The organism is Marinobacter sediminum (assembly GCF_023657445.1).
GTDB lineage: Bacteria > Pseudomonadota > Gammaproteobacteria > Pseudomonadales > Oleiphilaceae > Marinobacter > Marinobacter sediminum_A.
The window spans coordinates 459,832-514,859 of sequence record NZ_JAGTWY010000001.1 but is presented as its reverse complement, the minus strand read 5'-3'; the positions used below and the strand labels follow the sequence as shown (position 1 = coordinate 514,859).

Genomic DNA, 55,028 nt, shown 5'->3' with positions numbered 1-55,028 from the left:
AGGCAAAGCAAAAATTCTATTGCGACGCGTATTTTGTTGATTTGAATACGCATCCGCTACACGTGGTTAGTAATACGCGATACTGGTTTGGGCTGTTCTCGCACCAACGCGAATCGTACCTATGGAAGGGATTGGTTGAGATTCCCATTCTGTGCGGGGATGATGAGGCGCTGGAGATTTTAGATAGGGAGGCAGGCAATGCCTAAGAAACTGAGTATTGATAGCCTATCTTCTGAAATTGCTACTTTGAATGAGCTGCTTACTAGTGCCCATGAATCAGGCGATATCGTAGGAGAAATGCAGTTTGAACATCGAATCGGGGAATTATCGAGCAAGTTAGAATCACTTAAAGAGGAAACGTTAGCCGATAATAGCGCCAGTGTTGCTCTATTTTTTGGTGGTCAGCCTGTGCTTGGTTCAAAGGGGATTGCTGCAGAATTTGCAGGCATGGCATTGGAGCAGTTTCAGAATTTAATCGCTAAGGTATTTGCCAGCAATGAAGTAGGTGCGCTAGGTGAAAGAGGAAAGGTTCCTCTCAAGGCAAATTCTGGATTAATGGTTACCGGTTTGGCGAGAGGTTCGTTTGGATTCGTCCTTGATGAGATGAGTGAGCAAATGCAGCTAGAATCATCAGAGTTATCCCATGTTATAGATAAGGCTGCTTTTTTGCTTAGGGATTCTGCCGCCCAAGATGACGCTGTTTTTGAGGCTCTTCTAGAAGACCTCGAGCCAAGAACACTAATTGCTCTTCGGGACCTTTTCAATAATCTGGATTCGAGTAAAGCGACTATACGTATTGTAGAAAAGGAACTCGATTTTACTCTTGACGGTCCATCAATACATCGAGCGAAAATAAGAACAGAAGCGACAAGTATTGAAGAAAAGACAACTGAAATAGAAGGCACCCTGGTAGGCTTTTTGCCAGAGCATCGAAAGTTTGAGTTAGCTGATCGTGCCGGGAAACTTTTTTATGGATCAGCTACAAAAGAAGCTGTCGAGCAGTTTGCAAACGTGTCTGATAGTGCGATTGGTAATAAATGCCTAACTAGGGTTTCAATAAAAACCGTGGCTCCCTTAAATAGACCGCCCAGAGAAGTAATTCGTCTGTTAGAGTTTCTCCGGTTCGGAGAATGAGCACATAACCAGTTGCTGTACGCGGAAAAATTACTCGCTGCGCTCCCAATTTTCCGTTGAAAAAAGCGTTATGCGAATAAACACTGGCTATCAGAGACTAGAGTATATTTTGGAACTATTCAAACTAGCAGTCAAAGAGAAAAGACTTCACCCGTTGTTCAAAAGAATCATATCTTCTGAAGTCTATAAGCCTACAATCGATGTGATCAACAGCTGGTCAAGAGGATTGGTCGATCGCAAAAAAGAATCAAAGAAATTTGTTCAAGATTTCCAAATCTCATTTAACTCTTCATTGTGGGAGCTGTATTTAAATAAAGCTTTTATTGATTTAGGATTCAATATTGACTACTCAAAAGAAAGTCCGGACTTTAATTTACTGCATCGCACCGGTCGTGTAGTAAATGTTGAGGCGGTCACTTCAAATAATAAAGAGAACCTAAGTTCAGAGTACTATTCGGAAGAGTCTATACAGTCAGCTATAGCGATGGATAATGAAGAATTTTTGGACCAATCCACAATCAAGCTTGCTGGAAAAATCAAGGACAAGAAAGATTTGTTTGTTGGGATTAACAATAAAAAGTATCCATACAAAGATCTAGAGCACGTAAAAGGCAACCCGTTTGTAATCGCAGTTGCTCCTTTTGATAACCACTTGTCATATTCGCAGAATAATATGGCAATAAATAGAGTTCTTTATGGTATCAATCCGCCACCTCCTAGTGGTGATGGCGAAAGTATTGGTCATATTCTGAATCACAACGGACAAAAAATTGAGCTGGGGATTTTCACCAACCCAAGTTACAAAGAAGTTAGCGCCGTAATTTTTTCTACTACAGGCATGTTTGGTAAAGCAGTAGTACAAGCAGGTATTCAAAATTATATTCGTGCTACACGCTACCGTCAGATGGGCGTTGTTGAGTTTATGACTAAAGAGGGGCTCGAAATGTTAGGGAGGTCACATAAAACTATTAAACCTGGTTGTGATGTTTTTTCAATTAGGTTCTTTGATGGGAATTTGGTTTGTGGATCTGATACTTATCTCTACCAATCGAGTGAGCATGTTGAGTCCCATCTAGATGGATTACATGTTTACTATAATCCCTATGCTTCAGTGCCGTTGGACAAAGACTTGTTTTTAGCATACGAAATTACGCAGAATAGTTACGATGTACAAGAACAGCAGATGGTGTGTGAGCATAATGACGGCTCACTAGTTTCGAGACAGACGTTCACCTCATTAGCTTAACAAGGTGGTCAACGGGACGCCAACTACGCTGCGCTCCGTTGGCGCCCATTACCACTGGCGCTAGAAACTTTCGATATGAGATCAAAATCAGCAAGACAGCTATCAGCTGGCTTCTTCTCGGTATCAGAACGGTGTCTGACTGAGCGTCATTGTGGTGACGAAGCTCTAGCTATTATCCCTGTTCCGGGTATTGTCTGCGGAGTGTTTTCCATCGAGATTGGATTCAAATCCCTGCTCATGGTTAAGGGTGACGCTGCCCAAGGCCACAATTTGTTGAAACTTTTCGAGAAGCTAGACTCATCGATACAAGATGAAATAATTCAAGGTGTTGGGCTCGACAGAGCATCTTTCATGAACGAGCTTAGTGAAATGGCTGATTCCTTTACTCAGTGGCGTTACGTCTACGAGCACGAAGAGGTACAGATTAACCTTGGCTTTTTGGATCAGCTAGCAAAAACGACACAGAATATTGCGCTGCGTGTTGTTGGTACCTAACAAGTGCAGGCACGGCGACGCCCTTTACATTGCGCCTTCGGCTCCATTCCAAGGGCGCGCATGTTGCAAGCGTTATGCGGTTCAGCATTAGCCGGCAGGTTTGCTTGTCGTTCCCGCAGGGTGTTTGGACACCAAAGTCTGTACATTGCCCACAGTGCACATTTTCAGATCCAGTGAAGCTGCTTGGGACGGTGAAATCTCGCAAGTTCCAAAGTTCGAGGGTCCGCCAAAGTGAGCTGTGATGAAGGGCAGCAGGAACATCAAACGCCAGGGAGAAGTACTTTTGGCTAATGTCCGTTTTGATTTTACGTTCAGCGTGCCCCAGTCAGCTGCCATGCGGGTGTTGTTGAAGCAGTTCATTGGCTATACAGGCTACTTTATGACTGCTATGGCCGCCGCCGTATGGATGGCTCTGGGGCTGTTTGTCGTTGCTCTGTTCTCACAAAACGCTGTTATCGCCATTCTGGAACTGTTGGTTGAGTGGGGTGGTGATGTCTTCGCGCCGATGAAAGAGGGCGGGCAGTTGGTTTTCGGTACCGACCAAACCCAGCTAGGCGACAACGACGTGAACGGCTTGCAAGCGGCGCTCTCGGTCGTGGCGAGAGTTTCCCTGGCGCTTTATGTTCTGGGTGCCGTGGGGAGGGGGATCTTCGGGAGGAAACTGTCTTTGACCCGGTCCGTGAAGCTCGCATTTGTTCGGCGAGCGTCTCTCGTTGTATTCGTGGCAATTCCGTTCAGTAGCATACTGCGCTTCGAGTCTGGTGTAGGGCCAGACTCTTTCTTTATTGCCGCATTTCTCGCGGTCTTTATCGCGCCGGCGTTGTTATTGGGTGGATACTTCTCCGTTTTCTGGAATCAAATGGTAATTCAGGCGATTCATTATGTGGATTTGGGTGGTGAGAATATCCCCACGTTACAGGTGGGGCGCTGAAGAGGCTCTGGAGCCACTACGAATAATGCATAACCAGCCGCTGTTGCCGGACAATTTTCCACCGCTTCGCGGCTCCAAAATTGCCGCAAAGCTCCGCGTTATCACATAGGGAGGTGAGTCAATGATCCAGTCTGGCAGCTGTCTTTGCGGTGGCGTCCAATATGAAATAGCAGGCAGTTTGAGTGACGTGTACAACTGCCACTGCTTCATGTGCCGCAAGCTTCATGCTGCAGCATTTCGGACGTGTGCAAAGGTACGGGTTGAAGATTGGCAGACCATCAAAGGCCAGGAACTCCTTAAAACCTATGAATCTTCGCCAGGGGAATACAAGGTTTTTTGTGCAGCCTGCGGCTCAAGCATTCATACAAAATTTGACTCGAATCCGGAAATCTATGCGTTCCCACTTGGCACCCTGGATACCGACCCAGGTGTGCGGGCAGAGCGTCATGTCTTTGTTGGCAGCAAGGCTCCATGGTTCGAGATTACCGATGATCTGCCTCAATATGCTGAGAATGACTGAGGCACTGATAACTCGCCGCGTAAACCGGACATGAACCTCTCCTGACAGCGCGCGCACAAAACGTTGACCACCTTGAAAACAGTAGCTCTGTCCCCAATTAGTAGGTAGTTCGATGCCTCCGCCGGCGGGCCGGGCATCTCCCCTCTTCAATGCAACCACCTCAGGGACAGAGCACTATGGGAACCCTTCACAAACCGTTTCAACAGCGGACTTTCTGGCAGTTAACGCCGCTGATGGCGCTGGTTTTGTTACTCAGTGGCTGTGGGATCAATAACATCCCCACTTACGATGAGAAAGTCACCGCCGCCTGGGCTCAGGTGGAAAACCAGTACCAGCGCCGCGCCGACCTTATTCCCAACCTGGTGGAAACCGTCAAGGGTTTCGCGGCCCAGGAGCAGGAAACCCTGACTGCGGTGATTGAGGCGCGCTCCAAGGCTACGTCGATTCAGGTGGACGAGAGCATTCTCAACAACCCCAAGAAGCTGCAGCAGTTCCAGCAGGCCCAGGGTGAGCTGAGCAGTGCCCTGAGCCGCCTGATGGCGGTGTCCGAACGTTACCCGGACCTGAAGTCGAACCAGAACTTCCTGGCTTTGCAATCACAGCTTGAAGGCACGGAGAACCGTATTGCCGTCGCGCGCCGGGATTTCATCCAGGCGGTGCAGACTTTCAACACCGAGCTGCGCACCTTCCCGGGAAAGATCTGGTACAGCATCCTGTATAGCGATCTGGAGCCCCGCGCCAACTTCGAAGCCACCACGGAAAATGCGGAAGACGCACCCGCGGTGGAATTCTGATGGCAGCCCTGTCCCCCAAAAATCTGCTGGTGGCGTTACTGCTGTTGCTCCCGGCCACCCTCTGGGCCCAGTCAACGCCGGAGTTTCCCGAACTGACTGGCCGGGTGGTAGACCGGGCGGAGATGCTTTCCCCTGAAGTGGAAACGCGTCTGAGCCAGATGCTTCAGGCCCACGAGCAGGCCAGCACCGAACAAGTTGTGGTGGTCACCTTGCCGAACCTGCAGGGTTTTCCAATTGAGGACTTTGGCTATCAGCTGGGCAGGCACTGGGGTATCGGTCAGGAGGGCGAGGATAACGGCGCCCTGCTGATCGTGGCAAAGGAGGAGCGCAAAGTCCGCATAGAGGTGGGCTATGGCCTTGAAGGCCGGCTCACTGATGCCGACTCCTCGGTCATCATCAATCGCATTATTACCCCGGCGTTCCGTCAGGGGGATTTTCAGGCCGGTATCGTTAACGGCGCCGCCGCCATGATCCAGGTGCTCGGCGGCGAGCCCATGGCCGTTCCACAGGGCCAGCAGACGCGTGCAGTACAGGAAAAGCCCAAGGCCGGCATGGTCGCGCTGTTCTTCATCATCATGATGGCGGTGATATTCTTTGTCGGTAGCCGCGGTGGCCGTGGCGGGCGCGGTGGTGCTGCTCTGCTGGGCGCGGCTCTGCTGGGCGGCGCCATGGGCGGCCGTGGCGGTGGCTTCGGTGGCGGCGGTTTTGGCGGCGGCGGAGGCGGCTTCGGCGGTGGCGGTGCTTCCGGTGGCTGGTAGCACCACATGGGTATCCTCGTACGCTGAACCCCCTCACCTGACAATGAGAATGACAGAATCATGACATTACTAAGCAAAAGCGATCAGGAAGCCGTTGCCGCCGCCATCAATAAGGTGGAACGGGAAACCGACGCCGAACTGGTCACCGTGCTGACGGCTCAGTCCGATAATTACTCCTATATTCCTCTGGTCTGGGCCGGCATCCTGGCGTTGTTGGCGCCGGGTATTGTTAATTACTTCGGCAGCTGGTTCGGTGCCGACATGCTGTTGCTGGTGCAGTGGGGTACATTCATCGTGCTCAGCCTGCTGTTCCGGGTGCCTGGCATCAACACCCGCCTGATCCCCCGGCAGGTGCGTTACTGGCGGGCCTCCAACCTGGCACGGCGGCAGTTCCTGGAGCAGAACCTGCACCATACCGAAGGCGGCACCGGCATGCTGATCTTCGTCTCGGAAGCAGAACGCTATGTGGAGATCCTGGTGGATCAGGGCATTGCCGATGTTCTGGATAACTCGGTATGGGAGGCCATAGTGGCGGATTTCACCGCCAGTGTGCGCCAGGGCCAGACCCGGCAGGGATTTCTTGACTGCATTGCTGCCTGCGGCAAGCTCCTGAAAGAGCACGTACCCGCCACCCACGAGCGCAACGAACTGCCCAATCATCTGGTGATCCTGCCATAACGACAATGGCAGCCACTAGGCGGCCTGAACCGCTCCCGTTTTGCACCTCAGGGGAGGCGGTTCTCTGTCATTGCGAACCTTGCAGGCTTTCCAGCCCTTGCTCAACGGCTTCTTTTTTGGTTTCGTAGCTGGATACCTTCAGGGCGCCGGCCCGAAAACATAACAGGGAGTCAAAACCATGAAGGATACAAACGCGAACCCTGCGCTCGGGCCGGCAGTGATGCAGTTTGATATGGCGCTGGCAGATTTCGCCCGCGCCCGTCGCGCAGACCCTCAGTCATCCAGCCATGGACTGTTGGAACGGGCCCGCATGTTGATGACATTGCCGGGTGGTTTTGACGCTTTGTACCGGCGAGTTCGCGGCTTGGAATCCGCCGGTATCTTCGGCACCAGTGACTGGGCAAAGCCGGCTATCCTGCAGCCTGCGCTGGCAAAGCACTCGCTACGCGAAGCTGGTGCCGTTACAACGGTCGTCGAGGCCATCAGCGAGATAAGGATGCTTGCGGTCGCCCGCGGGGATTATTTCCACCCGGGCATCTCGGCGGAGCAGGCCAGACACTTCCTGACCCAGGTTATGGCGCTGAACCTGGACCTGCTGTCCGGTCAACTGACGGAAGCAGACCGGGAGCGCCCCAAGCAACTTGGGGTCATCGTGCTCCAGCTATATCAGTATCTGATTTCTCACCTCGGTTACGAAAGCCTGCTGGACAGCCTGGTTGCTGAAGTCTGGCGGTTACTGGATCAGGGGCCGGTCCAGGTAGACAGCATCCGCGAGATGATTGGCCAGATTGCCAAGTGCCTCTACGATCCAGAATCGAAAACCACGGGCACCGCTGACGCAACCCGCCTTGTCCAGTCTCTGTTTGCTCCAACGCAGGGCAGCATAGAAGATCCGGGCCTGCAGCTCTACAGCCAGCGACTGGCCCAGATGAACGATGAGGCTCTCGCCGCCGAGGCTACGGACTTTGCCCGCAACATGCACGACACGGGGCTGGCCTCACCCTACCACGCGGTTATGCTCCGGTTTCTTCGAAGCACTGGCAAGGACGATCTGATACCCGCAACGCTCGGACTCACCATGACCGGGAAGGACGACCTTTTATGCTATACAGAGCTGGTTCATGCGCTGATCGATGCGGCCATTTACCCGGAAACCTGTCAGGCCGTTTATGGGCTCACCATGATGCTGGAACGGGGCTCGCTGTTCACTCCGTCGGTGGCACAGGCACTGTGGCGACATATCAAGCTCAAGCTTTCTGACGAAACGGCACTTACGCTCAAAAAGAATTTTGGCGATGCCCAACCAGCTCAGGTTTTCCTGCTGGCCGGCGTACTCAACCTCCTGGGGCAGCCCCTGGGTGTGGGCCAGGGCAATAATCCCAGCTGCCAGTCCGCTATTGGCCTGTCAATGTGGGCTGCTAACGAAGCCGACTACCTGCTTCAGGTCCTTGCCTGGGCGGCCCGGGATAACGAAGTTCTCGGGCGCTTCGAAGGCTGGGAAGTCTCATCCCGGAATCTGGAACCGGGACTGGTCAAGGATGCGCCGGTGGATGTCGACCCTGTATCACTGGTGCTGATTCCCCACCTGGACCGGATTTATGGTGAGATGTGGCGCCGCTGCCAGGGCCGGGACGACGACGCCCACCGCTGGATCAATCCGGAATTTTACGGCTGGTGGGTCAGCCACGGCTTTCGGGTGGTGACCGACATTCAAACGGGCGAGTTGCGCGACTACGAAGGCTTCGTTCGGCACTTCTATGCCAGCTACCACCCGTTCTACAACGGCCAGATACCAGTGATACACGCGCAGCCGGCGGGTATTGCCGTGACCGACAGCGCAGCCCGTTTCGTCGGCCGCCATGCCATCACCATCCTGAGGGTCGGTCTCAGCCCCCGGAACGAAATGCGGGTCTACTTTTTCAATCCCAACAATGACAGTGGCCAGGACTGGGGTCAGGGTATTACCTGTTCCACCCGTGGCCACGGCGAATTCCGTGGGGAGGCCTCCCTGCCCGTTGCCGAGTTTGCCTCTCGCTTGTTCGCCTTCCATTACGACACGCTGGAACTCGGTGACCTCTCTGCGGTACCGGATGAGGAAGTCGCCCGCGTCATGGAGCTTGGCTACACCAGCTGGGCGGCATCGTCTGAGACATCATCACGTTGAGGGCTGGCAGAATAATAGCTTCTCTCACCTCTAAAGCTGGTGATATATTGATCAGGTCTAGCCAACCCCCATTCTGGTGGTAGTAAGGACAAGCGTGCGGACAGGATACTGTGTCCTGCTGTCAGCCCCGCCTGCCACTTGTGATTTCCTCTGACTCAGCCCGAAGGGCGAAGGCTTCCAGGCCATACCGGCCGTTGATGATGCCAAAAGGCATTTGTCATGGAGGATTGCGCACATGAAAACTGCTCTTCGTCTGTTTCGCCCTACCCGTTCAATCTATACATTCGCACTTTTGAGCCTTGCCAGTGCCGCGATCGCCGCCGATCCACCGGGTTTCACAGGCACGTCCGTGGCTGTGGGTAATGGCACCGCGCGCGTAGTGGTAATGGCCAATGACGGGAACGACCCCGAATCCGTGTCTGTGGTGCTGACCGAAGATGCGCTCCTGGGTCTGCCGGAAGCCCATGGCGACAAGTCGGTCTGGGAGTTTGAATTACCCATGCCGGATGCCGGCCCGCAGACGGGATATAATCATGTCGTTCTTGACTGGAATCCCGCCGGACACATACCTGAAGGGGTCTACTCAGTCCCCCATTTTGACGTGCATTTTTATCTGATCAGCAATGACGAACGTGAAGCGATCACTTTCCATGGCGATGATCGTGACCTCGCCATGGCAGCACCAGACCCTGAACTCGTGCCCGATGGCTACATCGTTCCTCCAGATACAGCGGTGGAGCGGATGGGGATGCACGGCCTTGATCCGGCTGGCAGTGAATTCCAGGGTCAGCCGTTTAGCCATAACTTTATTTACGGCTATTACAAGGGTGAGTTAATGTTTGTGGAGCCGATGCTGTCCCTGGCTTTCCTCCAGTCACGGCCGGAGGTCACGTCACCCGTCAAAAAACCACGAAGGTACAGCTATCCGGCCTGGTATCCGGCGACCTACCGAATCGGATTTGATACCGGGAAAGGCGAGTACACCATCGCTATCCAGGACCTGGAAAGGTTCGATTGAGAGTCAGCTTTAAAGATATACCGGTACCATGGCTTTAAAATTGACTTTAGAAGACACAGTTTCGATTGGCTGAATCAAAATCAACAACAGCGGCCTCACGGGCCCGCCATTAACAAGGAAAATGTTTGTGAGGTTACTGCAATGCACCTGCCTTTCTGGTTGACGACAGCCGCCTTGTCTCCCCTGCTGTTTTATCAGGGCAGACAGACTCGACAGGAAGCACCAAGGTTGCCAGAAGCCAGTGGGGAGCCTTTCGGCCAATGGGGCAGTGGAGCGCCGATATTTAGGGTGCTGGTGGTCGGGGAATCCACCGCCGCCGGAGTGGGCGTGCAAACCCACGACCAGGGGTTGGCGGGCCAGCTGGCACGCGCTCTCCACGAGCAAAGCAAGAAGACCATCGCGTGGAACACCCATGGCATCAATGGCGCCAAGCTCACCGAACTGCGCGATGCACTGAAAGGCAAAACCCTGCCCCGGGCGGATATGGTGTTGCTTAGCATGGGCGTGAACGACACTACCGGACTGACGCCCCGCAACCAGTTCCGGCAGGAATTGCTGAATATCAGAGAGGACCTGCGTGCGCTGCATCATGGCCCGCTCCAGTTACTGAGCGTGCCACCCATGCATCAGTTTACGGCACTGCCCTCGCCCCTGAGGCAGATAATGGGATGGCGAGCGAGGCAATTGAACAGTGTGTATCAGAACCTTGCCGGAACATCACCCCGGGAGTTCAGCCACCTGCGTTACCCGCCAATTTCCGATACGTCCATGTTGGCCAGCGACGGCTATCACCCCGGGCCAGCAGGTTATCGTGCCATGGCACAGGCTCTGGCGGAGGCTCTCCTGCCGATACTGACAGCTCCGGACATCAACCGCTGCCCTTAACACCCAGTCGGTCCAGATACAGGTGAAGGTCCGCCTCGCTCATATCCACGTACTCCAGCACCCGCCCGTACAACATGGCCGTGGGCACATTACGGCCGTTCAGTTCCCGCTGGGTTTCATGCAGTACATACAGGACGATGCGCTCGGTACGGGTGAGGCCGTCGCGGGCATCCGGGATAACTTCAAGGAGGGTTTTCAACGGGATTGACTCAGTCATTGTGCACTCTGCGTAGAGATCAGACTGATACATAGTAGCAGTATGGCAGCGGCGGCCCCACAGTACGCCGCTGCCTTTCATACCGGGTCAAATCTGCTTTGAAACAACCTCAGACAGTGTGCTGCGATTGCCATCGATGTCGAGGGTGCGGATGGCAAAGAACCAGGTACCTTCGGTGAGTTCATCCACCAGCAATTCTTCTACTGAGGCATCGCCGATGGCAAGGCTCTGGTCCAGATTCTCAGCGCCACTGCCGTAGACCACTTCGAAGCCGGCGATTTCCCCCATGGCGAGGCTGTCACCATTCTCGCGGGTCAGCGGTGCAGTCCAGCTCAGCAGGGCAGCGTTGGCCGGAATGGTTTCCGTGGTCGTGGGCTCGGTGGTATCGGTTGTTGTCGTGTAAGCCGTTGTGGTGTCTGTTGTCGTGGTATCGGTTGTTGTGGTGCCAGCTGTCGTGGTATCGGTTGTTGTGGTGCCAGCTGTCGTGGTGTCAGCTGTCGTGGTGTCGGTTGTTGTGGTGTCAGCCGTTGTGGTGTCGGTTGTCGTGGTATCGGTTGTTGTGGTGTCAGCTGTCGTCGTGTCGGATGTCGTGTCGGTTGTCGTGGTGTCGGTTGTCGTGGTGTCGGTTTCTGCAACGCTGGTATCGCTGCCTCCGTATACGTCCGCAATGGTTTTGAATCGCTGCACGTTGCGGTACTCAACCACCACCAGTTTCTGGCTGATGACACTCGAATCCACTGTCGCCTGAAGATCCGAGGCCTGCACGGCGGCAGCTGTAACGAGATCGGCCAGCGCTACGTTCGTTCCGTCACCCATCAGGCTGATTTGACCGGTCTCACTGGCCTGACTGGTCATGTTGTTCAGCACATCGGAAATGGAGTTCCACTGGGCATTGTCGTTCACCAGGGCCAGGAAAGCAGCGTTGGCAATGGCCACCTGCAGAGCGTCGGCGGTAACACTGCCTATCTCATCAAGCCCGGTCAGATCCGGCGGGGCAAGACGAAGCGCACCATCGGCAAGGCCGAACCAGCCTTCTACCGTTGTGTAGGCACTGGAAAGAGCTTCGGGGGAAAGCCCGCTGGCACTGCGTTCCGCCAGGGTTACAGCCAGGTGTGTCAGTGGGGTCAGGTTTACGGTTTCCAGACCCAGGTCACCGGCTCCCCGCAGGATGAAATTGCCATCCAGGGCCATGGGCTGGCCAAAAGCAACGGGCTCGGTGCCTACCTGCTCGCATTGGGGCACCACGTCGCAGAGCATGCGGGTGCTATCGTCTGCCTCAAGTTCCACAAGCGCCCAGCCTTCCGCTTTGCCACGCAGCTTCAACTCGTAACTGCCGTCGTCAACAGTACGTACCGGTTTGGAAGCCAGCCGTTGCGGGGCATAGTAGCCATCCTTGTCCGCAATCAGGCGGTTGGCAGTGACCAGCCCTTGCCGGATCACACCCTTCATGGCAGCGCCTGCAATCTCGATGGTCGGTTCGGTTGAGCCCTGGCTTTGCGCCGATGTAGTGCTATCTTCACTGGTAATGTCCAGACCGCAGCCCGAGAGCAGAACCAGCGCAGGTAAAGTCAGCAGTCCTTGCTTCGAAAGTTTCTTGCCGCAATATGACATTGTCTCACACCAAATTATTGACGAATTCGGGCGAATCATACCGTGGCAATTTTCGGCTATATGCGGAGCAGTTCCGGATTTCCCGCGTGGAAATCGTCAGGAAATTGGCGCTTACGAAGGGATACACGCCGCAAAGGAACATTACACCGCAGAAGAGCATCAATAAGCTTTTAACACACTGTTTTATATTTCTTTTATGGCAAACTCCCCTATCGTCCCGTGATCCGGACAACGTCGGGCCAGTGCCGGGTAATTACAATTTTAAACAGTGCATGTCCGGTGAAGAGGACCTCCCCGCCCTCTGCCAGGGAGACGGTCATACAATGGTTAATGGAAAGTGAAAAGAGAACAGCGGCGGAAACGGCTCGTCGGAAAGCGTTCGGCCAGCATCAGCATGCCTGCCTGGTTCAGAGCAGAAAAAAGGGGCCTCGCGTGCTACGCGAGGCCCCTTTTCCATTCCTGGGTTTTGCACCCGGGATGTCACCCCATGTTTTTCTTCATAAACTTCTGAAGTTCCCCCACGATACCACTCCGGAACGCCAATACCGTGAGCACGAAGATGCCACCCAGGATCGGGTCCACCCAGTCACGCAGCGGGCCCTGGGACAGCTGGTACTCAATGTTGACAACGAAGGTGGCGCCGACAACGGGACCGAGCAAGGTACCCATGCCACCTACCAGAGTCATCAGGATGACTTCACCGGACATGTGCCAGTGCGCATCATTCAGGGAAGCCAGCTGGAACACCACCGACTTCATGGAGCCGGCCAGGCCCGCGAGAGCCGCAGAAATCACGAAGGCCAGAATCTTGTAGCGATTGACGTTGTAACCCAGCGACACCGCCCGGGGCTCGTTCTGCTTGATGGACCTGAGTACCTGACCGTAGGGGCTGCTGACGATCCGCTGCACCAGCAGGTAACAGGCGAGAAATACAGCCAGTACGAAATAGTACATGTTCAGGTTGTCTTCCAGATTGATCACTCCGAATAGTTCGCCCCTGGGAATGCCATGCATACCGTCTTCACCGCCGGTAAATGATGACTGCACAAAGAAGAAGAACACGAGCTGCGCCAGTGCCAGGGTCACCATGGCGAAGTAGATGCCCTGACGACGAATCGACAACAGCGCGAAGGCAAGCCCCAACACGGTGGCCATTGCCGTTCCCGCGAGAATTCCCACTTCCGTGCTCAGGCCGGAGTAATTGCTGAGCAGATAACCGGTCGTATATCCGCCCGTCGCCAGGAAGGCGGCGTGGCCGAAGGACAGCAGGCCGGTAAAACCGAACAGAAGGTTGAACGCAACCGCGAAAAGCGCGAAACACAGGATCTTCATCAGGAAGACCGGATACATGGCAAACGGCGCTGCCAGAAGGAGCAGGACCAGGGCACCGTTAAGTATCAGTTTCTTTCGGTCTTCGGCCTTCTGCTGCTCCAGGATGGCTTTATGGATACTGGCCTGATCAAAGGGCTGGTTCATGGTTACGCCTCCTTACCAAACAGACCCGCAGGCCGGAACATCAGAACCACCACCATGACCAGGAAGATCACTGCGGATGACGCAGGCGGGTAGAAGGTTTTGGTAAGCCCTTCAATCACGCCCATCATGATACCGGTAATGATCGCGCCACCGATGGAGCCCATGCCACCGATAACCACTACTGCAAACACCGTTATCAGAATATGAGAGCCCATCACCGGCGTGACCGAATAGATGGGCGCCGCCAAAACGCCAGCAAAAGCGGCGAGCATGACCCCAAAGCCATAAGTAAGGCTGATCAGCAAGGGCACGTTAATGCCGAAGCCCTGCATGAGCTGCGAATCTTCTGTTCCAGCACGCAGGTACGCGCCAAGCTTTGTTTTCTCGATCATGAACCAGGTACCTAAACACACCACCAGTGCGATCACGATAACCCAGGCGCGGTAATACGGCAGGAACATGAACCCGAGGTTGATCCCGCCCTTGAACAGATCGGGCATGGAATAACGGAGCCCGGATACCCCGTAGATGTTTGTCAGCACACCCCCAATCAGCAGGGCTGCACCGAACGTCAGCAGGAGGCTGTAGATATGGTCCTGACCCGCGATTCGCCGGAGCAGGAAGTACTCAATGAGCACACCGAAACCACCGACAAGAAGCGGTGCCAGGAAGAGAGCGACCCAGTAGTTGACGCCCAGGGCATCGAACAGGATGACGGTGGCCATGGCACCGAGCATGTACATTGCCCCGTGGGCAAAGTTAATAATCTTGAGCAAACCGAAAATGACGGCCAACCCGAGACTCAACAGCGCGTAGAAGGCGCCGTTAATGACCCCGATCAAAAGCTGACCAGACAGCACAGCCAGGGGGACACCAAAAATCATGGACATGTTGCTTACTCCAAAAGCAGCGCAAACGTGATACCTGGAATCATCGTTGCGGTTTCCTGGGGCTCGCCCACCCGGCAGGCGGGCGGGAGAGCCCCGAGGGTTACGCTCTTACTTGCTGGTTACCAGCGGGCACTTGCTCTCGGAGAGCGGACGGTAGGCTTCGTCTGCCGGGATAGTACGAAGAATCTTGTACAGATCCCACTCACCCTTGGACTCGTCCGGAGTCTTCACTTCCGCCAGGAACATATCGTGCACCATACGGCCATCCACACGGATCCGGCCATTCTTGGCAAACATGTCGTTGATGGGCGTATCCATCATTTGCTTGCGCACGGTCTGGGCATCGTCTGAACCGGTTGCATCAACCGCTTTCAGATACTGCATGGCGCTGGAGTAGATGCCTGCATGAACCATGGTTGGACGTGCACCGGTCTCTTCCAGGAAACGATCCGACCAGGCACGGGTCTCATCGTTCATATCCCAGTACCAGCCAGTAGTCAGCTGGATACCCTGGGCCGCTTCAACACCGAGTGCGTGAACATCAGTCAGGAACAACAGCAACGCGGCAAGGGTCTGGCCGGACTGGGTCACACCAAACTCACTGGCCGTGTTGATGGCGTTGGTGGTGTCTGCACCAGCGTTCGCCAGAGCCACCACGTCGGCACCGGAGGCCTGGGCCTGGAGGATAAAGGAGGAGAAATCAGGCGTCGGGAACGGATGGCGCAACTTACCAATAATTTCGCCGCCGTTGGCTTCTACCACACGAGTTACGTCACCTTCCAGGGCGTGACCAAACGCATAGTCTGCCGTGAGGATATACCAGGTTTTGCCACCCTCTTTGACCACAGCACTCGCGGTGCCGTTGGCCAGCGGATAGGTGTCATACACGTAGTGGATGTGGTTCGGGGTGCAGTGCTCGTTGGTGATGCTCGAAGCAGCGGAACCGGAGATGATCCCCAGCCTGTCGTTCTCTTCGAGGATGTCGCTGACAGCGATCGAGACAGAGGAAGCTACAAGCCCGGCAACCAGATCCACGTTTTCATTTTCGACCCAACGGCGAACAGTGCTGGAAGCAACGTCTGCGCTGTTGCGGTCATCGGCGCTGACAATTTCGATCTTGGCGCCGTTTACTGTGCCACCAAAATCGGCAATGGCCATTTCGAGTGCCTTTTGACCATTCGGCCCTGCCAGGTCCCGATAGGTCCCGGACATATCCGCCAGGTAACCAATCTTGACCGTATCATTTGAAATTTCTGCCTGGGCACTGCCCACCAGCATGGCTGAGGCAACGGCTGAAGTCAGAAGCTTTTTCATCATTGTCATTATTGTATCTCCGCTACTGTTTTGCGTTGGTTCGGGTTTATTGTTGCTATTTTTTTGCTTTCGTTCTTACCTATCCGGGATCAGACGCCCAAATAGCTGTCCAGCACCGACTGTTTGGCGTTTAGCTCATCGGCACCGACTTCTTCCACAATCTGCCCGTGTTCGACGACGTAATGTCGGTCGGCCAGAGGCGCAGCGAAGTGGAAATTCTGCTCCACAAGGACAATGGTCAGCCCCTTGTCCTTGAGTTTGACCAGCACTTCTCCCAACATCTCAACGATCACCGGAGCAAGGCCCTCGGTGATCTCATCCAACAAAAGCATGTTGGCGCCGGTACGAAGGATACGGGCCAGGGCCAGCATTTGCTGTTCGCCGCCCGAAAGCTTGGTGCCCTGGCTGAATCTCCGTTCGTAGAGATTCGGGAACATAGTGTAGATTTCTTCCAGACTCATACCGCCACTGCGAACTACTGGTGGAAGTGTGAGGTTCTCCTGGACGCTGAGTGAGGAAAAAATGCCCCGATGTTCGGGGCAATACCCGACACCCAACCTGGCAATATGGTGCGGCGCACAGGCCATGGTTTCTTCGCCGTTGATCATGATCGAGCCGGTACGGCGCCCCACCATGTTCATGATCGATTTCAGTGTGGTACTGCGTCCGGCACCATTGCGGCCCAGCAGAGTCACCAACTCTCCCCGGTGAACCACCAGATCGATGCCATGAAGGATATGGGACTCGCCGTAAAAGGCATGCAGGCCGGAAACGCGCAGCTGTTCGTATTGTTTGTCCTGGCGAGTGTTCATTGGGCGGCCTCCGCTTCATTTTCTTCGGAGGGTGATCCGCGCTCGCCGCTGGAGGCGCTGCCCATGTATACCTCACGGACACGTGGATCAGCAGATACGGTGTCGTAATCACCTTCTGTGAGAACGGCGCCCTGCGCCAGTACCGTGATACGGTCACACAACTTACTCACAACGCTCAGGTTGTGCTCAACCATCAGTACTGTCCGGCCTTTCGCCGCCTTGCGAACCAGCTCCACGACACGGTCAACATCTTCGGCCCCCATACCCTGGGTCGGCTCATCCAGCAACAGAAGTTCCGGCTCCATGGCCAGGGTTGTAGCCAGCTCCAAAGCCCGCTTGCGGCCATAGGCCAGCTCAACGGTTGTAGTGTTGGCGTATTCGGCAAGGCCAACAGAATCAAGCAGTTCCATGCAGCGTTCATTCAGCCTGTTCAGGGAAGTTCCGGACTTCCAGAAGCTGAACGAGGTGCCTTCAAAGCTTTGCAGTGCCACCCGGATATTTTCCAGCGCGGTCATGTGCGGGAACACTGCAGAAATCTGAAAGGAACGCACTACACCCTTTCGGGCAATGGCGGCAGATTTCATGGAAGTGATGTCACCGCCGTTGAAAAGGATCTGGCCGCGGGTCGGAGTGAGGAACTTGGTAAGCAGGTTAAAAACGGTTGTCTTGCCTGCACCATTGGGCCCAATCAAGGCATGAATGTGGCCTTTCTGAATCTTCAGATTCACGTCGTCGACCGCAACAAAGCCTTTGAACTCTTTGACAAGGTTACGGGTCTCCAGAACGTACTGTTCACTCATGAGCCATTTTACCTTTGTTATTGTTGTACATTGAAACTAGTTCACAGATTAGATTGACGTATACGTAAACGTCAACAGTTAATTGGGCTTTTTTTGACCTCACACCTAGTCAAAAAGTCGCATATCAGTTCGAGGATTTCGTCGGTCTTTTCCAGATGCGGGGAATGCCCTGCCTCCTGCAAAAACACGCCCCGAGCAGCGCTACCAATACCTGCAACGATGTCAGTAACCTGCTCAGGCACACCATACTCGTCATCCTCCCCTTGAATGATCATAGACGGACATTCAATTGCTGCCAGCCAACGAGAGAAATCCATTGAAGCCTGAAAGCCTTCATCCAGCCAAACTGCTTGCCAGGCATTGAACAATTGATCAGTGCGCGCACCATGATACCGCAGCAGTTTTTCGCGGATATCGGTTTCCCGATAACGCACAGCCATTTCCTGAATACCGGCTATGGTCAGGTGATCCGCATAGATATGAGCTGCCATGGTAATCAGGGCCTTTACCCTGCCACCCATGGCGCCAGCGCCGATCAACGCGATGGAGCCACCGTCACTGTGTCCTACGAGCACAGCCTCTCCAATGCCCAGCGCATCAAGCAATTGCGGCAGAACGACTTCGCCGGCCTGCTCCTGGAAGTCATATGGACGCGGAAGCACTTCATCCGTCGAACGTCCGTAGCCCTGGCGGTTGTATATCAGGGCATCAAGACCGGAAGCCCTGGCCAGCTTCTCGGGAAACTTTCGCCATAGCGCAATGCTGCCGAGGGATTCATGGAGAAAAACCAGGGTGGGCCCTTGCGGTTGGTGATGCCGAATACGGCGGACTTCGACAGCAACGCCGTCCCCCAGAGGCACCATCATGTCCCGGATATGCATGGCCTTACCTTTTCGGAGGGATAGAGTATGTCATCGTGGAGTGAGCAACGGGTTCTTCTGCCCCTTCGGAGTAGACGAAGACCTCCCCTACACCCATGGTGCGGCCAACCTTCAACATCGTAGCCCTGGCCCATATCGGTTTATGGGCAACTGGCTTGCGCAGAAAATTGATGTTGAGGTTGGTGGTCACCGCCAGAGGCACCAGCCCGATCTGGCTCAGCAGCGCAGCGTAAAGCGTAACGTCTGCCAACCCCATCATGGCGGGCCCCGAGACCGTGCCGCCGGGCCTGAGATGCTCCTCGTCCACTTCCAGCTTCATTTCGGCCCAGCCATCCCCGAGCTTCTGCAGGGTGCCGAAAGCGGCGCCCTGCGGAAACTGCTCGTCGAGGAAAACCTGGAGCTCCTCAAACGTTATGATCATGCGTCGTTTTCTTCCTGGGCCTTATTGCGAAGGACGAAACGCTGAATCTTACCGCTTGGCGTCTTCGGCAGCTCATCGACAAACTCGATTTCCCGGGGGAAGGCGTGGGTCGACAGACGACGGCGCACCAGTTCCTGAAGCTCGTCTTTCAGGGCCTGATCATCCGCCGGCTCCTGATCGCTCTTGATCACGACATAGGCCTTGATGATGGAGCCACGCTTCTCATCAGGCTTGCCGACCACGCCGGACTCCGCCACGGCGGCATGCTCCAGCAGAGTGCTCTCCACGTCGGCCGGTCCTACACGATAGCCGGCGGTGGTAATGATGTCGTCGTCACGACCACTGAAGGAGAAGCAGCCATCACCGTGACAGGTCACCATATCGCCGGTGAGGTAGTACCCTTTTACGAACGGATCCTTTTCACCCCAGGTGTAGCCGTCAAAGTGGAACAGAGGCGACGCTTTGACGTCCACAGCGAGCTGGCCAACTTCACCGGCACCCACTTCCTCGTTCTTCTCGTTAAGAGCAACCACTTTGTGGCCCGGCGATGCATACCCCATGGAACCCTCGCGGACGGGATGTTCAAGTCCATGGAAGTTGCAGCAGGTCATGCCGGTTTCAGTCTGGCCATAGTGGTCTTTGACCGGGCAGAAATGGCGTTTATTGATCCAGTTCACCACTTCCGGGTTCAGCGGCTCGCCGGCGCTGCTGGCCACCCGCAAACCAAGGTTCTCACCTTCGGGCAGCACGTGATCATTGGCCTTGAGCAGCCGGTAAGCTGTCGGCGCTGCCGCCAGGTTGGTGATCTTGTACTTGCGGATCATGTCGTAGGTGGATTCCGGCGTGAAGCCGCCCGGGTTGAAATGGGTCGCATGTCCCATCAGCAGCGGTCCAACCACCGCGTAATAAAGACCATAGGCCCAGCCGGGGTCGGCCACGTTCCAGAATGTGTCGTCTTCGCGCAGGTCGATGGCGTACTTCATGTAAACATAGAACGCCAGCAACGCTTTGGCCGGGACAGCAACACCCTTGGACTTACCAACGGTGCCGGAGGTAAACATCTGCAGAAACGGGTCGTCGCCCTTAACCATGACCGGCTCAAACTCACTGGACTGCGCCGCCAGGGTTTCCTCAAAATCGGGAACATCGGCATCAATGGCGCTGGCATCCACGGCGAGTACCGGCGGACATACCTTTACGTCGTTCAGCTTGGGGTAGTTTTCCGGGTTAGTCACGACCAGCTTGGTGCTGGCCCGTTCGAAGCGGTATTCAATGGCTCCGGAACCGAAGGCGGTAAACAGGGGCTGATACACGGCTCCGGCACGCAATGTGCCCGCAATAACAATCAGCAGCTCCGGCGTGCGCGGCAGGAGTGCGGCCACCCGGTCACCCTTGCCAATCCCCTTGGATTTCAGATAGTTGGCAAACCGGGCAGAAGCTTCTTTCAGCTCGGCAAAGGTAAGGGCACCATCGCCTCCATCCTCTTTTTCGTAATAGAGCGCAACTTTCCGGGGATCAGTCGCCCACTTGTCGCAGATCTCGTGGCATACGTTCAGACCGCTATCCAGGCGACCATCAAGGACCTCCGCTTCCAGAGCGGCAGGATCAAAATTGTTGTACACGGCGGTGTATTCCGGGAGGCTCATTTTCAACTCCTGTTGTTGTTGTCGTTGAATCCACGGGATAAAGGTTTATCACAGGGTACACTTTACGTAAAGGTAAACTTTAGACCAAAAACGCAGAACATCCAGGCTCCTTATCTGGAAGAAAAACAGGCACGGCGGGACCTCCGTGCTGGAGGGCAACCCCATAGACCCGGCCTCAGGATACGGGGTCGGAATGCCGACTGGACAGGATGTGGCGAAGACCCTGGCACTCAACCATTGGATCGTCACAGTTGACGACGATATCCGAATGGGCAATGACATAGCTCTTACCGGTGATGTGGTTTTTCACCACCTGGTACTCTCCTTCCTGCTCAACGGCGCTGAACTGGCCGACGAAGCCGGTTTCCCTCAAAGAAACGGTTTCCAGCCGGTCACCGGGTTTGATGCTGCCTTCGTAATTCATCAACGCCAGCCGCGCCGAGGTGCCGGTACCTGTGGTGCTTCGGCAGATGACGCCAGGGTGCACATAGGTGGTAGAACGGGAGCGAAAATAGCCTTCGGCCACATTCTCAACCGGGCCCATGAAGTGCAGGAACGGCAAGGGGCCCACATCGCCCAGGGCGTAATGGGAAAAACCCCGCTCCGCGCGGATGGCCTCGACAATGGCATGGGCCGTTTCGGCCAGCTTTCGCTCTTCATCCAGCGTGAGATCGAAGCCCAGTTCCGTGGCATCCACCAGCGCATAGAAACCGCCGCTGTAGGCAACGCTGTAGGTCACCGAGCCCAAACAAGGCACCTCGATGGTCGCCCTGTAGGTATCAATGTAGCTGGGCAGCCCCTCACAGGTAATCGCCTCAACCACGCCGTCTCGAACTGTCGCATCTATCTGTACCAGTCCGGCCGGCGACTCCAGCATGAACTGCTGTTTGCCTTCCTGCTTGGGCACGATGCCCGCTTCCAGAACGGCGGTGGCCGTGCAGATGGTGTTGGAGCCGGAATAGATCGGGTACCCCATCACCTCCATGATGATGTACCCCGCCGCCGCACGTGGATCGGTTGCCGGCACCAGCAGGTCCACGGACATCTCGGGAATGCCATGGGGCTCTTCCAGCAACAACCGGCGCAAGCCATCCGCATCATCCCGCAGGTATTCCATCTGGGCTCGCACGGTATCCCCAGGCAGAGGATCAATACCACCGGTGACAATCCGGCTGACATCGCCGCCGGCATGGGTATCCATCAACTGAATGGTCAGTTCCGGTTTCATCAGGCGCTCTCCAGGGCGAAAGGCTTGCCGTGTTCATCCCACTGCGCGTCGGGAACAATCACGATCTTGCCGAGATAATTGCTAGCCCGGTTCACGAAGTAGTCTTCCGCATGGTGCAGGTCCGAGAGACGGAAGGCACCATGCAGGACCGGCTTCAGTTGCCCGCCTCGAATCCAGGCCATCAACTGATCGGCTTCTTCACGGGTACCGTGGGACACTCCGAAAATCTGCACCTGATACAGGTAGATCCGGGTCCACAGAATCTCGCTGATATTGCCGCCACTGGCCCCGGCAATGCTCAGCCGCGGGTAGGTACTGCGGGCGTTCATATCAAAGATCATGGTGTCGATGAAGATGTCGGTCATCACTCCGCCCACCAGGTCCATCACCGCATCAATGGGTTTACCGCCGGTTTCTGCCTTTACCCGCTCGACAAAACTGTCCATATCAGAACGATCAAGCACGGCCTCCGCACCCAGCCCAAGCAACACCTCAGCCTTGTCCTGCTTACTCAAGGCATAGGGAATAGCGCCCAGAATTCGACATAACTGAATTAACGCGGTGCCAACACCGCCACTGGCGCCTGTAACCAGAACTCGCTCGCCCGCCTGAATGTTGGCCGAGGTGACCATATGGTAGGCGGTCTGATAGGAGCACATGCCCATAGACGCCACCTCGGCGTCGGACAGTTCCGGATTGGGAATGTGATGGAACTGGTCCGAAGGCAAAGCCACATACTCTGCATAGCCCCCGTCCGCGCCATGGCCATAATAATCCGGTGTGAGGTTAATATCCCGGCGATCGTTGGCGTAGATGTTGAAATCCAGCAAACCGCGCTCGCCAACGCGGTTCTCATCCACACCCTCACCAACCGCCACAACACGGCCGGCTATATCAGCTCCCTGGATTCGGGGAAAAATCAGCGTCGGCTTACCGCCCATCTGGAAGGAGGTCATCTCCCCTTTTTTGGTGGGATAGAGCCCTTCGCGAGCTTTGCGATCGGTATTGTTCTTGGCCGCTGCCGTCACCTGTACCAGCACCTGTCCGGGTTCCGGCTCGGGTGTCGATACGGTCTGATATTCGAGCTTGTCGATACCACCGTGACCGGTGAGAACCATGGCCTTCATGGTATTCGGGATCATGGGCGGATGATCCTCCCTGTCTGCTGGGTTTGAGGTATCAACTCAGGATAGGTTAGATCGCCGGGCGTGTCAGCGGGTATTAAGGGTATTCGCCGGTTCGGGTTACCGGGCAGGCTGCCCTGTTTTGCGTGGACTTATCCCCCTCTGCAGCGCGGAATTACTGGTATGGTGAGGCGTATCATTCCGTTGGCAATCGTGAGTTTTCTGTAGAGTTCAGGCCGGCCGCTCATGACTCAAAGCTGAAGTTGGCGAATCAACAAGGCCTGGCGCATGATAGAATGAGAGACGTAAGGATAAGCCTTCAGCGACGCCCAATGGATAACGGTTCAGTGGCCGCATCCTCTCAACCCTTATCGCTGCTATCCGCCTTAGCGGATGCCAAACCACCTAAACCAACGGTGAGTCAGAGAATGGATATTGACCAATTTATTGCTGACTGCATCGCTGCCAATAAAGAGACCGATGCTCAAGCCGCAGTCAACGAAGTACTCGCCCGAGCGGTCTCTACACCCAATGCTGTGTTGGCAGCGCTAGGCGAGCCTGACCATGCAGGACTCAACGTACTTCTACGCTCCCCAACACTGACGATTTTTGCCGCCACATGGACTCCGCAGATGAACCTCATGCCTCATGATCACCTGATGTGGGCCAACATCGGAATCTACACCGGCCGCGAGGACAACATTTTTTGGAAAAGGACGCCTGACGGAATCAAGGCATTCGGTGCAGATGCCTTATCTGCAAAAGACACCGCAATGCTACGTGTAGACGAAGTGCATTCGGTGACCAATCCATTGCAGCGTTTTACGGGCGGCATTCACATCTACGGCGGTGACTTTTTTGATACTCACCGGAGCCAATGGAATCCAGAGACACTCGAAGAAGAGCCTTCTGACGGCGCCACGATTCGTGAAATTTTCCAACGTGAAAACGAAAGACTGGGCCTGAATAAAGAGGCGCTGCAACGGAGGCTTGAGCGTTAGGTATTCAAGGGGTTGGTGATAATTATGCCTGGCTGTTATAGCTGCAGGAAAAACTTTGAGCCTTCAGCGCTAAGACTTTCGTACTCGAAAAATTATTGTGAGGGGTGCGGGGTCGGCCTGTTTGGCGGGGATTATTACGGCTTCTCGGAAAAGCCCGATCCCACTGTTCAAAAAACGATAGCAGTGTACTTGAAAGTAATTTTTTTCTTGGTCACGGGCCTGTGGTTGCTGGTTTTCCTGTTTTGGCTCGCTAAAGGCACCGTTAAGCTGATAGCTCGAGCTCGTAGTCGTCTGATACCTGACAAATCGCGTCATCCGGACGCGCCGTAGGCCCGCCGCTTCGCTCAGCGTTATTCATCAGATAATGAAGGTCACCATGAAGAACTATAAGCCTTTACTCGTTTGGTTTTTACTCCTTTTCAGTTCTGCCTCGCTCGCGGGTGAAGCAGACGTGATTGAAGTAAGCGTTAACAAGAACAGCAGCAACTCATACAGCTTTACCGTGGCAGTATTACACAAGGATGCCGGATGGGAGCATTACGCTGACAAATGGGAAGTTAGTGATGAAGAAGGAACTATTTTAGGGACCAGAACCCTTCATCACCCCCATGTTAATGAACAGCCATTTACCAGAAGCCTTTCAGGCGTTGAAATTCCTGACCATATTAAAACGGTCGAAGTACGTGCCCATGACTCTGTTCATGAATATGGCGGCAAGGTTATAAGTCTCAAGTTGCCTTGACACTTATAATGAAACGAATCTCTAACCAGTCACTTCAGTTCACGCTGCAGAGATATACTCACTGAAGTCACTCCGGGTAACCGGCGTCACTGGTCGAGGCAGAGGAAGCTTTCACATTCAAGAAAGCATTTGCACCACCAGGCGCCGACCGTGACTTGTCAGAAAAAGTCGTGGGTGGTTAAGGACTATATGACAATGAAGCGAGGGAATTTCGTATGAAGGTCTGGATTATCCTGATGGTCCTGGCGATTTCCGGTTGTGACAACAACACGTATTCAGCCTCTCCTGGTTTTTCGCTTTTTGAAACGTCGTCCGGTGTTGTCTATTTGATCAATCAGAGCACGGGAGAGCTGGAGGTAATTTCCTCAAAGAAAACCCTTGTTCTCAGTGCAGGCCAAATTTTCAGAGACAGTAAAGGCAACTTCTTCAAATATCTTGGCGATGGGGAAACTGAGAAAATTGAATCACTTGTGGAGAAGTAAGTAATTAACGCTGGCGACAGGTTGGGCGCCAGGCCTATAGTTTAAATATGGATATTTTGATTCAGGAAGCGAGCAGAGACTATTTGAAGGGGATTCAAGAACTGGTTGTTGAATGGGGCTACTCGGCAAGTGAGTTTCAGACTCAAATATGGCTCGAAGCGTTGCTGAACTCCCCGAATCACAACCTGTTTGTTGCTGTTTCCAATGGTTCCATTGCAGGCTGGATTGTCGTAGAGAAACGCATCTCGTTGGTTACTGAGTTTACATCTGAAATTACCGGACTGGTCGTGGGCTCAACTTTCAGACGGTCAGGTATCGGGCATCTACTCGTAAATGCTGCTGAAGAATGGTCTTACAACCTGGGGCTGTCGCGAGTTGTTGTTCAGTCAAATGTGAATCGCCTGGAATCTCACGATTTTTATCAATCAATTGGTTTTGAGCTTGAAAAGACATCGCATGTTTATGCCAAGGCGCTGAAAAAGCCTCACACGTGATTCGTGAGGCACACCGCTTCGCTCAGCCTTGTACCTAAGCAATCCGAGTGCGACGCTATCACAAGGAGGCCCCGTGGCTGGACCGTCACCAGGTTCCGGCCCGTACTGGGAGATTTAAAGGCGAACGCATATGGCTTCAGAGGAAGAAAAGGGAAAGGTTGAAATCAACATATTCAAACGGTTTGCCGCGGCGGCGGGTTTGAACTGTGACTCTGTTGAAAAGCAATCCCCCATGGATGGAAAGCCGGACCTGAAATGCATTATCGATGGCAAGGTCGTTTTCTTTGAGTTAACGGAGGCGTGCTCAGAAGACGTTGCGAAGGCAATCGCGAATGTCCGTAATGGAAATGATCCGGCGTTTTTGCGAGCCAAAGACTACACCTCCGAAACCTATAGAAGGAAGATCAGTAAACAGTACGCTGTAAAAGAGCCTATCGAATTACTCATATACAATGTCGGCCGAACCCTTCTTTCCGATGATGTGCTGATTGAAAATATCCGGGCTATCTCAGAAAACAATAAAGGGCCGTTCCGAAAAGTGTGGTATTTCGGGGAGCATGTTTGTGAGTTGTAGCAATAAAGCCGACGCTGTATGAGGCTGAATTCAGCGGTTTTCGGAGAGATTCAACCGCAATAAAAGCGGTATGCTGCATGAGGCCCTACACTTGAAGTTAACAGCCTCTTCTTGTGAACGGAGCTGACCATGGCAAGGCTCAACGACGGTATATCGTCGCGGCTCGTCGCTTCCGCGCATACGGCAATCAAAGCGCGGATGCTTTTTATATGGCTACTGCTTTTGCCGGGAGCAGCCCCTGTTGCCGACACCGAATTTCCAAATAAGCGCGACACTGAACTCGACGAACTGACGAGTGAACTGAGCGGCTGGGTAGTCCAACAAACCGATTACCTGGAGCCAGCGCTACCCGGGCACCGGTTTGAGACCCAGGCGAATCTGCAGGAGTTGTGCTTCCCCGGCTTCTCCCATGATCTTATGCCGAGGATTCTCGGCGCTTATGACGCCAGATCGACCGTCATTTACCTGAACACCGACTTCGATTCCGACGATCTTCTGGATATCAGCTACCTTCTGCATGAGCTGGTGCATCACTTTCAGACTCAAAACCTTTCCGCCAAAGATAAGCGTTTTAAAGCCCCAATGGAGGCTGAGGCCCTTCGGATGCAGCTTATGTGGCTCGAGGAAAATGGCGTGAGCGATGGAATGACAAAGCTGGGCGTGGATGAAAAAAGTCTAGGTATTATGGAAGCGTTGTCATGGTAGCCATGTTTGAGCATCCTGGTTCAATGACTGCCTGAAAAAAATCGTGATCGCGCCTGTGCGACAATGAGCGCAAATACCAGAATGGAAAACGCAGGAAGTCATGTCGTACAAAGGGGTTTTAAGTGCGGTTGCGATAGCGCTCACATTCATGGCGTTTTTGCCCTATATGCGCGCCATCATCAAGGGGGCAATAAGGCCGCATGTATTTTCCTGGGTGATTTGGGGAACAACCACCTTCGTGGTGTTTCTCGCTCAACTTCAGGCCGATGGCGGAGTGGGCGCATGGCCCGTTGGTGTGTCCGGCGTCGTGGCAATAGTCATCGCATTGCTGGCATTTTTAAAGCGAGGCGATATTGCCATTACTGGTACTGACTGGCTTTTTTTTATACTGGCCATGTCATCCCTGCCTTTCTGGTATTTAACGGCAGATCCGCTTTGGGCGGTCGTTGTGCTCACAACCGTTGATGTTCTGGGGTTCGGCCCAACCATCCGAAAATCCTTTTACCATCCGTTTTCTGAATCACTGCTTTTCTTCTCACTTTTCGCGACGCGCAACCTGATCGTCATCCTGGCTCTGGAAAGCTATTCCATCACGACCGTTTTATTCCCCGGTGCGATCGCCGTTGCCTGCATTCTGTTGATCCTCATGATCTCTTATCGCAGACGCGTGGAAGCAGACTTCGAAAGGCCGCTATAGCAATTAGACGCCCGTAAAGCATCCGGGAGAAGAAAGGGGGCAGGAGGTACGGGCACGGCGAACCGTGCCCGATTCAGCTTACTCCGGCTTGTACAGACGCTGGATGCTGGAGAAGTCCAGGCCTCCGTTGCCCTGCCCGGCATGAAGCTCAAACAGGTTGCGGGCCAGTGAACCCATGGGGATAGCGGCGTGATTGGAAACCGCGTTATCGAAAGCCAGCCCCAGATCCTTATTCATCAGGTTCACAAGGAAGCCACCTTCATAGCCACGGGAAGCAGGCACACCATCCATCACACCCGGCCACGGATTGTATACGTTCAGCGCCCAGTTACCGCCCGAGCTCTGTTTCATGATTTCAGACAGCACCGCAGGGTCCAGGCCGTTCTTCACGCCCAGTGCCAATGCCTCACTGGTACCGGCCATCAGGACAGCGAGCAGCATGTTGTTGCAGATTTTGGCGACCTGGCCGGAACCGTGGGCGCCGGCGTGAAAGACGTTCTTTCCCATGGCGTCGAGAATCGGTTTGGCTTTGCTGAAGGTATCCTCGGCGCCACCACAGATAAAGGTCAGCGTACCGGCCTTGGCACCACCGACGCCGCCAGAAACAGGTGCGTCCAGGAACGGAATCTTGCGGGCTGTTGCCTCTTCCGCAACACCACGTGCCGTTTCCGGTGCAATGGTGGAAGAGTCGATCACCAGGGTACCTTCAGGCAGGTTCGCCAACAGTCCATCCTCGCCCAGGTACACCGCCTCCACGTGCTGGCCGGCGGGCAGCATAGTGATCACGCATTCGGCACCTTTGGCCGCTTCGTGCGCTGTGTCGGCCGTTTTAGCGCCTTCGGCGACCAGTGCCTGTACTGCGTCTTTTGACAGGTCAAATACGGTCACATCATGCCCGGCTTTAACGAGATTTCCGGCCATGGGGCCGCCCATGTTGCCCAGGCCAATAAACGTAATCGTTGCCATATCTTTTCCCCTTATTGTTGTATTCGCTCAAGCAGACCACCGCTTTCGATGCCCTGTTGGCGGTTATTCGAAAAAGTCGTCAATCCAGGCGCTGTCCATTTCCGCCAGTGAGGCGTACCGCCACCTCGGTTGCTGGTCCTTATCGATCAGCAACGCGCGAATGCCCTCGGCGAACTCGCCCTTACCCAGGCATTTCTGCGAAAGCACCAGCTCCTTGTCGAGCACTTCTTTCAGGCTGTCATGAACACAACCGTGCAAATGTCTCCAGACCAGAGCCAGTGAGGTCGGTGACGCGGAGGCCAGTGATCTGGTTGCCTTCGCTGCCCAGCCATCACCACCGGAGAGTTCACGCAACTGGCTGACGACCGCCTCAAGAGAGTCCGCATCAGTCACCCGGTTTATTTCATCGAAATGCGCACGCACCGGCGAATCGGGCAGAGCTTCTGCGCTTTGCTGTTCGAACTGCCTCAGTACGCTGCTAACCACAGCGTGGGCATCCTGGTCCTGCCATTCATGTTGCTTGAGGCTTTCCACTACGCCGGCTTTGAGCTCATGTTTTACAAAGCGATCTGCCAGGCCGGTAAACAACGCATCAGCAGCATTCATGCGGGCTCCGGTAAGCCCCAAAAACAGGCCCGTACGACCGGGCGCTTTATTCAGAAACCAGCCGGCGGCCACATCCGGGTAGAGGCCAATGGTGATCTCCGGCATGGCGAGCTTGGAACTTTCGGTAACCACGCGGTGGGAGGCACCTGCCATGATCCCCATGCCACCACCCATGACGATGCCATGGCCCCAGCACACGATGGGCTTGGGGAAGGTGTGAATCAGGTAATCCAGCGCGTATTCTTCGGTGAAGAAGGCCTCGCCCTCGCTGGCGCCCTCGGGTTCAGTCATGCTGCGGTACAGGGCCACGATGTCGCCTCCGGCACAGAAGGCCTTGTCGCCCTCTGCTTCCAGCCAGACTGCCCGGATAAGATTATCCTCCGCCCAGCGTTTGAGCTGTGGCGTCAGCAGGCGGATCGTTTCCAGTGACAGCGAGTTGAGCGCCTTGGGCGTGCTCAGCCGCGCCACGGCGATCAGTGCGCCATCAACCGTTTTCCACTCTTCAAAGACGATGGATTGATCACTCATAACAATTCCTTCAACCGTTGCACTGCGTCGGGTTTCAGCGGTTTTTCCATTCGGGTTTGCGCTTCTCCAGAAACGCGTTGACGCCTTCTCTCTGGTCTTCGGTGGAGAACAGCTCAACAAACAGCTCGCGCTCCATGCGCCAGCCATCAGCATGACTGCGGCCATCGCGAGCGCTCATGACCAGGGTTTTGCAACGTGCCGTGGAGGACGGGCTTTGTTTACAGGCCATTTCCGCCAGCTCCAGAGCCTTTTCAAGACTCTTCCCGGTTGGAACGACTTCTTCCACCAGACCGATCTGCGCCGCTTTTTCAGCGGTGACACGCTCACCACACAGGATCATCCGCTTGGCCCAGCCTTCGCCAACCAGCCAGGGCAGATTCTGAGTGCCCCCGGCACAGGGCAGCAAACCAACACCAGCCTCTGGCAAGGCCATCTGGGACTGCTCCTCGGCAATCCGGATATCACAGGCCATCGCACATTCAAGGCCGCCACCCATGGCGTAACCGTTCACAGCCGCAATCGACACACCACGAAATGCACTCAGCGTCGAAAAGGCCTCGCCAAAAGCCTTTCCCATGTCGCTGGCATTGGCTATGTCGCCATCGGCAAACGCCTTGAGATCAGCGCCGGCGGAGAAAAACTTCTCGCCCTGCCCGGTCACCACCAGGGCAAAAATGTTCCGGTCTTCATTGAGATCATTAATGGTGGTGACCAGAGCCGCCAGGGACTCTTTGGTCCAGGTGTTCGCCGGCGGATTATTGATGGTCATTACTGCAATGTGTCCGCGTTTTTCGAGCTGAATCAGATCACTCATGGGAATCTCCTTATTGGATCGCTTCCGCCACACCGTCATCGAGCAGACGACGGGCAACGATCAGGCGCATGATTTCGTTTGTGCCTTCAAGAATCTGGTGCACGCGCAGGTCACGCAGGTAGCGCTCCAGAGGATACTCGCGGATATAGCCATAACCGCCGTGGAGCTGCAGAGCCTCGTTCACCACGTCAAAACAGGCGTCGGTGGCAAAGCGCTTGGCCATGGCGCAATGCAAGGTCGCTTCCGGGTCGGCGTTATCCAGCTTGAAAGCGCCCAGCCGCACCATCTGGCGGGACGCAACCAGATTGGTCGCCATATCCGCCAGTTTGAATTGCAGGGCCTGGAAAGCTGCCAGTGGTTTACCGAATTGCTCGCGCTCGTGCATGTAATTGCGTGCACGCAGCAGTGCGGCCTGGGCACCACCCAGAGAACAGGTGGCGATATTGAGACGCCCCCCATCCAGACCTTTCATGGCGATAGCAAAACCGTCGCCTTCCTCACCAACACGACTGGAGGCGGGAATACGCACATTCTCAAGACTGATCATGCGGGTCGGCTGACTGTGCCAGCCCATCTTTTCTTCATTCTTGCCGTAGGTAATGCCGTCGGCATCGGCGGGAATGACAAAGGTAGAAATGCCTTTCGATCCGCTATCCGGCGCACCGGTGCGGGCCATAAGCACCAGGATATCGGTGCTGCCAGCGCCGGAGATAAAGACCTTGCTGCCATTGATCAGGTAACTGTCACCATCACGAACCGCCTTGGTTCGCAGGCTGGCCGCATCGGATCCGGCACCGGGCTCTGTCAGGCAGTAAGAAGCCAGCCATTCACCACTGGCCAGTTTCGGTACAATTTCCTGTTTGAGGTCATCGGAGGCAAAGCTGGCAACCATCCAGGTCGCCATGTTGTGGATCGTGATAAAGGCGGCCGTCGATGGGCAGGCGGCTGCCAGCTCCTCGACAATCACCGAGGTATCGAGACGGGATAACCCCATGCCACCCAGTGGCTCCGGCGTATACAGGCCCATAAAGCCCATTTCGCCAGCTTCCTTCAACACATCTACAGGAAAAATATGCTCGTCATCCCACTTCGCCGCGTGCGGTGCCATGGATTTCTCGGCGAACGCACGCGCCGCCTCGCGGAAGGCGAGCTGGTCTTCGGTCAGGTTAAAGTCCATGAATCACTCCAGAACTAAGAGGCTTGGCTGCAGGAAAGGAAACAAGGGGCCGGAAACGAGTTCCGGCCCAAACATCCCCACCTTCAACGCAATCAACGCAACTGGATTGAGAAGTTCGCCTCGGTCGTCGCCTCGCTGGAGAACCAGCGTGAGGTGACGGTTTTGGTTTCCGTATAGAAGCGCACCGCCTGCTTGCCGTACGCGTGCTGATCACCGTAGAAGGAGCCCTTCCAGCCGGTGAACGAGAAGAACGGCAGGGGTACCGGAATGGGAATGTTCACACCCACCTGACCCACATCGATGTCGTGCTGGAACCGGCGGGCAGCACCACCTGAATTGGTAAAGATCGAGGTGCCGTTGCCGTAGGGGCTGTTGTTGATCACTTCGATGGCGTCACCCAGGCTGTCCACTTCCATGCAGGACAGGACAGGACCAAAGATTTCCTCGTTGTAGATGTCCATCTCGGTGGTCACGCCGGAGAACAGCGTCGGGCCAACCCAGTTGCCGTCCGGCAGGCCATCCACTGTGCAACCTCGGCCGTCGAGCAGCAGGTTGGCGCCCTGGGCTTCACCCGTGGCAATCAGTGATTCGATACGATCTTTTGCCTTGGCACTGATGATCGGACCATAACTGGCACCCGAGTCGTCCCAGGCACCCGGGCGAGCGTTGGCCATGGCCTCTTTCAGTTCAGGAATCCACTGTTGGGCCTCACCCACAAATACCGCTACGGAAATCGCCATGCAGCGCTGGCCAGCGGCACCAACCGAGGCACCAACCAGGGCATTGATGACCTGCTTTTTGTCGGCATCCGGCATGATGACCATGTGGTTCTTGGCACCGGCAAAGCTCTGAACACGCTTCATGTTGCGGGTACCGGTTTCATAGATATAACGGCCTACCGGAACGGAGCCAACGAAAGAAACGGCCTTGATGGCCGGATCCGTCAGCAGGGTATCAACCTGTTCTTTACCACCGTGAACAACCTGAAGGACGCCCTTGGGCGCGCCGGCATGCTCAAACAGCTCAGCCAGACGCATCGGTGTCAGCGGATCCTGCTCAGACGGCTTCAGGATGAAGGTGTTACCGCAGACAATCGCCATCGGGAACATCCACAGGGGAATCATGGCCGGGAAGTTAAACGGCGTAATACCGGCGCAAACACCCAGCGGCTGGATCCAGGAGTGGGTATCCACTTCACGGGCCACGTTTTCAACGGTCTCGCCCATCATCAGCGAGGCGACGTTTCCGGCGTGCTCAACCACTTCGATACCACGCCATACGTCCCCTTTGGCGTCTTCGAAGGTTTTACCGGTTTCCTGCGCGAGAATTTCAGCGATCTCGTCGTGATGTTCCTTCAGCAGTGCCTGATAACGGAGCATAACCCGGGCGCGCTCGGAGACAGGCACCTCTTTCCAGGTCTTGTAAACTTCGCTGGCGTATTTGATGGCCTGCTCCATTTCCGAATGCGTCGTGCACGGAGCCTTGGCGATCACTTCGTTGGTGGCGGGGTTGGTAACTTCGATCCAGTCCTGAGTCTGGCTCTGGATGAATTCACCGGCAAGATACAGTGGTACATTTTTCATGTTGATATCCCTGTTTGTTGTTATGCGGGAAGCCGACCGAGACCCGGCAGGGTTCGATCATGATTGCAAAAATCCTAGCACGGTGTTGGCAAGGATGGTGATTGACTAAATTTCGCCCGTGATGGACTATCTTTCGATATTCAAAAACAATGGCGAGAGCGATGACTCAAACCTCACAGTGGCCTGTACCGCAAAACAGCATTCGCTACGTGGTACCCGCACCGATCATCAGACTACTGGCTAGCCACCCATTAACCCGGGACCTTTACCCCCTGGCATTCGGGCACTACCGCAAGGCTACCGGCCACCACATGCACCGGGAACACCATAGCGACTATCTTTTGGTTTACTGCACGGAAGGTAAGGCTTTTCTGAATGTGCAGGGCGAGCCTTACACGGTTGAGGCCGGCGATTTACTGCTGTTACCGGCCGGTGCCAATCACCGCTACACCGCTGACCCGGACAACCCCTGGACAATTCACTGGGTACACTACACGGGACCTCTCGCCGAGGATTTTCGCAATTACATGGGGTTTGATGGCCAGACCCGTATCCGCCATCTCGGCCGGCAACCTCGACTACTCGTGGATTTTAATGGCCTGTTGTCCGTTCGTCAGACCGGCTTTCGGGCCCGGGGCCTGATTCATGCCGCCAACCGCCTGCGCCAGCTTCTGGCAGCCGTTCCGATCAATGCTGACGAGACCAGTCAGGACCGCAAGGTCGAACTCGACACCATCCATAACTATATGCGCGAACACCTGGACGAGAGGATCGCCCTGGAGCAACTTGCGGATCTCGCAGGCCTCTCGCCGGCGCATTTTGCCACCCGCTACCGGGAGCAGACCGGCACCTCTCCCATCCAGCATTTCCTGCATCTAAAGGTGGAGCGGGCCTGCCAGATCCTGGACACAACAGAGCTCAGTTTTGCCGATATCAGCCGGCGGCTCGGGTATGACGATGCCTACTATTTTTCCCGGCTGTTCAAGAAGGTCATGGGGCAATCACCAAGGGATTACCGGCACACTGCACGGCACTGATACAGCGTTTCGGAACAGACCCGGATCTGTCTATTTCTACGACTTTTGTTGTAGAAGGCAAACAGATATCCTTGATACAGGTAACCTAAAACAAGAGTGAGCCTATGGCCATACATACCATTCAAATCGATGAAATCCTTGATGCTCCCCGCAACAAGGTTTTCGCGCTGTTTGCCGACCACAACCGCTTTGGCAAACTCCTGGGTGCACCGGTTAAACGCATCAAGGACAGCCAATATGCAGATCCCAATGGCATCGGCTCTGTCCGCAAGATCGGTATTGGTCCGGTAGGGCTGGAAGAGACGGTGATCAACTTCGAGCCAGACTCGCTGATCGAATACACCATCACCAGCATGAGCCCGATAAAAAACCATATGGGCCGGATCCGTTTTGACGACACCCCCGAAGGCCAGACCCGGATCAATTACACCATTACCTTTGATGATATTGTGCCGTTCACCGGCAAGGTCGTCAGTACCGCTCTGGAACAGGGAATTCGTCGGGGAATCAAGCGGGTACCTCAACTGGTCTGAGGATGCTCAGGAAATACAAAACATTACTTGATGGATATCAGATAATTGACCTGAGGCAATGGTCCCCTTCTGCCAATTTTGTAATCTCCGCGCAGTTTGCAATATCCGGTCATCGTGGCCGGATACTCTATTTTTAGCGGGAGACCGATATGGCAGCCGAGCCAGTTGTTCTGTTTGATAACGGAAACCATAAATGCCTGATGTTCGATTCCCTGGTAACGGGTGAGGGTGTCCAGTCCAACCAGTTCCTGATTGTTGACGGCCAGCATGAAGCACTGATTGATCCGGGCGGGGATCTGACCTATACGCCGCTCTCGGTCGCAGCGTCGAAGCATATGAACATTCGCGACATGGATTACGTGTTTGCCTCCCACCAGGACCCGGACATCATCGGAGCCATCGACCGGTGGATCGTCCATACCCGGGCCAAGATTGTCACTTCGCGGCTCTGGGCACGCTTCCTGCCTCACCTGGTTTCCAGCTACGTCACCAGCCAGCTCAGTGGCAGCGTTTACGATCGCATTGTCAGCGTCCCCGATGCCGGTGCCAACGTAAAGTTCGGCGATTCGTACCTGCAATGTCTGCCTGCCCATTTCATGCATTCCGTGGGCAACCTGCAGTTCTATGATCCGGTGTCAAAAATCCTCTTCTCCGGGGACCTGGGGGCATCTCTGGGTGGTGAGGACGACCACCTGCCCGTGAAAGATTTCGACAAGCATATCCCCAGCATGATCGGCTTCCATCGCCGTTACATTGCATCAAAGAAAGTCTGCCGGCTCTGGGCCAACATGATCAGGGAAATGGACGTGGACATGATCGTTCCCCAGCATGGAAAACGTTTTGAGGGCCCCGAGATGGTAGATCGTTTCCTGAACTGGGTGAGCGAGATGGACTGCGGGATTGATCTGGTTACGCAGGACAGCTATAGCCGACCGGTAGACTACGTCTGAAAACAAGAAGCAGCAGCCTCCCGGCTGCTGCTTCTGCGGTTCAAACCCTGCCCGCATAGAGCAGGACAGTGGGCACGGGGTATGACTCAGTTTTTACCACCACCCTGGCCTCCGCCACCCATGCCTTCACTCTCTATCTTTTTGTGCCCCATCCCCTTCTCATTCATCATACCCTTACCATCGGGATGACCTGCGGCGGTGGGGGGCAGATTTTCAACATCAATGCCCCGGGCGCGGGCTCGCTCCATCATTCTCTCATGATGTTGCTCACGGTAGGCCTGGCGCTCTTCCATGGAATCCATAGAGCGCATCTGGTCCCGAAACTGCGCCCGTTCCTGCTCCGTCATCATGTCGTAACCGGTAATTGGGTAGCCGTCACGGTCCTTCAACTGCGTCTGGTCCTGCAACTGCATCTGATCGCGATCCTGATCTTGATCAGCAGCATAGGCAGTTGAGAGTGGCAGCGTCAGCGCGGTTACAAGTGCGGCGGAATAGATCATAGTCCTTTTCATTGAATTAGCCTCCATCGTCAGCCCGATTTTCCCCGGCTTCAGGAACAACTTGATAGAGACCAGCCGATACCCATCCAGGTATCTCCGATCCATAACTTCAGCATACTCCCGTGCTGACTCAGAAAAACCTGTCAGAGATCAATTTCCGCTCATCGTTACAACAAGTTCACGAAGCCTTAATCTTCCTTATCACTCCGCTCTCAAGCCAAATAAGCCTGTCCCAATGGGGCATTGTTGAGTAAAATCCGGCCTTTTCCAAAGAAAGAGAGGCAGCGCAAATGGGCAGAGCCTACCAGAACCGTAAAGAATCCATGGCCAAGACGGCTGCGGCAAAAACCAAGGTCTACAGTAAGTACGGTCGAGAGATTTACATGGCAGCCAAGTCCGGCGGCACGGATCCGGATGGCAACCTTTCCCTTCGCGGCCTGATTGATCGCGCCAAGAAGGATCAGGTGCCCAGCCACGTCATCGATAAAGCCATCGAAAAGGCGAAGGGCGGAGCTGGCGAGGACTACTCACCGGCACGTTATGAGGGGTATGGCCCCGGCAACTGCATGGTGATTGTCGATTGCCTGACCGATAACCCTAACCGTACCTTTGGCGATGTCCGCCTGGCGTTTACCAAAACCAAGTCCAAAATTGGCACGCCCGGCGCAGTCGCTCACATGTTTGACCACAGTGCGATTTTTGTTTTCAAGGGCGAAGATGAAGAAGCCGTGCTCGAAGCCCTGATGGACGCGGATGTTGACGTTTCCGACATCGAGAAGGAAGGCGGGGTGATCACCGTCTTCACGCCTAACACTGAATACGCCAAGGCAAGGCAGGCGCTGGTGGATGCCTTCGAGGACATTGATTTCGAGGTGGATGAAATTCAGTTCCTGCCCAAAACCACCACTACGGTGGAAGGCGACGATATCCCCATGTTTGAGAAATTCCTCGACATGCTGAATGAATTGGACGACGTGCAGAACGTTTTCCACAATGCCGAGCTGCCTGAACAGGCCGAGTAACGCATTGCACCAGCAACGGAGCCTTCATTGATCGAACCTGGCCCCCAGAACCGAAGAACCAGGGTGGTTATCCTCAAGACGGGAACCACCTACCCCGACATCCGGGAACATTTTGGCGATTTCGAGGACTGGTTCGTTCGTGGACTGTCTTCCGAGCTGGAGCTCACCGTCATCGACGTGGAGTCCGGAGAATCCCCTGGCAGCCCCGAAAGCTGGGATGGCATCGTAATTACCGGCTCTCCGGCGATGGTCAGCGACCGTGCCCCCTGGAGCGAAAACACGGCTCAGTGGCTGGCCAAAGCAGTTGAAAGGTCGGTTCCGGTTCTCGGCGTGTGCTACGGGCACCAGCTTCTGGCACATGCGCTGGGCGGCGAAGTGGGTTATCACCCGAAAGGTCGGGAAACAGGCACACGGACAGTTGAGTTGCTGCCTGAGGCCAGCTCCGACCCCCTGTTCCGTGAAATTCCAGGCCAGTTCAAGGCCCAGCTGACCCATAAACAGTCAGTGCTGAGACTGCCGCCCGGCGCCGTATTGCTGGGTCGCGGCGGTTTTGAACCTCATCAGGCTTTCCGGGTTGGGCCATCCGCCTGGGGCGTTCAGTTCCATCCGGAATTCTCGGACACGATCATGAGAGCCTATCTGAAAGTACAGGCACCAGATCTGACGGCCGAAGACCTGGATCCGGAAGCGCTTATTGCGGCTGTGGAGCCGGCCCCGGAAGCCTCAAGCCTGCTTGAACGCTTCTCGGGACTGTTATTGCAGAAGAAGATCTGATCAAACGAGGAGGCCCCATCCTCAATCAAGAATGTACGCTGTTTTCTCCAGGGCATTTTCCTCCTCATCGATGAAGCGGAATTCATTCCAGCCTACGCGCACCATGTCATTGCTGTTCAGCCGCTGACGGCCATTAACACGGATATCATTCACGAACGTACCGTTGGTGCTCTCGTTATCGGTAATGTAGTAGTCGATGGTGCCCTCCAGGTAGGCATTCGGCACGGCCTCAATCATCGCGTGCTGGCCGCTCACCGAGATCTCATCAATACGGATGTCATTATCGGCACGTCGGCCGATTCGGGTTCCTGGCTGCCCCAGTTCAAACGTGTTTACAACCACGTTGTCTACCAGTTGTGAAAGCGATGCCATGTCAGTTTCCTCTGCTAATCCAAAGTCAGTAAAACAACAGATACGTTGTCGGATGCCCCATTTTCCAGGGCGGTATCGATCAACACCTGCACTGCGTCCTCCCTGTTGTCAGCCTCCCTCAAAACCGGTTCCCAGGTCAGTTCCGGGACCGAATTGGTTAAACCGTCCGAGCACAGCAGCAGACTGTCACCGGCCTGCAAATGCTCGCACCGGTAACTCATCTCAACCGGCTCCATGGCACCGACGGCACGGGTCAGAACATTGCGGAACGGTACGTTCGGTACATCGGCTTCGGTGATGCTGCCATCCTCCAGCATGTTCTGGACGACGGTATCGTCACGGGTCAGACAGGCTGTGCCCCCATCTCTCACCCGATAACACCGTGAGTCCCCGACATGGGCGATGTGGGCGGTATTTCCTTCAATCCAGGCCACCACCAGGGTTGTGCCCATCTTGTCGAGCTTCGGCTCCGAGGCCCGGCGGTCCAGAATGCGTTCATTGGCGACAGAAAATGCGACCTGGAGACGCTCGTGGATTTTGTCATTCGAGGTGGCGGCCAACTCGGCGACCAGAGACTCCGAAATCGTATCGGCCGCCATTCGGCTGGCTATTTCGCCACCCTGATATCCGCCCATGCCGTCGGCAATGATCACCAGGGCAGAATCACCGGTCTCAGCGACGTGCCATGCAACCACATCCTGATTGCTTTCCCGGACAGTTCCGGTGTGGCTTCGGCCTGCAACGCCAACTGCCATCAGGAGACCTCCTCCTTCGCTTCCCTGACCGCCAGCCTGCGCACGGCTTCAGCCATGTTGGCGGCAGAGGCGAAACGCTTGCCCGGTTCCCGCTGGATCGCCTTGTTGATCAACCTGACGACCCCATTGGGAAGCTCCGCATTAAATTCACGTACGCTGCGTGGCCGCTTGTTAAGGATCTGATATGTCAGATTGGCAAGCGTATCGCCCTGATAGGGAGTCTCCCCACTGACCAGCTTGTACAGGGTGATGCCAAGACTGTAGATGTCCGAGGCGCCCGTTACCTTCTGGCCCTTGAGCTGCTCCGGTGACATGTAAAGCGGGCTGCCCATAACGGCGCCCGTCCGGGTACGGGAATCATCGGAAATCTTGGCAATGCCAAAGTCCGTGATTTTGATACCCCCGGTATCGGGGTTGTAGATAATGTTCCCGGGTTTGATATCCCGGTGAATAATCTTCTGACTGTGAGCATAGGCGAGCGCGTCCGCCACCCGGGCAACAATATCCAGCACGGTTGGCAGCGGTAGCAATCGGCCGGGTTTACCAAACTCCCCCAGAGACCGGCCCTGGGCGTAATCCATGGCGATGTAGGCCAGGTCCGCCTCTTCTCCGACATCGTAAACCGTGACAATCGACGGATGACTGAGCCGCCCGGCCGCTTCTGCTTCCCGGAAAAAACGATCTTTCAGGTCCTGCAACTGGCCATCATCAAAGGCCTGATAGCTGAGGGTTTTAATCGCAACAGTGCGGGCAATCTTCGGGTCCTTTCCAAGGTAGACAACACCCATGGCACCACGGCCGATTTCCCGCTCAATCTCGTAGCGCCCCAGCGTCGGGCGGCTGACCGACTGCTCCGGCATCAGCAGAGTACGCGTGTTATCAAATCCGCCCGGCTGCAAGACAGTGGCGTCGGACGACAGTTTTTCCAAGGCTGCCAGCCGTTCAGTCACGTCTCGGAAGCCCTTTCGCTGTTCCTGAATGCCCCGGTAAGTGGAGACCGCCTTTTCATATTGGCGTTTTCGCTCCTGCTGGATGGCAATCTGGTAGCGAAGCTCCAGGGCGTTCTCGCAGGATGGGCAGGCCAGCAAGGCCTCGAGGGCCTCATCCGGGTGGCCCTGCTGCAGCAACAGCCGGGCCAGTCGTAACCGGGCATGACGCACATTCTCTGTTAGCGCCTTTATCTGGCGATGTGGTTGCAGCCAGAAAAGCATCACCACGAAGCCGAGTGCCAGGAGCGTGATTGGCTCGCCGAGAGGCAGCCACGCGTTGCGATAAAACATCAACGCGGCCTGCAGGACAACCAGCGAACCTCCCAGTAAAAGCGTAACGGGAAGCGCAACCGCAGCACCCATACGGGGAACGGCAAGCACCAGATACAGGGCAGCCGCCATCAAACCGGACCTGATCGCCAGATCGGACCAGAGGGGTTCAGTCAAACCTCGGACAGCCAATGCCGCGTCCATGGAGTCCACCGCCACCGGTGCCACAATGCTGCCAGTGTCAGGTGTGCCAAGAACACTGAAAAGAGCTCTGTCAGCCCAGCTCAGAAAGCCAAGCCGATCCCCCGCAATAGCGAACAGGGCCGCAGCAAACACGATCAGTACTCTGAGGCTGAACAGACGCGAGAACATTCGAAAAATGGAATTCACAGGCAACTTTGTTCTAAATGATTGATCTGACTAGTTTAGAAACAGCCAGAGCAAGGCGATACAGCCGAGAGCGGGTTTTTTGTAAGGGTTTGTTTACCTGCGAGGAAGGTCACGTATAGTAGCCGCAACAATCAAAAAAGCATGATGGAACTGTCGCAATGACATTGAAGTTATTGATCAGTCTGACATTACTGGCACTGGTGGGGATCGGGCTATACCACACGAACAAGCCGCTACCACCCGGTATCAGCTATCGCGGTCCGGCCGCGCCTCTGGTTGATCCGGTACTGCTTTCAGACATTACCCGACACTACAACAACGGTTCAGAAACCAGGGACCATGAAATCTTCGACGAGGTCTTTCGCCTGATTGGCCAGGCCGAGCAGTTTGTTCTTGTGGACATGTTTCTCTACAACAGCACCCAACCCGAAGGCACGGTTCACCGGCCCCTCGCAGAACAGCTTACCGACGCACTGATCTCCCGAAAGAGAGCCCGGCCAGGCCTGCAGATCGTTGTCATCTCCGACCCTCTCAACACCATGTATGGCGGCACCACTTCGCCCTGGTTCGAAGCGCTTCGGCAGGAAGGCATAACAGTAGTTGAGACCAGCCTGCCGCCACTCCGGGACAGCAACCCGGCATGGTCGGTAATCTGGCGGGTTTGTTGCCAGTGGTTCGGCAACAATCCGGAGGGAGGCTGGCTGGATAACGCCCTGGGCAACCATCCTGTAACCTTGCGAAGCTACCTGGCGCTGCCAAATTTCAAGGCAAACCACCGTAAATTGCTCGTAGTCGATGAGGGCCCGGAAATGCGTGCCCTGGTAACCTCCGCCAACCCCCACGACGGCAGCAGTCGGCACAGCAATCTTGGGCTGAGCTTTACCGGCCCTGCAGTCAGGGACGTGCTGCGCAGCGAAAGGGCCGTTCTGGCCATGTCTGGTGCCGAAACATCGATGATCGACGCCTGGCTCAGCCGTGAGGACAGGAACGCCCGTATAGACCACGAAAGCAGCGAACAGGTGGCCGTTCTCACAGAATCCGCCATTCTCGACGCGGCACTAACCATGATAAATGCCGCCAGCACCGGGGACAGGCTGGACCTTGCTGTCTTTTACCTGTCCCACCGCAAAGTTGTGGAAGCGTTGCTCGCAGCAGCAGGTCGCGGTGCCGCACTGCGGGTTTTACTGGATGCCAATAGCGAAGCTTTTGGCCACAGCAAAAGCGGGATCCCAAACCGACAGGTTGCCATGGAGCTGCATAAAGCCGGCGTGCCTGTACGTTGGTGTAATACCCAGGGCGAACAATGCCACAGTAAACTCCTGATGCTGCGCCCGGAAAAAGGCCATACCAGGATTCTGCTGGGCTCAGCCAATTTTACCCGTCGTAATCTGGATGATCTGAATCTCGAAACCAACGTCTCGGTGTCCGTCAAAGAAGATTCTCCCATCGCGGACAAGGCGACCCGTTTTTTTAACCAGCAATGGCGGCTGGGCCCGGATGACGACCCGGTGATGAGTCTGCCGTATGAAGCCTGGGCAGACGAGTCCCGATTCCGGTACTGGCGCTATCGCATCATGGAGGCCACCGGGCTTTCCACATTCTGAATCACCGGAGGACAACCGGCATGACGACTCCCGTCCATGCGAGACCGATCGGCGAACGAATTGACTGGCTTACGCAACTCAGTCACTCACACTCCGTCAGTTTCTGCAGCCCGGAAAACCATCTAGCCCGGCAACGGTATCTGGCGGAACACAACACTCTGATTATCGCCATGAAGTGCATGGACGGGCGCATTCACCTTCCCTTTGCCACCCAGACCCCGCTGGGGGTAATCCATCCCTTCCGCAACCTTGGCGGCATCTTCGAGCTTGGCTGGCCCTACCTTGGTGACATGCTTGCCGATACCGTTCAGGAAGCGGTAAGCCAGGGCCGGCGAGTGCTTGTCATCATCACTTACCACTATTCCAAAGGTGCCCGGGAACGAGGCTGCGCCGGTTTCTCCTGCGACAGGCAAGCTGCCATGGACCACGCCTTTCAGATTCAACACCAGATGGAACATCTGTTCGGCTCGGGGCACCAGACCGTTTATCCGCTGGTATGCGGCTTCGAGACAGACGAGGACGCCCTGATACTGCACGGTTCCCGGGAACAACGCCTGGATCTGGCGAACTTTCCCGTCAGCCGGCTGAACGATGTTGCCGCAGAGATCGCCGCACTTTGCCCTGACATGCCCTCCCCCGTGCGTCGTGATTTGCTGCCCCTGGTTCAGGGCAATATCCGCCACATTGCGGAAATTCGGGACAGTGACCGGGAACTGAACATCGAACACCGGGAATGGGTGATCTGCCTTGGCCGTGGCTTCGATTTTCTACACGTACCCAACGTCGCATTGATTATCGGGCCCTACAGCCCCGACCTCTCACACCCGATCCGTCAGGCCGCCGGTATCATCCAGAACAACATGGACTGTGGCAGGATTCCGGACGACGGTTTCCTTCTACTGTCCTCTTCGCCCTACCAGGAACCCGGAGCGCAGAAAGCCCGGGCAGCACTCAAGTCCGACTTCCTGTCCGGCTTCGCCGGGAGTGTCATACGCGAGTCCTTTCCGGAGCTGGCCGGAAAAATGATCACCCGGTCGGCAATCCTGAACTGGTCTGAACGACGCCTGGAACTCCGAAATGGATGACAGTTTTGTATGTTGAATATATATAGTTCTGTGCTCTACTGTTTGATGCATACCTTTAATAACAGGAGCATGAAATGTCCGGTATCAGAAAGCACCTGAAAAACGTCTCTTTCCTTCTGGCCATTCTATTGACCGTTGGGTCTGTCTGGTCCTCCACTGCGACCGCCGCCATGGTGGGCACTGGCGAAATGATCAGCGAACAACAGGTTCAGCTGGACCGTCAGCAATTGCTGAGCATGTTGGATAAACAGGAAGTCCAGGACAAGCTGGTTGAAATGGGCGTGAGCCAGGATCAGGTAAAAGACCGAATCCAGAGCCTCACTCCACAAGAACTGGCCAGTTTTGAGCAGCAACTGGCAGAAGCCCCTGCAGGCCAGGATGTTGTAGGCATCATTGTGCTATTCCTGCTGGTGTTCATTATTACCGACATGCTTTGCGCGACCAACGTCTTTCCGTTCGTGAACTGTCTCCGGTAAGTGCATTTACCTGTTCAGCTCAAGTCGGCCGGCCGTCTCGCCAGCCTGATACTGGTCTTGCTGCTTGCCGGCTGCGCGTCTACCCCACAATGGCCCTCGTCGGAAGATGAGGGCGCCCCCCTACAACAGCGAACCGTGCTCCAGGGGATACCGTTTTATCCCCAGGAACGCTATCAATGTGGCCCGGCCTCACTGGCCATGATGCTCAACAGTCAGGGACTGGATACCAATCCGGAAGTACTCAAGGAGCTGGTCTATATTCCTGGTCGGGAAGGCTCACTGCAGGTGGAGATGGTTGCTGCGGGACGGGCACATGGAATGCTCGTCTACCCACTGGATGGAAGTTTCGAGAGCCTGCTACGGGAAGTATCTGACGGACACCCTGTGCTGGTCATGCAGAACCTGCTCTTCGACTGGTGGCCCCAGTGGCACTTTGCGGTGGTAATTGGCTTCGATGCACAAAAGGGCACCGTGATTCTGCACACCGATACCCGCGAACGTCATGAAACCAGCGTTGAAGTGTTCACTAATACCTGGGCACGCTCGGAAAACTGGGCGGTGGTTATGCTGCCACCGGATCAGTTGCCTGCGACTGCGAAACCCCTGAAATTTCTGGCCTCGGCGAGCGATCTTGAAACCACCGGGCGTACTGGTGCAGCGATGAAAGCCTATGAGACAGCCGAGCATCGTTGGCCCGACCAACCGGCCGCCATCCTCGGGCAGGGCAACATTGCGTACGCACGGAACAATCTGCAACAAGCGGCTGACAATTTTGCCCGCATGGTCACCAACTTTCCGAAAGCGGCTGAAGGCTGGAACAACCTGGCCCACACCCTGGGCCAGATGGGCTGCGGTGAGGAAGCGCAAAAGGCCCAGCGTTGTGCGTCGGCCCTTGCACCTGAGCGCTTCGGAAAGCTTCTGAAGTCCACAAATCCAAAAGCCGGGGCTTCAAGCTGCCGTGTACCTGAATGCCCGGTCCGCATTAACGAGACAGACCCGGCACCTTCCGGAACAGAGCCACATCTTTTACAGGAACGGTGAGCTCCCAGCCCATTTGGCGGGCAATGACCGACAGTGTGTATTCACGGTAAAACACCACATGGGTCGGGTCACGACGGTAATGCCAGTTGGCAAACCGGGCGTCGTCAGTCTGGAAGCAGGTCATGACTCCAAGCCACCCCCCTGGCCGGAGCAGATCATCCAGTTGCCTGAAAACCCCCGCAGGCCGGTGCAAATGCTCCAGTACTTCGGTACAGGTCACGAAATCATACTGACGCTCCAGCGCATCGGTTGCCGGATAAAAGAACGGGTCGAACAACTCCATGGCCATACCGGCTTCTCGAAACATTCCGGCCAGTGCCGGACCCGGCCCACACCCGAAGTCGAGCCCCGATGCCCCGGCAGGTAGTCGCTGCAGAAGCGGCTCCGCCAGTTTGGACAAAAACCGGCGGTAGCCAGGATCACCGCTCTCGTTTTCATGGTATTCGTAAACCGCTCGTTCCTGTGCCTCCGACAACCGGGATGAGGCTTCCATCACCGTGGCTTCGCACTCCGGACAACGCAGGTAGCGCTGGTCCTTAACCACAGCGAAGCCTGTTAGCTGTGCCTTTTCACACACCGGGCAATCGCTCACTTACACCCCCAACCTGACGAACGTTTGATGGTCGTATCCCGGATTACCGGACCGCCTGACGCAATTGCCGGTCCAGCCCGGAAGCGTCCACCGGTTCAGGGCTGATCACTTCTACCCGGGACTGCTCACGGGGTTCCGCTTCCGTCACCGACAAGGCGCCATCCACGGCGTTTATCACCCGCCATCCTTGCGTGGTATGCACAACAGCCTTGAACCGAACGAAACGGCTATCCATGGCCATCGCAAGCAGTGCATTCTCGTCCAGAACCTTATCAGGGCGAACGCGCCAGCCAACACTGAAAAATCCCTGGCCAGCGTTTTCCGCGATCTGCCATGGACGGTCCTCAACAGATTCTGGAACTACCGGCTCGTGATCGTGGTGGTGATGGTGTGCATCGGGCGTTGAAACATCTGGCAGTGCGGTGTTGCCACTGAGCCACTCCGGCCTTAAATGTCCGTGGCAGGTTTGAAACACGGTGCATTTTTCCGGCTCCAGATGTCTGGCCCAGTGCTCAAAATGGCTCAGTTGTTCGGTTGAGCAAAGATCGGTCTTGTTAGCCACCAGGATATCGGCGGCGGCAACCTGGTCACGGAACTGAACATTCTCCAGAACCCGACGATCTTCCAGCTTGCGAGGATCCACCAGGGTAATGACCGGTCCCAGTTCCAGCACATCGGCGTAGTGTTCGCCGGTCAGAGTCTCCAGAATCTGCGAGGGATGCCCAAGCCCGGTCGGTTCGATAATCAGCCTGTCCGGCCTCGCCTTTTGAATCAGCTGGTTCAGGCCAACCTGCATGGGCAGACCCGCCACGCAACACATGCATCCTCCCGGGACCTCCTTTACGAAGGCGCCTTCGGTTTGCAGCATGGCCCCGTCAATGCCGACGTCACCGAATTCATTCACCAGCACGGCCCAGACCTCTCCCTCCGGCTTGCTTTTCAGCAAATCGAGAATGGCCGTAGTTTTACCAACACCGAGGAAGCCGAGAATCAGATTGGTTGGAATAGGTTGTTTCATGTCGCGCTCATGGCCGGTCGGGATGAATCCAGCGTTATCATATAACACTTAATCGAAAGCAACGCGGTATCAACGACCCTTTTGCTTCACCAGCCGGTCGAGCCGCAATCTCTCACGGTCATCGAACATGCGGCGACTGCCCCAGGAGACAGCAATCAGTGTGCCGAAGCCGGTACCCACGGTGATCGTCAACATCACCAGAATCTGGTATTTCACCGCAACCGCGGGCGGACTGCCGGCAAGGATCTGACCGGTCATCATGCCGGGCAGGCTGACGATACCGGCAGCGGCCATGGCATTGATGGAGGGCATCATCCCGCTTCTCATGGCGTGCCTTCGGATGTCCTCCAGGGCATCGCGCCAGGGCTCTCCAAGCATCAGTCGATTCTCTATAACGGCTCGCTGACTCCAGACAGATTCGGTCAGACGGTCGAGGCTCAGGGCAACGCCCGTCATGGTGTTACCCAGCATCATGCCCAGCAGAGGAATGGCGTACTGGGGCTCATACCAGGGCGTTGGACCAATCACCACAGTCAGCGTGAGTACGGTTACGGTAAATGAGGAGAAGAACATCGCCCCGGTGCCAATACCGAAGGACCAGAAGCCTCGCAGTCGCCGCTGCTGGCGTGCCATGACCTCCCGGCCGGCCACCAGAAGCATCACGGTTGCCATCAAGGCAATCCAGTAGAGTTCCGAGGACGCAAACAGGGCTTCCAGAACCAGACCGATCAACGTCAGCTGGATCACCGTGCGCATGCCGGCAATAAGCAGGCTCCGGGCAATCCCGAGCCGCGCTGCCAGGCTGACACCGGCCAGTGCCAGAACCAACACGGCGGTCAGTGCCAGTTTCCACCAGGCAAGATCAATGACTTCCATCGAGTTGCTCCAGCGATTCGCCATGAATCCGGTAATGTCGGTTTGCAACGCGCCGGATCTGGCTGTTGTCATGGGCAATCCAGATGACGGCCAGATTCCGCGCCCGGATCTCCGACACCAGCCACTCCTCCACCCTTCGCGTCATCTCGTCATCAAGATTTGCCGTCGGCTCATCCAGCAACAACGCCCTGGGATTCCGGTACAACGCACGCAGAATGGCCAGTCGCTGACGCTCGCCCGAAGACAAACGGCTCACTGTCCAGTTCATGACATCGGGACCAAGGCCCAGGGCATCCGGAACCTCCCGCTCAGCATCCGGACCAAAATGGGAGCCGACATCATCAAACCACCACTGGCTGTCCGCCGGTACCATCATGACTTGTCGCCGCCATACATGGCCCGGCATGGCATCCTGACATTCGCTATCAAGAGCTATGCTGCCCTCATGCGGATCAAGGTCCGCAACGGCTCTCAACAGCCGGCTCTTTCCGCTGCCTGAAGCCCCCGAGACGCAGACAATGTCCCCCCCACTGACGGAGAGGCTCACCCTCTTCAGAGTACCAATAGAGACGTCTTCCAGCCTAAGCGTTGTCAACCTTGTCTCCCGGGCATTCAGGGCTGCTTGTTCTTCTTGAGAAAGATCTGAATTAACCGGTCCGACAGGAACACATGGGCCAGGGCCGGATAGGGTAGATAATGTAACAGCAGAGTAGCAGCGGTCACCGCATCAAACCCGGTATCAAGAAATACCCAGGCTCCGAAGGCGACAAACAGCGCCCCAAGGAAACCGCCGTAAATCCAGAGCGCACGTGACCGTTCCTCCGGCATGGGGGCCCGTTCCAGTGTGCGGGCAACCGAAAACCCCATATAGGCTGCAATCAGCGCAGCAATCAGCAGTGAGACGCCCACGCCGGTCAATCCAAACAAAAACCGGCACAGATAATTGGCCAGAAAGAACAGAACAATGCTGGTAACAGCGACGATGGTAATGCGAGTCTTTTCCATGAAATCCCTGAATTTGTTGAATTTATCGGGAACAAACCAAAGAATGGCAGAGACGCCGGCAAAGCACCAGCCCTTGCTGTCATGGCTCTTTCAGCCTGTTATCATGCCCCGAAACCCGACCTTCTGCCCGGATAACCAATGACCAGCAACGCCTCCACCCGCCTCAACAAGTACATCAGCGAAAGCGGTCTATGCTCACGCCGGGAGGCCGACCGGTATATTGAGCAGGGTAACGTCTACATCAACGGAAAGCGGTCAACCGTCGGTGATCAGGTCATGCCGGGAGATACCGTCAAGGTCAACGGGCAGGTGATCGAACCTCGCGCAGAGGAAGAGCTGGTATTTATTGCTGTGAATAAGCCCGTAGGCATCGTCAGCACCACGGATACTGCCGAGAAATACAACATCCAGCGTTTTGTGGGCCACAGTGACCGGATTTTTCCTGTTGGGCGCCTGGACAAGGATTCCCAGGGCCTGATTTTCATGACCAGCAATGGCGATCTGGTCAACAAAATCCTCCGGGCGGGCAACAATCACGAAAAGGAATACCTGGTTACCGTCGACAAACCCATTACCAAAGAGTTTATTCAGGGCATGGCCAACGGCGTGCCGATCCTGGGCACTGTGACGAAGAAGTGCAAAGTACAGCAGGAATCCCGTTTCGTGTTCCGGATCATCCTGGTTCAGGGCCTGAACCGACAGATTCGCAGGATGTGCGAGCATTTCGGCTACGACGTGACCAAGCTGGAGCGCACCCGGATCATGAACATAAGCCTTGGTGGTTTACCGGTCGGCCAGTGGCGGGATCTGACCAGCAAGGAACTCACTGTGCTGTTCGATGCCATCAAGGATTCCTCTTCGGAAGCCCCTCCCGGTACGAAAAAGCAGGTCCGCAAACCCAAGCCTTCAGGAACCCCCTCCGGTAAACGTCCGGCCGGGAAACCGCGCAAGCCCGGCGCAGGCAACAAACCACCGGGCAAACCCTCTGGCAAAACCCACGGCAAAGCAGGCTCAAAGCCGGCAGCACGGCAAAAGCCGAAAAAGCAGCGTCAGCGCAGCACCAAGCGCTAATGCCCTGTGGAGCACCGCTCCCCGCCAGGGCAGCCCGATAACGGAAACCGCTCAACCACCGTGTAAACGGATCCTCCGGCTCCCTGTGTGCTTTCATACAACACACACTCATGAACCGGGAACTGGCCGAACTGATCGTGCCTGTGGCTTGCCAGCAGTTCCCTGGCAGAGCCTCGTTGTTTCCTGAAACGGGCGAGGGTCACATGAGGCTTGAACGGGCGCGATTCCATCGGGAAGCCTTCAGGTTCGAGCCGCTGATTCAGAGCTTTATGGATGGCCGCTACGGGCGCAACGGGATCGACGTCCGCCCAGAGGTTATGCGGTAACTCCGGCTTCCCGAAACAACCCACGCCATCGATGGACAGGTCAAACCCTGGAACAGGCAGGTTACGGGCGGCCTCGCAAATAGCCGGGACCTGCTCCGGTTTCACCTGGCCCAGAAACAACAGCGTCAGATGCAGCTGGTTGGTGCTTTGCCACTTTGCCCCCTCGATTGGCGCCTTGACCTGCTCCAGGCGCTTTTTCACCGATGCTGGTATCTCCACACCAAAGAACAACCGTGGCATCACCCTATTCCTCGTAGATCATCTTCCGGACCATGCCTCCGTCTACCACGAAGTTCTGACCGGTAATAAACGAAGCTTTTGGCGAAATCAGATAGTCCACCAGCGAGGCAATGTCCTCCGGCTGGCCAACACGACCCGCAGGATGCTGATGATGATCGGTTTCCGAAAGCGGCGGCACTTCGTCTGCATGGCCCTGAAACGCGCGGGTATCAATCCAGCCAGGACTGATACAGTTCACTCGAATCGCCGGCCCCAGGCTCATGGCCAGAGCATGGGTCAGCGCCACAACACCACCTTTGGTGGCTGCATAGGCTTCCGTATCCGGCTCCGATTGCAGCGCGCGAGTGGACGCTATGTTGACGATAGCGCCGTTTGTTTTCCGAAGATGGGGTATACAGTGTTTGGTGACAAGGAACGGGCCTGTCAGGTTCACGTCCAGGCGCCGCTGCCATTGTTCCAGGCTCAGGCTCTCAACAGGACCGGTTTCCGGATCGGCAATGCCGGCGTTGTTGATCACTGCATCTAGCCTGCCACCCCACTGCACGGTTTCATCAACCATGCGTTCAACATCGGGTTCACTGGCAACATCCCCTGGAAGGAAACAGAGTTTCCCTGCTCCGGTTTCTACCAGTTGCTCACCGATGAGCTCATCCCGGTCGCAGAAGGCCACCTTCCAGCCCTCATTGGCAAGATACAGCACGATGCCCCGGCCGATACCTTTTGCTCCACCGGTCACAAGGGCAACACGTTCAGACTGGCTCAAAATTGTCTCCTGAAAAAATCTGGTCTGCGTCAAAACCCAACCGAACAGGTATCAATCGACAGACGGTGTCGGTCGAACCAGGATTTCGTTCACGTCCACATGGGCGGGCTGGGAGACCGCATACATCACGGCTTCTGCAATGTCCTCCGGCTTCAGTGCATGGGCCGGCGGCTTGTCGAAGAAAGGCGTGTCCACCATACCCGGTTCAATCAGGGTGACCCGGATTCCGGACCCACGAAGCTCTTCACGAACTCCATAACCGATGGCAGAAACTGCCCATTTGCTCGCACTGTACATCGACCCCGGAATCGTCACCCTGCCAGCAGCAGAACCGGTCAGCAGCAACTGCCCCTTGCTTTCACGCAGTGCCGGCAGGCAATGCTGTATGGTCAGGCCCACCCCGTAGATATTGGTGAGGAGCATATCCTTCCACACCTCCGGATCGGCCTTGCTGAAACCTCCGGGCTCACCGCCGCGTCCGGCGTTGGCAAACACTGCATCAATACGGCCAAATGTTTTCAGAGCCTGATCAACCATGGCTTTCTGATCGTCGCCGCTCTGAACATCACATTGGACGGTAAGCACCTTTGCCTCACCACCGAGTTCCTGCTGCAGCCCCTTGAGCTTGTCTTCGGAGCGTGCCGCCAGCACCAGACGATACCCCTGGCGAGATGCGGCTCTTGCCGTCGCAGCACCAATTCCTGAGGAAGCTCCTGTAATAAGCATAACCGGCTGATCTGCCATAACTTTATTCTCCAAAACGGTAAAATGTGCACAGGACTACGGCCGCACAGTAGCAGCCGATCAATCGGATACGACTAAACCCCTTGCCCGGACAAGCCGGACCAACCGGGTTCAGTAAAGGTTCAGCAGCAAAACCGCCACAACTGCAAGCGCCAGAAGAAACCAGCGAGCGTAGAAGTCTGGCTTGTCTTCGTCGTCGTCAGACGCAGCCACGGCCCGGCCCCCCGCTTCGTACTCCCGCACCAGCTCCCTGGCCCGGTAGAGGTCTTCGTCGTCCACATGGACATTAGTGAAACCGGCCGCACCTATCTCACCCATGGCGCCTTGCAGATAGTGACCACCCACGTGAGCCTCAATACCATTGGCTCCGAGCAGCCCGGCAACAATATGTGCCTCGGTAATATCACGAGCCCGATATGCAATTTGCATCGCCCTGCTCCTTCTGTGATCTTTGAGGGCAGTACCCGTCGTTATCAACAGGTATCATCTGAAGCATAGTTCGCCCCGCATACAGGGGCCAATCTGATATGGGCCGCCCATGCTCTGGATTCTGTTAGCCGTAATTTTATTGATCATTGCCGCCACACTGGTGATCTTCCGCCTGGAAGACCTGTCACACCTTGACCATGAGGACCACCCGGTTCGGGATGGTGTCCCCAGCGATGCCAACAGGGAAGTCCTTGGTAAGATTCGCGAACTTGGCATGAGTTCACGGGGCCTGAAAGGCAAGGCCCGCCTGATGGCACTTCGCCATCACATGGACGGATTGAGTGAGGGGCTGGAGCTGAGCTCGGATTTTCGTCACTGTGAGGAGCCGCGCGGCGAATGGGTCATTGCTCCCGGAGCGGATACCCGACGACGCATTCTCTACATCCACGGTGGCGCATGGGCTGCCGGAAGCCCGCGGAGCCACCGGGCAATAACCGATCGGTTTTCCCACATAGCCAATGCCGCCGTGTTTGCGGTCGATTACCGGCTGATGCCGGAACACCGCTACATGGATGGCATCCGTGATTGCCGGAAGGCCTATACCTGGTTGCTGGAGCATGGACCAGAGGGGCAGGAAAACGCTGACTTCATGGTAGTTGCCGGAGATTCGGCCGGCGGCAGTCACACTCTGGGACTGCTGGCCTGGATTCGGGACAACCGGATACGCCAGGCGGACGCGGCGATCGCCTTTTCGCCTTCCACAGACATGACCCTGACCGCACCCAGCAACCGGAACAACATTTCAACAGACCCCTTGCTTGGCCCCGTGTTCGGCGGGCTCTCCAAGATCCCCCTGCCCATCATCTGGTGGGTAACGTTTGCAGCAATGCGGGTTTCTCCCGCCAGTGCCGTCGCGTCACCGCTTCGGGGCGATCTGCGAAATCTGCCGCCAACCCTCATTCAGGCCAGTGATTCCGAAATGCTGCTGGATAACGCTCGTCGCTATGCCTCCAAGGCACAAGCCGAAGGCTCGCCCGTGGAGCTGCATACCTGGCCTGGCATGGTGCACGTCTGGCAGATCTTCGGCCCGCTGCTCCCAGAGGCGGAAGAAGCGTATCAGGACATCGAGTCGTTTCTGAAAAGGGTTGAATCAAAGAGCGGGGAACAGCAAACCGCTCAGATCTGAACCTTGCCGCGCAGAGCCTTGGTTTTGCCCTTTTTGGTCTTGCGGTCCACGCGCTTGCGCTGGGCCGAACGGGATGGTTTCGTCGGGCGGCGCGCTTTCTGCGGCTTCACTGCTTCCTGTATCAACTCTTTCAGACGCTCGAGGGCATCTTCCTTATTGAGCTCCAAAGTCCGGAAAGATTGTGCTTTGATAATAATCACGCCCTCCTTGCTGATACGCTGATCATTCAGCGACATCAGCCGTTCCTTGTAAAACGGAGGAAGGCTGGAATTCAGGATATCGAATCGCAGATGGACGGCTGAGGCGACCTTATTGACGTTCTGGCCACCAGCTCCCTGAGCGCGAATCTGGGTGATTTCAAGTTCCCAGTCGGCAAGTTCAACAGCATTGGATAATTTCAGCATCCTGCAAGGGTAACAAATCCGGAGCCGTCAGGCTTCGACAATACGGCGGACAACCATGTGCGGACGATTCACCTTCTACACGCCTCCAGAAACCCTCATTCTCGATTACTTCCCCGAGGGCCTGGAGGTGGATGGTCACTTTGAGCCCAGCTACAACATCACTCCGGGCATCGGCATTCCCATGATCCGCACGAGTATGGCCGGCACCCCCATACTGGCGCATTCGCACTGGGGTTTCCGCCCCGTTTGGGCCGGTGACAAGGCCCCTTCCCCGATCAATGCCAGGGCCGAAAGCGTTGCTACCTCGAAGTACTTCCGCGAGGCCTTCGCGCATCACCGCTGCCTGATTCCCGCAAATGGCTGGTTCGAATGGAAACAGACTGAACAGGGCAAAGAACCCCACTATGTCACCCCGGCTGATCCCCAAAAGCACCCTGTGATCTTCTTTGCCGGACTCTGGACGCCCATGGAGGGCGACGAAACCACGGCCTGCGCGATTATTACCGAGCCCGCCGGCGAGCCACTAAAGCACATTCATGACCGCCAGCCGGTTGTTCTTGCCCCATCCTGTTTCCAGCGCTGGCTCGATCCCGGCCTGACGGACCGCGACAGCATTCGTGCAGCCACCCATCGGTTCGCGGCAGAGCAGCTTCAGCAATTCCCGGTGTCAACGGAAGTCAATAATCCGAGGCACAATACGCCAACGCTGATCAACAAGGTATAACCCGATAATTTATTTCCTGACCCACTTATCACCGACGCGAATGAACTGACCGGCCGGCGTTTTTTCGACGGCTTTCTTGCCTGCGACCACCTCGACTTCCCCGACAGGAATGCCGTGTTTACCGGCAATGCGACTGTACTCGCTGCGTCGCGCTTCATTGATGGCATCAACGATTGCCCTGGCATTGCCATCCGCCTGAACCACGGCCAGATAGCCTGAGGGTGTCTCACCCACCAGGCCCTGCTGCTTGGCAGAATCCAGCTGCTCTTTTGCCTCATCAAGGCTCATGGCCAGTGCCGGCAAGCTGAGACACAGCGCCAGCAGGAGAGCGCCGAATTTAGTGACTGATCTCATAATCTGCTCCCTATTGTCCGTCCGGGCCATCAGAACAGGCCTTTATCGCTGAATAGCTCGTCCACTTCCTTATCGACCTTCACGTA

Annotated in this window: 64 protein-coding genes (2 of these 64 only partly in view); 31 read left to right on the top strand and 33 right to left on the bottom strand. The window is 55.6% G+C overall.

The annotated features are described in order from the left end of the window. The 12 genes from KFJ24_RS02570 to KFJ24_RS02515 form a co-directional block, all read left to right on the top strand. Positions 1 to 206 carry the 3' portion of a DUF6932 family protein gene (locus KFJ24_RS02570; protein ID WP_250829530.1) on the top strand. The gene continues 364 nt to the left of window position 1, outside the view, so 206 of the gene's 570 nt are visible here — the last part of the coding sequence; its start codon lies off the left edge, out of view; its stop codon occupies positions 204 to 206. Next, positions 199 to 1,134 (top strand): hypothetical protein, encoded by a 936-nt coding sequence (locus KFJ24_RS02565; RefSeq protein ID WP_250829529.1) that lies wholly within the window; start codon positions 199 to 201, stop codon positions 1,132 to 1,134. The genes KFJ24_RS02570 and KFJ24_RS02565 overlap by 8 nt, the downstream gene beginning before the upstream one ends. 109 nt (positions 1,135 to 1,243) lie before the next feature. Further along, entirely contained in the window at positions 1,244 to 2,380 is a 1,137-nt protein-coding gene (locus KFJ24_RS02560) for a hypothetical protein (protein WP_250829528.1), read from the top strand. A gap of 75 nt (positions 2,381 to 2,455) precedes the next feature. After that, positions 2,456 to 2,875 carry a hypothetical protein gene (locus KFJ24_RS02555; RefSeq protein ID WP_250829527.1) on the top strand — a complete coding sequence of 140 codons (420 nt, stop codon included), beginning with the start codon at positions 2,456 to 2,458 and terminating at the stop codon, positions 2,873 to 2,875. Positions 2,876 to 3,116: 241 nt separating this feature from the next. Beyond that, positions 3,117 to 3,806, top strand: coding sequence for a hypothetical protein (locus KFJ24_RS02550; RefSeq protein WP_250829526.1), 690 nt, complete (start codon positions 3,117 to 3,119; stop codon positions 3,804 to 3,806). Between the two features lie 121 nt (positions 3,807 to 3,927). Next, a complete protein-coding gene (locus KFJ24_RS02545; protein ID WP_250829525.1) occupies positions 3,928 to 4,326 on the top strand; it encodes a GFA family protein in 399 nt (132 codons plus the stop codon). A gap of 176 nt (positions 4,327 to 4,502) precedes the next feature. After that, on the top strand, positions 4,503 to 5,120 hold the full coding sequence (locus tag KFJ24_RS02540) for a LemA family protein (protein WP_434967994.1): 618 nt from the start codon (positions 4,503 to 4,505) through the stop codon (positions 5,118 to 5,120). Then, the gene (locus KFJ24_RS02535) at positions 5,120 to 5,878 is read left to right on the top strand and encodes a TPM domain-containing protein (RefSeq protein ID WP_434967993.1); all 759 of its coding nucleotides are present in this window, start codon (positions 5,120 to 5,122) and stop codon (positions 5,876 to 5,878) included. The genes KFJ24_RS02540 and KFJ24_RS02535 overlap by 1 nt, the downstream gene beginning before the upstream one ends. A gap of 60 nt (positions 5,879 to 5,938) precedes the next feature. Further along, entirely contained in the window at positions 5,939 to 6,556 is a 618-nt protein-coding gene (locus KFJ24_RS02530; protein ID WP_250829524.1) for a TPM domain-containing protein, read from the top strand. A 178-nt stretch (positions 6,557 to 6,734) separates the two neighbouring features. After that, a complete protein-coding gene (locus KFJ24_RS02525; RefSeq protein WP_250829523.1) occupies positions 6,735 to 8,720 on the top strand; it encodes a hypothetical protein in 1,986 nt (661 codons plus the stop codon). 235 nt (positions 8,721 to 8,955) lie between these two features. Beyond that, the gene (locus tag KFJ24_RS02520; RefSeq protein ID WP_250829522.1) at positions 8,956 to 9,738 is read left to right on the top strand and encodes a DUF5602 domain-containing protein; all 783 of its coding nucleotides are present in this window, start codon (positions 8,956 to 8,958) and stop codon (positions 9,736 to 9,738) included. A gap of 141 nt (positions 9,739 to 9,879) precedes the next feature. Further along, positions 9,880 to 10,623 (top strand): SGNH/GDSL hydrolase family protein, encoded by a 744-nt coding sequence (locus KFJ24_RS02515; RefSeq protein ID WP_250829521.1) that lies wholly within the window; start codon positions 9,880 to 9,882, stop codon positions 10,621 to 10,623. Here the strand turns inward: KFJ24_RS02515 and KFJ24_RS02510 are convergent. The 12 genes from KFJ24_RS02510 to KFJ24_RS02455 form a co-directional block, all read right to left on the bottom strand. After that, positions 10,607 to 10,840: a hypothetical protein gene (locus KFJ24_RS02510; RefSeq protein ID WP_250829520.1), complete on the bottom strand. Its 234-nt coding sequence runs from the start codon at positions 10,838 to 10,840 to the stop codon at positions 10,607 to 10,609. The two genes, KFJ24_RS02515 and KFJ24_RS02510, sit on opposite strands and share 17 nt — an antisense overlap. An 87-nt stretch (positions 10,841 to 10,927) precedes the next feature. Next, entirely contained in the window at positions 10,928 to 12,451 is a 1,524-nt protein-coding gene (locus KFJ24_RS02505; protein ID WP_250829519.1) for a hypothetical protein, read from the bottom strand. 480 nt (positions 12,452 to 12,931) lie between these two features. Next, positions 12,932 to 13,927: a branched-chain amino acid ABC transporter permease gene (locus tag KFJ24_RS02500; RefSeq protein ID WP_250829518.1), complete on the bottom strand. Its 996-nt coding sequence runs from the start codon at positions 13,925 to 13,927 to the stop codon at positions 12,932 to 12,934. Between the two features lie 2 nt (positions 13,928 to 13,929). Beyond that, positions 13,930 to 14,817 (bottom strand): branched-chain amino acid ABC transporter permease, encoded by an 888-nt coding sequence (locus KFJ24_RS02495; RefSeq protein ID WP_250829517.1) that lies wholly within the window; start codon positions 14,815 to 14,817, stop codon positions 13,930 to 13,932. Positions 14,818 to 14,925: 108 nt separating this feature from the next. After that, positions 14,926 to 16,140, bottom strand: a complete 1,215-nt coding sequence (locus tag KFJ24_RS02490; RefSeq protein ID WP_250829516.1) for an ABC transporter substrate-binding protein — start codon at positions 16,138 to 16,140, stop codon at positions 14,926 to 14,928. A gap of 80 nt (positions 16,141 to 16,220) precedes the next feature. Further along, positions 16,221 to 16,943: an ABC transporter ATP-binding protein gene (locus tag KFJ24_RS02485; protein ID WP_250829515.1), complete on the bottom strand. Its 723-nt coding sequence runs from the start codon at positions 16,941 to 16,943 to the stop codon at positions 16,221 to 16,223. Beyond that, positions 16,940 to 17,743, bottom strand: coding sequence for an ABC transporter ATP-binding protein (locus tag KFJ24_RS02480; RefSeq protein ID WP_250829514.1), 804 nt, complete (start codon positions 17,741 to 17,743; stop codon positions 16,940 to 16,942). Before KFJ24_RS02480 ends, KFJ24_RS02485 begins: the two co-directional genes overlap by 4 nt. 71 nt (positions 17,744 to 17,814) lie before the next feature. Then, entirely contained in the window at positions 17,815 to 18,624 is an 810-nt protein-coding gene (locus tag KFJ24_RS02475) for an alpha/beta fold hydrolase (RefSeq protein ID WP_250829513.1), read from the bottom strand. Positions 18,625 to 18,628: 4 nt separating this feature from the next. Continuing rightward, on the bottom strand, positions 18,629 to 19,045 hold the full coding sequence (locus KFJ24_RS02470; protein ID WP_250829512.1) for a PaaI family thioesterase: 417 nt from the start codon (positions 19,043 to 19,045) through the stop codon (positions 18,629 to 18,631). Continuing rightward, entirely contained in the window at positions 19,042 to 20,691 is a 1,650-nt protein-coding gene (locus KFJ24_RS02465; RefSeq protein WP_250829511.1) for an AMP-binding protein, read from the bottom strand. The genes KFJ24_RS02470 and KFJ24_RS02465 overlap by 4 nt, the downstream gene beginning before the upstream one ends. Positions 20,692 to 20,866: 175 nt before the next feature. Then, the gene (locus KFJ24_RS02460) at positions 20,867 to 21,919 is read right to left on the bottom strand and encodes a proline racemase family protein (protein WP_250829510.1); all 1,053 of its coding nucleotides are present in this window, start codon (positions 21,917 to 21,919) and stop codon (positions 20,867 to 20,869) included. After that, the gene (locus tag KFJ24_RS02455; protein ID WP_250829509.1) at positions 21,919 to 23,061 is read right to left on the bottom strand and encodes a zinc-binding dehydrogenase; all 1,143 of its coding nucleotides are present in this window, start codon (positions 23,059 to 23,061) and stop codon (positions 21,919 to 21,921) included. The genes KFJ24_RS02460 and KFJ24_RS02455 overlap by 1 nt, the downstream gene beginning before the upstream one ends. Before the next feature lie 410 nt (positions 23,062 to 23,471). Between KFJ24_RS02455 and KFJ24_RS02450 the strand changes: the two genes are divergently transcribed. The 7 genes from KFJ24_RS02450 to KFJ24_RS02420 all read left to right on the top strand — a co-directional run bounded on the left by KFJ24_RS02450 (position 23,472) and on the right by KFJ24_RS02420 (position 27,738). Further along, entirely contained in the window at positions 23,472 to 24,044 is a 573-nt protein-coding gene (locus tag KFJ24_RS02450) for a hypothetical protein (RefSeq protein ID WP_250829508.1), read from the top strand. A 376-nt stretch (positions 24,045 to 24,420) separates the two neighbouring features. Continuing rightward, on the top strand, positions 24,421 to 24,786 hold the full coding sequence (locus KFJ24_RS02445) for a hypothetical protein (RefSeq protein WP_250829507.1): 366 nt from the start codon (positions 24,421 to 24,423) through the stop codon (positions 24,784 to 24,786). A gap of 215 nt (positions 24,787 to 25,001) precedes the next feature. Beyond that, positions 25,002 to 25,268, top strand: a complete 267-nt coding sequence (locus KFJ24_RS02440; RefSeq protein ID WP_250829506.1) for a hypothetical protein — start codon at positions 25,002 to 25,004, stop codon at positions 25,266 to 25,268. Positions 25,269 to 25,315: 47 nt separating this feature from the next. Next, the gene (locus tag KFJ24_RS02435) at positions 25,316 to 25,762 is read left to right on the top strand and encodes a GNAT family N-acetyltransferase (protein WP_250829505.1); all 447 of its coding nucleotides are present in this window, start codon (positions 25,316 to 25,318) and stop codon (positions 25,760 to 25,762) included. Between the two features lie 130 nt (positions 25,763 to 25,892). Beyond that, a complete protein-coding gene (locus KFJ24_RS02430) occupies positions 25,893 to 26,336 on the top strand; it encodes a hypothetical protein (RefSeq protein ID WP_250829504.1) in 444 nt (147 codons plus the stop codon). 129 nt (positions 26,337 to 26,465) lie between these two features. Continuing rightward, complete coding sequence (locus KFJ24_RS02425; RefSeq protein WP_250829503.1) at positions 26,466 to 27,041, top strand: DUF6647 family protein; 576 nt, start codon at positions 26,466 to 26,468, stop codon at positions 27,039 to 27,041. Between the two features lie 100 nt (positions 27,042 to 27,141). Next, positions 27,142 to 27,738 carry a hypothetical protein gene (locus KFJ24_RS02420; RefSeq protein WP_250829502.1) on the top strand — a complete coding sequence of 199 codons (597 nt, stop codon included), beginning with the start codon at positions 27,142 to 27,144 and terminating at the stop codon, positions 27,736 to 27,738. Between the two features lie 78 nt (positions 27,739 to 27,816). On the opposite strand, the gene mmsB is transcribed toward KFJ24_RS02420, so the two are convergent. The 5 genes from mmsB to KFJ24_RS02395 all read right to left on the bottom strand — a co-directional run bounded on the left by mmsB (position 27,817) and on the right by KFJ24_RS02395 (position 33,412). After that, positions 27,817 to 28,704 (bottom strand): 3-hydroxyisobutyrate dehydrogenase, encoded by an 888-nt coding sequence (gene mmsB, locus KFJ24_RS02415; protein WP_250829501.1) that lies wholly within the window; start codon positions 28,702 to 28,704, stop codon positions 27,817 to 27,819. 63 nt (positions 28,705 to 28,767) lie between these two features. Further along, entirely contained in the window at positions 28,768 to 29,838 is a 1,071-nt protein-coding gene (locus tag KFJ24_RS02410; protein ID WP_250829500.1) for an enoyl-CoA hydratase/isomerase family protein, read from the bottom strand. Between the two features lie 34 nt (positions 29,839 to 29,872). Further along, the gene (locus KFJ24_RS02405; protein ID WP_250829499.1) at positions 29,873 to 30,652 is read right to left on the bottom strand and encodes an enoyl-CoA hydratase; all 780 of its coding nucleotides are present in this window, start codon (positions 30,650 to 30,652) and stop codon (positions 29,873 to 29,875) included. Between the two features lie 10 nt (positions 30,653 to 30,662). Beyond that, positions 30,663 to 31,829 carry an acyl-CoA dehydrogenase family protein gene (locus KFJ24_RS02400; protein ID WP_250829498.1) on the bottom strand — a complete coding sequence of 389 codons (1,167 nt, stop codon included), beginning with the start codon at positions 31,827 to 31,829 and terminating at the stop codon, positions 30,663 to 30,665. Between the two features lie 92 nt (positions 31,830 to 31,921). Further along, a complete protein-coding gene (locus KFJ24_RS02395) occupies positions 31,922 to 33,412 on the bottom strand; it encodes a CoA-acylating methylmalonate-semialdehyde dehydrogenase (protein WP_250829497.1) in 1,491 nt (496 codons plus the stop codon). A 161-nt stretch (positions 33,413 to 33,573) separates the two neighbouring features. On the opposite strand from KFJ24_RS02395, the gene KFJ24_RS02390 reads away from it, so the two are divergent. From KFJ24_RS02390 to KFJ24_RS02380, 3 genes are all read left to right on the top strand, one after another. Then, positions 33,574 to 34,449 (top strand): AraC family transcriptional regulator, encoded by an 876-nt coding sequence (locus tag KFJ24_RS02390; protein ID WP_250829496.1) that lies wholly within the window; start codon positions 33,574 to 33,576, stop codon positions 34,447 to 34,449. Between the two features lie 104 nt (positions 34,450 to 34,553). Next, a complete protein-coding gene (locus KFJ24_RS02385; RefSeq protein WP_250829495.1) occupies positions 34,554 to 34,982 on the top strand; it encodes an SRPBCC family protein in 429 nt (142 codons plus the stop codon). A 149-nt stretch (positions 34,983 to 35,131) separates the two neighbouring features. Then, positions 35,132 to 35,932, top strand: a complete 801-nt coding sequence (locus KFJ24_RS02380) for an MBL fold metallo-hydrolase (RefSeq protein WP_250829494.1) — start codon at positions 35,132 to 35,134, stop codon at positions 35,930 to 35,932. 86 nt (positions 35,933 to 36,018) lie between these two features. On the opposite strand, the gene KFJ24_RS02375 is transcribed toward KFJ24_RS02380, so the two are convergent. Next, positions 36,019 to 36,444, bottom strand: coding sequence for a hypothetical protein (locus KFJ24_RS02375; protein WP_250829493.1), 426 nt, complete (start codon positions 36,442 to 36,444; stop codon positions 36,019 to 36,021). Positions 36,445 to 36,722: 278 nt separating this feature from the next. Between KFJ24_RS02375 and KFJ24_RS02370 the strand changes: the two genes are divergently transcribed. Beyond that, positions 36,723 to 37,454, top strand: coding sequence for a YebC/PmpR family DNA-binding transcriptional regulator (locus KFJ24_RS02370; protein ID WP_250829492.1), 732 nt, complete (start codon positions 36,723 to 36,725; stop codon positions 37,452 to 37,454). A 27-nt stretch (positions 37,455 to 37,481) separates the two neighbouring features. Next, the gene (locus KFJ24_RS02365; protein WP_250829491.1) at positions 37,482 to 38,228 is read left to right on the top strand and encodes a glutamine amidotransferase; all 747 of its coding nucleotides are present in this window, start codon (positions 37,482 to 37,484) and stop codon (positions 38,226 to 38,228) included. A 21-nt stretch (positions 38,229 to 38,249) separates the two neighbouring features. Here KFJ24_RS02365 and KFJ24_RS02360 read toward each other — a convergent pair whose 3' ends face one another. Genes KFJ24_RS02360 through KFJ24_RS02350 form a run of 3 tightly spaced genes read right to left on the bottom strand, consistent with a single transcriptional unit; the run spans position 38,250 to position 41,004 of the window. Further along, positions 38,250 to 38,600 (bottom strand): FHA domain-containing protein, encoded by a 351-nt coding sequence (locus tag KFJ24_RS02360; RefSeq protein ID WP_250829490.1) that lies wholly within the window; start codon positions 38,598 to 38,600, stop codon positions 38,250 to 38,252. Between the two features lie 14 nt (positions 38,601 to 38,614). After that, entirely contained in the window at positions 38,615 to 39,355 is a 741-nt protein-coding gene (locus KFJ24_RS02355) for a Stp1/IreP family PP2C-type Ser/Thr phosphatase (protein ID WP_250829489.1), read from the bottom strand. Continuing rightward, positions 39,355 to 41,004 carry a serine/threonine-protein kinase gene (locus KFJ24_RS02350; protein ID WP_250829488.1) on the bottom strand — a complete coding sequence of 550 codons (1,650 nt, stop codon included), beginning with the start codon at positions 41,002 to 41,004 and terminating at the stop codon, positions 39,355 to 39,357. The genes KFJ24_RS02355 and KFJ24_RS02350 overlap by 1 nt, the downstream gene beginning before the upstream one ends. Before the next feature lie 158 nt (positions 41,005 to 41,162). Between KFJ24_RS02350 and KFJ24_RS02345 the strand changes: the two genes are divergently transcribed. The 4 genes from KFJ24_RS02345 (at position 41,163) to KFJ24_RS02330 (ending at position 45,210) form a co-directional block, all read left to right on the top strand. Beyond that, on the top strand, positions 41,163 to 42,608 hold the full coding sequence (locus KFJ24_RS02345; RefSeq protein ID WP_250829487.1) for a phospholipase D-like domain-containing protein: 1,446 nt from the start codon (positions 41,163 to 41,165) through the stop codon (positions 42,606 to 42,608). Between the two features lie 20 nt (positions 42,609 to 42,628). Further along, positions 42,629 to 43,693, top strand: a complete 1,065-nt coding sequence (locus tag KFJ24_RS02340) for a carboxysome shell carbonic anhydrase (protein ID WP_250829486.1) — start codon at positions 42,629 to 42,631, stop codon at positions 43,691 to 43,693. Positions 43,694 to 43,767: 74 nt separating this feature from the next. Next, positions 43,768 to 44,169, top strand: coding sequence for a PA2779 family protein (locus tag KFJ24_RS02335; protein ID WP_250829485.1), 402 nt, complete (start codon positions 43,768 to 43,770; stop codon positions 44,167 to 44,169). Then, positions 44,170 to 45,210 (top strand): PA2778 family cysteine peptidase, encoded by a 1,041-nt coding sequence (locus KFJ24_RS02330; protein WP_250829484.1) that lies wholly within the window; start codon positions 44,170 to 44,172, stop codon positions 45,208 to 45,210. It begins immediately after the preceding gene. Here the strand turns inward: KFJ24_RS02330 and KFJ24_RS02325 are convergent. The 5 genes from KFJ24_RS02325 to KFJ24_RS02305 form a co-directional block, all read right to left on the bottom strand. Beyond that, positions 45,152 to 45,703 (bottom strand): class I SAM-dependent methyltransferase, encoded by a 552-nt coding sequence (locus KFJ24_RS02325; protein WP_284709243.1) that lies wholly within the window; start codon positions 45,701 to 45,703, stop codon positions 45,152 to 45,154. The two genes, KFJ24_RS02330 and KFJ24_RS02325, sit on opposite strands and share 59 nt — an antisense overlap. A 142-nt stretch (positions 45,704 to 45,845) precedes the next feature. After that, positions 45,846 to 46,820 carry a CobW family GTP-binding protein gene (locus KFJ24_RS02320; protein ID WP_250829482.1) on the bottom strand — a complete coding sequence of 325 codons (975 nt, stop codon included), beginning with the start codon at positions 46,818 to 46,820 and terminating at the stop codon, positions 45,846 to 45,848. Positions 46,821 to 46,889: 69 nt separating this feature from the next. After that, positions 46,890 to 47,696, bottom strand: coding sequence for an ABC transporter permease (locus KFJ24_RS02315; RefSeq protein WP_350455585.1), 807 nt, complete (start codon positions 47,694 to 47,696; stop codon positions 46,890 to 46,892). Next, the gene (locus tag KFJ24_RS02310) at positions 47,683 to 48,291 is read right to left on the bottom strand and encodes an ABC transporter ATP-binding protein (protein WP_250829480.1); all 609 of its coding nucleotides are present in this window, start codon (positions 48,289 to 48,291) and stop codon (positions 47,683 to 47,685) included. The genes KFJ24_RS02315 and KFJ24_RS02310 overlap by 14 nt, the downstream gene beginning before the upstream one ends. A gap of 17 nt (positions 48,292 to 48,308) precedes the next feature. Then, on the bottom strand, positions 48,309 to 48,701 hold the full coding sequence (locus KFJ24_RS02305) for a hypothetical protein (protein ID WP_250829479.1): 393 nt from the start codon (positions 48,699 to 48,701) through the stop codon (positions 48,309 to 48,311). Between the two features lie 138 nt (positions 48,702 to 48,839). Between KFJ24_RS02305 and rluF the strand changes: the two genes are divergently transcribed. Further along, positions 48,840 to 49,772 carry a 23S rRNA pseudouridine(2604) synthase RluF gene (gene rluF, locus KFJ24_RS02300; protein WP_250829478.1) on the top strand — a complete coding sequence of 311 codons (933 nt, stop codon included), beginning with the start codon at positions 48,840 to 48,842 and terminating at the stop codon, positions 49,770 to 49,772. Here the strand turns inward: rluF and thpR are convergent. The 4 genes from thpR to KFJ24_RS02280 form a co-directional block, all read right to left on the bottom strand. Continuing rightward, positions 49,769 to 50,338 (bottom strand): RNA 2',3'-cyclic phosphodiesterase, encoded by a 570-nt coding sequence (thpR, locus tag KFJ24_RS02295; protein WP_250829477.1) that lies wholly within the window; start codon positions 50,336 to 50,338, stop codon positions 49,769 to 49,771. The two genes, rluF and thpR, sit on opposite strands and share 4 nt — an antisense overlap. 4 nt (positions 50,339 to 50,342) lie before the next feature. Then, complete coding sequence (locus tag KFJ24_RS02290) at positions 50,343 to 51,101, bottom strand: SDR family oxidoreductase (protein WP_250829476.1); 759 nt, start codon at positions 51,099 to 51,101, stop codon at positions 50,343 to 50,345. 51 nt (positions 51,102 to 51,152) lie between these two features. After that, a complete protein-coding gene (locus KFJ24_RS02285) occupies positions 51,153 to 51,845 on the bottom strand; it encodes an SDR family oxidoreductase (protein WP_250829475.1) in 693 nt (230 codons plus the stop codon). Between the two features lie 111 nt (positions 51,846 to 51,956). After that, complete coding sequence (locus KFJ24_RS02280; protein WP_250829474.1) at positions 51,957 to 52,274, bottom strand: DUF2007 domain-containing protein; 318 nt, start codon at positions 52,272 to 52,274, stop codon at positions 51,957 to 51,959. Positions 52,275 to 52,383: 109 nt separating this feature from the next. Here KFJ24_RS02280 and KFJ24_RS02275 point away from each other — a divergent pair, with 109 nt between their 5' ends. Further along, on the top strand, positions 52,384 to 53,460 hold the full coding sequence (locus KFJ24_RS02275; protein WP_250829473.1) for an alpha/beta hydrolase: 1,077 nt from the start codon (positions 52,384 to 52,386) through the stop codon (positions 53,458 to 53,460). Here the strand turns inward: KFJ24_RS02275 and arfB are convergent. Beyond that, positions 53,451 to 53,864, bottom strand: a complete 414-nt coding sequence (gene arfB, locus KFJ24_RS02270; RefSeq protein WP_250829472.1) for an alternative ribosome rescue aminoacyl-tRNA hydrolase ArfB — start codon at positions 53,862 to 53,864, stop codon at positions 53,451 to 53,453. The genes KFJ24_RS02275 and arfB overlap by 10 nt on opposite strands. A 55-nt stretch (positions 53,865 to 53,919) precedes the next feature. Between arfB and KFJ24_RS02265 the strand changes: the two genes are divergently transcribed. Then, positions 53,920 to 54,588 carry an SOS response-associated peptidase gene (locus KFJ24_RS02265; RefSeq protein ID WP_250829471.1) on the top strand — a complete coding sequence of 223 codons (669 nt, stop codon included), beginning with the start codon at positions 53,920 to 53,922 and terminating at the stop codon, positions 54,586 to 54,588. A 9-nt stretch (positions 54,589 to 54,597) separates the two neighbouring features. On the opposite strand, the gene KFJ24_RS02260 is transcribed toward KFJ24_RS02265, so the two are convergent. Further along, entirely contained in the window at positions 54,598 to 54,942 is a 345-nt protein-coding gene (locus KFJ24_RS02260) for a YdbL family protein (protein ID WP_250829470.1), read from the bottom strand. 29 nt (positions 54,943 to 54,971) lie between these two features. After that, positions 54,972 to 55,028: the end of a YnbE family lipoprotein gene (locus tag KFJ24_RS02255; RefSeq protein ID WP_250832535.1), read on the bottom strand. 126 nt of this gene lie beyond the right edge of the window; only the last 57 of its 183 coding nucleotides appear in the window; the start codon falls outside the window, past its right edge; it ends in the stop codon at positions 54,972 to 54,974.

Bases quoted from the DNA above. Each gene is read 5' to 3' on its own strand.
- KFJ24_RS02565 (WP_250829529.1), top strand. From the start codon at position 199: ATGCCTAAGAAACTGAGTATTGATAGCCTATCTTCTGAAATTGCTACT.
- KFJ24_RS02555 (WP_250829527.1), top strand. From the start codon at position 2,456: ATGAGATCAAAATCAGCAAGACAGCTATCAGCTGGCTTCTTCTCGGTA.
- KFJ24_RS02550 (WP_250829526.1), top strand. From the start codon at position 3,117: ATGAAGGGCAGCAGGAACATCAAACGCCAGGGAGAAGTACTTTTGGCT.
- KFJ24_RS02545 (WP_250829525.1), top strand. From the start codon at position 3,928: ATGATCCAGTCTGGCAGCTGTCTTTGCGGTGGCGTCCAATATGAAATA.
- KFJ24_RS02540 (WP_434967994.1), top strand. From the start codon at position 4,503: ATGGGAACCCTTCACAAACCGTTTCAACAGCGGACTTTCTGGCAGTTA.
- KFJ24_RS02535 (WP_434967993.1), top strand. From the start codon at position 5,120: ATGGCAGCCCTGTCCCCCAAAAATCTGCTGGTGGCGTTACTGCTGTTG.
- KFJ24_RS02530 (WP_250829524.1), top strand. From the start codon at position 5,939: ATGACATTACTAAGCAAAAGCGATCAGGAAGCCGTTGCCGCCGCCATC.
- KFJ24_RS02525 (WP_250829523.1), top strand. From the start codon at position 6,735: ATGAAGGATACAAACGCGAACCCTGCGCTCGGGCCGGCAGTGATGCAG.
- KFJ24_RS02520 (WP_250829522.1), top strand. From the start codon at position 8,956: ATGAAAACTGCTCTTCGTCTGTTTCGCCCTACCCGTTCAATCTATACA.
- KFJ24_RS02515 (WP_250829521.1), top strand. From the start codon at position 9,880: ATGCACCTGCCTTTCTGGTTGACGACAGCCGCCTTGTCTCCCCTGCTG.
- KFJ24_RS02510 (WP_250829520.1), bottom strand. From the start codon at position 10,840: ATGACTGAGTCAATCCCGTTGAAAACCCTCCTTGAAGTTATCCCGGAT.
- KFJ24_RS02505 (WP_250829519.1), bottom strand. From the start codon at position 12,451: ATGTCATATTGCGGCAAGAAACTTTCGAAGCAAGGACTGCTGACTTTA.
- KFJ24_RS02500 (WP_250829518.1), bottom strand. From the start codon at position 13,927: ATGAACCAGCCCTTTGATCAGGCCAGTATCCATAAAGCCATCCTGGAG.
- KFJ24_RS02495 (WP_250829517.1), bottom strand. From the start codon at position 14,817: ATGTCCATGATTTTTGGTGTCCCCCTGGCTGTGCTGTCTGGTCAGCTT.
- KFJ24_RS02490 (WP_250829516.1), bottom strand. From the start codon at position 16,140: ATGACAATGATGAAAAAGCTTCTGACTTCAGCCGTTGCCTCAGCCATG.
- KFJ24_RS02485 (WP_250829515.1), bottom strand. From the start codon at position 16,943: ATGAACACTCGCCAGGACAAACAATACGAACAGCTGCGCGTTTCCGGC.
- KFJ24_RS02480 (WP_250829514.1), bottom strand. From the start codon at position 17,743: ATGAGTGAACAGTACGTTCTGGAGACCCGTAACCTTGTCAAAGAGTTC.
- KFJ24_RS02475 (WP_250829513.1), bottom strand. From the start codon at position 18,624: ATGCATATCCGGGACATGATGGTGCCTCTGGGGGACGGCGTTGCTGTC.
- KFJ24_RS02470 (WP_250829512.1), bottom strand. From the start codon at position 19,045: ATGATCATAACGTTTGAGGAGCTCCAGGTTTTCCTCGACGAGCAGTTT.
- KFJ24_RS02465 (WP_250829511.1), bottom strand. From the start codon at position 20,691: ATGAGCCTCCCGGAATACACCGCCGTGTACAACAATTTTGATCCTGCC.
- KFJ24_RS02460 (WP_250829510.1), bottom strand. From the start codon at position 21,919: ATGAAACCGGAACTGACCATTCAGTTGATGGATACCCATGCCGGCGGC.
- KFJ24_RS02455 (WP_250829509.1), bottom strand. From the start codon at position 23,061: ATGATCCCGAATACCATGAAGGCCATGGTTCTCACCGGTCACGGTGGT.
- KFJ24_RS02450 (WP_250829508.1), top strand. From the start codon at position 23,472: ATGGATATTGACCAATTTATTGCTGACTGCATCGCTGCCAATAAAGAG.
- KFJ24_RS02445 (WP_250829507.1), top strand. From the start codon at position 24,421: ATGAAGAACTATAAGCCTTTACTCGTTTGGTTTTTACTCCTTTTCAGT.
- KFJ24_RS02440 (WP_250829506.1), top strand. From the start codon at position 25,002: ATGAAGGTCTGGATTATCCTGATGGTCCTGGCGATTTCCGGTTGTGAC.
- KFJ24_RS02435 (WP_250829505.1), top strand. From the start codon at position 25,316: ATGGATATTTTGATTCAGGAAGCGAGCAGAGACTATTTGAAGGGGATT.
- KFJ24_RS02430 (WP_250829504.1), top strand. From the start codon at position 25,893: ATGGCTTCAGAGGAAGAAAAGGGAAAGGTTGAAATCAACATATTCAAA.
- KFJ24_RS02425 (WP_250829503.1), top strand. From the start codon at position 26,466: ATGGCAAGGCTCAACGACGGTATATCGTCGCGGCTCGTCGCTTCCGCG.
- KFJ24_RS02420 (WP_250829502.1), top strand. From the start codon at position 27,142: ATGTCGTACAAAGGGGTTTTAAGTGCGGTTGCGATAGCGCTCACATTC.
- mmsB (WP_250829501.1), bottom strand. From the start codon at position 28,704: ATGGCAACGATTACGTTTATTGGCCTGGGCAACATGGGCGGCCCCATG.
- KFJ24_RS02410 (WP_250829500.1), bottom strand. From the start codon at position 29,838: ATGAGTGATCAATCCATCGTCTTTGAAGAGTGGAAAACGGTTGATGGC.
- KFJ24_RS02405 (WP_250829499.1), bottom strand. From the start codon at position 30,652: ATGAGTGATCTGATTCAGCTCGAAAAACGCGGACACATTGCAGTAATG.
- KFJ24_RS02400 (WP_250829498.1), bottom strand. From the start codon at position 31,829: ATGGACTTTAACCTGACCGAAGACCAGCTCGCCTTCCGCGAGGCGGCG.
- KFJ24_RS02395 (WP_250829497.1), bottom strand. From the start codon at position 33,412: ATGAAAAATGTACCACTGTATCTTGCCGGTGAATTCATCCAGAGCCAG.
- KFJ24_RS02390 (WP_250829496.1), top strand. From the start codon at position 33,574: ATGACTCAAACCTCACAGTGGCCTGTACCGCAAAACAGCATTCGCTAC.
- KFJ24_RS02385 (WP_250829495.1), top strand. From the start codon at position 34,554: ATGGCCATACATACCATTCAAATCGATGAAATCCTTGATGCTCCCCGC.
- KFJ24_RS02380 (WP_250829494.1), top strand. From the start codon at position 35,132: ATGGCAGCCGAGCCAGTTGTTCTGTTTGATAACGGAAACCATAAATGC.
- KFJ24_RS02375 (WP_250829493.1), bottom strand. From the start codon at position 36,444: ATGAAAAGGACTATGATCTATTCCGCCGCACTTGTAACCGCGCTGACG.
- KFJ24_RS02370 (WP_250829492.1), top strand. From the start codon at position 36,723: ATGGGCAGAGCCTACCAGAACCGTAAAGAATCCATGGCCAAGACGGCT.
- KFJ24_RS02360 (WP_250829490.1), bottom strand. From the start codon at position 38,600: ATGGCATCGCTTTCACAACTGGTAGACAACGTGGTTGTAAACACGTTT.
- KFJ24_RS02355 (WP_250829489.1), bottom strand. From the start codon at position 39,355: ATGGCAGTTGGCGTTGCAGGCCGAAGCCACACCGGAACTGTCCGGGAA.
- KFJ24_RS02345 (WP_250829487.1), top strand. From the start codon at position 41,163: ATGACATTGAAGTTATTGATCAGTCTGACATTACTGGCACTGGTGGGG.
- KFJ24_RS02340 (WP_250829486.1), top strand. From the start codon at position 42,629: ATGACGACTCCCGTCCATGCGAGACCGATCGGCGAACGAATTGACTGG.
- KFJ24_RS02335 (WP_250829485.1), top strand. From the start codon at position 43,768: ATGTCCGGTATCAGAAAGCACCTGAAAAACGTCTCTTTCCTTCTGGCC.
- KFJ24_RS02325 (WP_284709243.1), bottom strand. From the start codon at position 45,703: ATGGAAGCCTCATCCCGGTTGTCGGAGGCACAGGAACGAGCGGTTTAC.
- KFJ24_RS02320 (WP_250829482.1), bottom strand. From the start codon at position 46,820: ATGAAACAACCTATTCCAACCAATCTGATTCTCGGCTTCCTCGGTGTT.
- KFJ24_RS02315 (WP_350455585.1), bottom strand. From the start codon at position 47,696: ATGGAAGTCATTGATCTTGCCTGGTGGAAACTGGCACTGACCGCCGTG.
- KFJ24_RS02305 (WP_250829479.1), bottom strand. From the start codon at position 48,701: ATGGAAAAGACTCGCATTACCATCGTCGCTGTTACCAGCATTGTTCTG.
- rluF (WP_250829478.1), top strand. From the start codon at position 48,840: ATGACCAGCAACGCCTCCACCCGCCTCAACAAGTACATCAGCGAAAGC.
- thpR (WP_250829477.1), bottom strand. From the start codon at position 50,338: ATGCCACGGTTGTTCTTTGGTGTGGAGATACCAGCATCGGTGAAAAAG.
- KFJ24_RS02285 (WP_250829475.1), bottom strand. From the start codon at position 51,845: ATGGCAGATCAGCCGGTTATGCTTATTACAGGAGCTTCCTCAGGAATT.
- KFJ24_RS02280 (WP_250829474.1), bottom strand. From the start codon at position 52,274: ATGCAAATTGCATATCGGGCTCGTGATATTACCGAGGCACATATTGTT.
- KFJ24_RS02275 (WP_250829473.1), top strand. From the start codon at position 52,384: ATGCTCTGGATTCTGTTAGCCGTAATTTTATTGATCATTGCCGCCACA.
- arfB (WP_250829472.1), bottom strand. From the start codon at position 53,864: ATGCTGAAATTATCCAATGCTGTTGAACTTGCCGACTGGGAACTTGAA.
- KFJ24_RS02265 (WP_250829471.1), top strand. From the start codon at position 53,920: ATGTGCGGACGATTCACCTTCTACACGCCTCCAGAAACCCTCATTCTC.
- KFJ24_RS02260 (WP_250829470.1), bottom strand. From the start codon at position 54,942: ATGAGATCAGTCACTAAATTCGGCGCTCTCCTGCTGGCGCTGTGTCTC.